Raw genomic sequence first — 56,688 nt, 5'->3', positions numbered from 1 at the left:
CGCATTGGAAAGCTCCGGCGTGGAGACGGTGCAGGCTTTGGGCAAGTTCCTTCCCGATGTGGACCGCCCCAACGAAGGTGTGTTTGCGTGGCAAGAGGATGCCGAGGCCGACAAGCCCGGCGACTGGCTGGCCCTGCGCTATGACCTGACCGCACCGCTGGCGCGGGTCTATGCCCAACACCGCAACGATCTGCCCACGCCCTATCGCCGCTATGCGATGGGACCGGTCTGGCGCAACGAAAAGCCGGGTCCGGGCCGGTTCCGCCAGTTTTATCAGTGCGATGCCGATACTGTCGGGGCACCTTCCGTTGCAGCGGATGCGGAGATCTGCGCAATGCTGGCGGATTGTCTGGAAGAAGTTGGGATTGAGCGCGGCGATTACATCGTGCGCGTGAACAACCGCAAGGTCTTGAACGGTGTGATGGAAGTCGCAGGCGTGCTGGACCCCGCCAACCCTGATCTTTTCGCCCACGAACGCGGCATCGTGTTGCGTGCGATCGACAAGCTTGACCGGCTGGGTCTGGACGGCGTGCGCGCATTGTTGGGCGCGGGCCGCAAGGACGACAGCGGTGATTTCACCGATGGGGCGGGCCTGACAGATACACAAGCCGATGTTGTCATGGGCTTTATGCAGGCCAAGCGCGACACCGGTGCCGAAACCGTCGCGCGGCTGCGTGAACTGGTCGCGGGTTCTGCCACAGGGGCGCAAGGCGTAGACGAGCTGGAAACCATCGCCGATCTGATGGCGGCCGGTGGGTACGGCTCTGACCGCGTAGAGATTGACCCATCCGTTGTGCGCGGTCTTGGCTATTACACCGGTCCGGTTTTCGAGGCGGAGCTGACCTTCGAGATCAAGGATGATAAAGGGCGCGTGCGCAACTTTGGCTCTGTCGCGGGCGGGGGGCGCTACGATGATCTGGTCAAACGTTTTACCGGACAGGAAGTCCCTGCAACGGGTGTGTCTATCGGTGTCGACCGTCTACTGGCGGCCTTGCAGGCCAAAGGCCGGATGTCAGCGCAGGCCGAAGGGCCGGTGGTGGTTACCGTGATGGAAAAGGACCGCATGTCCGATTATCAGGCGATGGTCGCTGAACTGCGGCAGGCAGGCATCCGCGCCGAGGTCTATCTGGGTAACCCCAAAAACTTCGGTAACCAGCTGAAATACGCAGACCGCCGTGCCAGCCCGGTAGCGGTGATCGCGGGCGGGGATGAATTCGACAAGGGTATGATCCAGATCAAGGACCTTATCCTGGGCGCTAAAATTGCTGAAAGCGCGACGCTCGAGGAATGGAAAGACCGCCCGAGCCAATATGAAGTGGCGCGTGGTGACCTTGTCGCCAAAGTGCGCGAAATACTGGAGCTGAACCGCTGATGGCGACCCGATCCGAAATCCTTGCCAAGGCCGCGAGCCTGCGCGCCTTGTTCGAGGCGCAGGGGGCAGTGGTGGTTGAGCCGCCGATCTTGCAGCCTGCCGAAACCCTGCTCGATCTCTACGGCGAAGACATCCGCGCGCGTGCGTACGTGACGTCGGACGCGATGCGGGGCGAACAGATGCTGCGCCCCGATTATACCTTGCCAGTGGTGCAAATGCATATGGCGCATGGCGCGGACCCGGCACGCTATACCTACGCGGGCGAAGTGTTCCGCCGTCAGGAACGTGACCCCAACCGTGCCAACGAATATATCCAGGCCGGCTACGAAGTCTTTGACCGCGGCGATCCCGCAGCGGCCGATGCCGAAGTCTTTGCCCTGATCCAAGGCGCATTGTCGGAGTTGCCGGTCACGGCGGTGACGGGGGATATCGGTATCCTGATGGCTGCGGTTGCGGGGCTCGATACATCGGCTTCGCGCAAGGCGGCGTTGATGCGCCACATCTGGCGGCCCCGCCGGTTCCGTGCGCTGCTCGACCGCTATGCTGGTAAAACGCCGATGCCTGCATCGCGTGCCGCTTTGCTGGCCAGTGACGGTGCGATCACCGCGCCGCTGATCGGACTGCGCAGCTTGGACGAGATCGAAACCCGCATCGCGGCCCTGCGTGCCGACGCCGCCGAACCGGCGCTGTCGCGCACGCAGGTGTCCTTGTTACTGGCGTTGCTGGATGTGCGGGAAACCATGCCTAATGCGATCAGCCAACTGCATGACCTTGCCGTCGACATGCCCGCCATCTCTGACGCGGTGGACCGTGTTGCCGCACGGGAAAAGGCGCTGGCCGCACGCGGTGTCGATACCGATAACCTGATGTTCGAAGCCAGCTTTGGCCGCGTATCGATGGAGTATTATGACGGTTTCGTTTTCGGCTTCCGCGCCGCAACGCGGCCAGATTTGCCCACGATCGCTACGGGCGGGCGCTATGATGCGCTGACCCGTCGTTTGGGGCAGGGTGGTGAAATCCCCGCGGTCGGCGGCGTGATGCGCCCCGGTCTGATGCTGGAACTGGAGGCAGGTCAATGACGATCAAACTCGGTGTGCCCTCCAAGGGGCGTCTGATGGAAAAGACCTTTGAATGGTTCGCCGCACGGGGGATCACCTTGCAGCGCACGGGATCCGAACGTGAATACGCGGGTGCTGTCGAAGGGATAGACGGCGTGTCGCTGATCTTGCTGTCTGCGGGTGAAATTCCCCGCGAACTGGCCGCAGGGCGCATCCATCTGGGCGTCACCGGCACGGATCTGGTGCAAGAGAAACTGGCGTTGTGGGATCAGCTTGTTGCGCCGGTGGATGAACTTGCGTTTGGGCATGCGGACCTGATCATCGCGGTGCCGCAAGTCTGGGTCGATGTCGATACGCTCGACGATCTGGATGCCGCTGCCTCGGCGTTCCGCGACAAACACGGGTTCCGTTTGCGTATTGCCACAAAATACCACCGTCTGGTGCGGGAGTTCCTGCGCAGCACAGGCGTTGCGGATTACGCGCTGGTAGACAGCCAGGGCGCGACAGAGGGCACGATAAAGAACGAAACCGCAGAGGCGATTGCCGATATCACCTCAAGCGGGGAGACCCTGCGCGCCAACCACCTCAAGATTCTGTCCGATGGGATGATTTTGCGGTCGCAGGCGACACTTTGGCGCAGTCGGATGGCGGATATGGATGACGCTGATCGCGCCACGATGACCGCCCTGCTGGCGCGGCTGTCCTAACGCGCTGACGCGCGGCATCTTGCAGATGCGCCTCCGGCGGGAGTTTAAGGGCAAAATGAAGCGGCACGCGCAGCCCTGCTTCATTTTGCCAAGTAAACTCAAATCCCGCGGGGGCTGCGGGTGCAAGGGGTACGGTTAAAGTACGCCAATCTCGGCCAGGGCGCGGTTCAGCTCTGTGGGCAGGGGCTCTTCGTGTTCGCGGCCCTCGGGCAGGTCGGCTAGGGCATCTTGAGGGGCGAGGTATCGCCAGCCTTGAAATGGACGTTTGAGACTGCCCTGAACGCGGATAATCTTTGGATCAAGTACAATCGCGCAACGCCGTACGCCGTCCGCGCCCGAAGCCTCTTCCAGACGCAGGATTTTCTGGCGGCACTGGATGACGCCTTTGATCACCCAGAAAATTGACCCGCCGTTCAGAATTTCGGGTTCGCGCTTGGGCCACATGCGAGTCACGTGACGGGGAAAACCGTCGCTGGTCCGCGCCTGTTTTTTTTCCTGCCATGCAGCTAGATCATCGACGGTTTCGGTGCCTACCGACAACTTGATGAGATTAATATGATTTTTCACAGAATCCTCCTGCATCCGCATGCTCCGGACACGACATAATGTAGACGTTAGGGCGTCGGCTTCAACCTGTTGTGCTTGCGCTTTGATTTGGGGTATGGTGAACACCTTCCCAAACAGCTCTCAAGGAATCGAATATGTCACGATTTGCCGCCCCCATTGCCGAACAGATTTGGGACATGAAATACCGTTTTAAAGATGCGGATGGCACGCCGCGCGATGTAACGGTCGAAGACAGCTGGCGGCGCATTGCCCGCGATCTCGCGCAGATCGAAGACGCACCTGAAAAATGGGAAGAGGCGTTCTATGAGGCGCTGGAGGATTTCAAATTTCTTCCCGCTGGACGGATCACTGCAGGTGCCGGCACCGCGCGCCGCGTGACATTGTTCAACTGTTTCGTCATGGGTACCGTGCCCGACAGCATGGCCGGCATCTTTGACATGCTTAAAGAAGCCGCGGTTACCATGCAGCAGGGCGGCGGGATCGGCTATGATTTCTCGACCATTCGTCCCCGTGGCGCGGATGTTTTGGGGGTCTCCGCTGACGCCTCCGGCCCGCTGAGCTTTATGGATGTGTGGGATGCGATGTGCCGGACGATCATGTCCGCCGGTTCACGCCGCGGCGCGATGATGGCCACGATGCGCTGCGACCACCCCGATGTCGAAGATTTCATCTCCGCAAAATCCGACCCTGCGCGCTTGCGTATGTTCAACATGTCGGTGCTGATCACCGACCCCTTCATGGATGCGGTCAAGGCAGATGCCAGCTGGGATCTGCTGTTCAACGGCAAAGTGTACCGCACCGTTCAGGCGCGTGATCTGTGGAACCGGATCATGAAGGCAACCTATGAGTTCGCCGAACCCGGTGTGATCTTTATCGACCGCATCAACGAAGCCAACAACCTGAGCTATTGCGAAACCATCGCCGCCACAAACCCCTGTGGCGAGCAGCCTTTGCCGCCCTATGGCGCATGTCTTTTGGGGTCGATCAATATGGCGCGGATGGTGTCCGATCCGTTTGGCGACAACCCTCAGCTGGACGTCGAGGCACTGAACAAGCTGGTCGCGACTGCTGTGCGCATGATGGATAACGTCGTCGATGTGTCGAAATTCCCCCTCGACGAACAACAGGCCGAAGCAAAAGCCAAGCGCCGCATCGGTCTGGGCGTGACCGGTCTGGCGGACGCGCTGCTGATGGTTGGGCTGCGCTATGGTTCGGACGAAGCGGCAGATCAGACCGAAGCCTGGCTCAAGGCGATTGCGCGGGCTGCGTATCTTGCATCGGTTGATCTGGCGAAAGAAAAGGGCGCATTCCCGCTGTTCGAAGCGGATGCCTATCTGGCGTCGGGCACCATGCAGCAGATGGATGATGATGTGCGCGATGCCATCGCTGAAAACGGCATCCGCAACGCGCTTTTGACCTCTATCGCGCCCACTGGCACCATCAGCCTCTATGCGGGCAATGTCAGCTCGGGGATCGAACCGGTGTTTGCCTATGCCTACACACGCAAGGTTTTGCAAAAAGACGGCAGCCGCACCGAAGAAGAAGTCGTTGATTACGCTGTGCAAATGTGGCGCGATCTGAAGGGTGACACGCCGTTGCCCGACTATTTCGTCAACGCCCAGACATTGGCCCCCTTGGACCACGTCAAAATGCAGGCCGCGGCGCAGAAGTGGGTCGACAGCAGTATCTCGAAAACCATCAACTGCCCCGAAGACATCAGCTTTGACGCGTTCAAGGATGTCTATATGGCGGCGTGGGATCAAGGCTGCAAAGGCTGCACGACCTACCGCCCCAACGATGTCACCGGATCGGTTCTGTCCGTCTCTGAAAGCGCCGACACAGCGCCCGGCGAAATTGCAGCGCAGGCCACGTCGGAAGAGGGCGGTGAAGTCGTCTATATGTCCGACCCGCTGGACCGCCCCGAAGAGCTGGAAGGGTCCACTTACAAGATCAAATGGCCCGACAGCGAGCACGCGCTGTATATCACCATCAATGATGTGGTGATCGGGGGCCACCGTCGTCCGTTCGAAGTGTTCATCAACTCCAAAAACATGGAGCATTTTGCCTGGACCGTCGCGCTGACACGCATGATCTCGGCCGTGTTCCGCCGTGGCGGGGATGTTTCCTTTGTCGTCGAGGAGCTGAAGGCCGTCTTTGATCCGCGCGGCGGGGCCTGGCTGCGCGGCAAGTATATCCCGTCGATGCTGGCCGCTATCGGTGGCGTGATCGAACAACACCTGATCGCAACCGGTTTTATCGCCGGTGAAGGGCAGGGGCTCAAGTCTGACCCACAGGCTAAGGTCGTCGGCCTTGACGCTCCGCGTGGCAAAGCCTGCAGCAGCTGCGGCCAATACGACCTACGCATGGTCGAAGGCTGTATGACCTGCGGCAGCTGCGGTCACAGCAAGTGCGGGTGATATGAGGCTCAATGTGTTGTCGTGTCGGGACGGGCGTAGTTATGCCAAAACCCCCCATTTGGTTTGCCATGAAGCGGGGTAAGTTTTGCCGTGGGGTTGCAACGCACTGAATTAAAAAGATTTTGGCCGAATGGAATATTTCGGCCGAAATCAACGGAATGACCACGCGTGGCGGCGCTAATTTTTGATCTGCTAACGATTTCGCAGTGTCTACCGATCCAAATTGGCGAAAAGCGGGATAGTAGGTCGCGGGTTTTCGAAGCCGCAGCATCAAATTCAGTCAAATTGTAATCTCCTACCTCACCGTGTTTTCAGTTCGTGCGCAGTCCTCACAGTGAGACCGCGCCGACCCGAAAAAATGGGCAATGTAAGACACCGATTGCGTGGATTGCATCGAAGCTAAACGGAAGCTTCACGCGGACATGAAGGCATTTTCGAAAGGTAGGTCACACTATGAGGATAAAACCTGACATTGAGAAATTCGCTACGCTGGACTTTGAGGCGTCCAGCCTTTCAGAGGAAAGCTGGCCGATTGAAATTGGACTTTCTTGGCTGGAAGCCGGCGAAGTGCTGACGTGGAGCACGTTGATCCGACCTGCACATGATTGGGATCTTTCCGATTGGGCACCTCAGAGTGCGGCGGTCCATGGCATCGCGTTTGAGGAGCTTGAGGATGCACCGACTGCCGACAATGTTGTAGGTGAGCTACTTCAGAATTTGGGAGACAGAGTTCTGGTGTCTGATGCTCCGGAATTTGAAACACGCTGGCTGTCCCGAATGATGAAAGCCGGTGCGCAGCCCGCGATACCCACCATCGAGGATTATCACCGCGTGTCCTTTGCCAGCTTTTCGGGCTTTGCGCTCGACATGCTGTATGAGGCACTTGAGCGGAGTCCGGCACCACATCGGGCAGGGCCGGACAGTGCACGGCTCGCTCATGCATGGCGCAAGGCGATCCAGTATTAAGGGGCGTCCAAGATTAGCTGGGAATGGCGACCAACTTTGCATTTTAAGGTAAGACCCAGCGCCACCTGATTTCCAGATCTTGCACGTGCATTTCTTTGAGGCCGCGCAGATCCGCAAACTCCGGTGAGGCCGAAACAATACAAACATCAACATGAGCCAGACCGATAGACCCAGCTGCTGCTACAGCGGGCCTGGCCAGATCGCCTTTGGAAAGGAGAAATTGGGCGTCTTGAAGCTGCCACCTTGGCGCAGCGTTACTACGGGATGAAACCCATGACTTACCATCAGAAAATCACCAAGCAGTCTTGCGCTAACCTGAGACCAGTTCGTGGGTTCCTTCACGATCACGGGCGAGCTTTGGCTGAAACTGCACACAAACTCGGCGGCTCGGCCGCCAGTGCCCGCGTGTTCCTGCTTTGTGAGACCATGTGTCACACACGACGGCTGACAAGGGCGCAAAGCAGCCAGCTTGTAGACTTCCATCGGCTGCTGACGCTGGAGCGTGTTAGCGATCCGGATCGGATTGAGAGCGGCCTCTTTGCTCAGATCAATCCCGCCTCCGCGTTCGTAGGCGAATGCTGTCTTCTCTCCGAGAAGCTGGATGCACTTTTGCGGTTGATCGCTGAAAATGAACCTGTCAGCGACATCCTATGCGAAGCATCACAAAAGATTTCGCAAGTCGCGTGAACCCCCTCAAGTCGGCCATTCAAAGCCGGCTGTCTTGAAGAGGCGACCATCCCGGTCGTTTCAGTAAATGACAATCAACCAAGGGGTATCCCGTCAATGAACGTACTTTGCAACAAGCCGAACATGGATGATCTGGCAACTGAGGCCGTAGGTCTGGGCCGGCAAGTCGCTGATCGGGCCAAAGCGCTACGTCTTGGCGACAACGCAAAGGACGTGGCCTTCGTATCACGCTGCTTTGCAGGTCTGAGGGAAGTATTGGCGAAGAAGTCGATTGGTGTTTTCATTACTCCCTCTTTGCCAAGGTGACTGAGGATCACAAAAATAGGCGTCGATCTTTGTCGCCATGGTGAACTTTCGATTGCCGGTGACCTGCCCCCCGAAACTTCCCTCAGTTTAATGTAGAGTTTGCTCAACCTTTGAAGGAGCAAACAAATGCGACAGAGCCGATTTACCGAAGCCCAAATAATCGGGATGATCAAAGAACAGGAAGCTGGGATGCCGACGGCAGAGGTGTGTCGTAGGCATGTCCTGAGCCCGGCGTCGTTTTACAAGCTCAAAGCCAAGTATGGCGGCATGCGTTGCACGGCAGGGTATTGCGCAGCAATGTCCCGAGAGTGAACGTGTCAGACACCCACCGGCTTAAATCGCTGGAAGATGAGAACGCGAAGCTGAAGCGTCTGCTGGCCGATACGATGCTCGATAACGTTGTTCTGAAGGATTTGCTGGGAAAGAGCTGACGACACCGAATGTGCGACGGGCTGTAGCACGCAAGGTGATGCGGGATCATGATATCTCGCAACGTCGTGCGTGCAGGCTGGTCCCTCTCACACATGCGAGCATGTGTTGCCGGGCAACGGGTGTCGATCCCAAGACCGTTCGGCGCGACAAGCCGCCGGATAATCCTGAAGTTCGCGAAGAGATGAAGGCGATTGCCAGCAAACGGCGTCGGTACGGCTATCGCCGGATTGGCGTGCTGTTGGAACGCAAAGGCATGATTATGAACCACAAGAAGCTGTATCGTCTCTACACCGAGGAAAAGCTGGGTGTCAGGCGGCGCAGAGGCCGTAAACGTGCGCGTGGATCGCGGACACCTATGCCTGTGGCTTTGCGCCCAGGCGAGCGTTGGTCGTTGGATTTTGTGTCTGATACGTTCGGCGCATCCGCTGCCCGGCAGTGGTTTGTTTACAAACCATGAGAGGGGCGCAAGTTCCGCATGCTGGCAGTGAATGACGACTGCTGCCGTGAGAACCTGTGCCTGATGGCCGATACCAGCATCTCAGGTGCGAGGGTGGCACGCGAGTTAGATGCGCTTGTGCGCGTTTATGGAAAGCCTGCCTGTATCGTCAGTGATAACGGCACAGAGTTCACCAGTCGTGCGATCCTGAAGTGGGCTGGCGATAACGATGTTGATTGGCATTATATCGATCCGGGCAAACCGCAGCAGAATGCCTTCATCGAAAGCTTCAACGGCAGCCTGCGCGACGAGCTGCTCAACGAGGAGATCTTCGACACCTTGGATGATGCTCGCCGCAAGCTGGCTCTCTGGCGATACGATTACAACAACGTCAGACCGCACTCATCACTCGGAAACCAAGCACCTGCTGAAGCGCGCCGTGCGCTTGAGCAATTTGAGGGCACCGCACACGACGCGCTTGCCCAAAATGACGATGAAGAATATGAAATCCAAACCTGCAAACTCTCACTATGAATGAGGGAGCCTCGGGGGGCAGGTCACCGTCACTCGACAGGCCAAACCTGCAATTCCGTTTCATTCCGGCCTACCTGCGCGATCATGGGCGCAACACATCTTGGGGCTACGGTGTCACACTGCATGTCTGCGATCTTTTGCCCAAAAGCCGTGGTCAGGTGACATTATCGGGCCCCGGCGCGTTGACCCCCGCCCGTATCGAGCCCAATTACCTCAGCCACCCCGACGACATAGAAGTTTTGCTGGCCGGGTTGAAGATCGCGCGCCGCGTGATGGCGGCACCCGCAATCGCTGGCCATCTAAAATCAGAGGTATTTCCAGGGAAAAGTGTGCAGTCAGACGCGGACCTCATAGCCGATATTCGGGCGCGCGCCGAAACCATTTACCATCCTGTTGGCACCTGCCGTATGGGGATGGACACCGCTTCGGTTGTTGACCCTGAGGGCCGTGTTCGAGGCGTCCATGGCCTGCGGGCTGTCGATGCGTCCGTCATGCCATCGATCATTGCAGGAAACACAAACGCGCCAACGATGATGATTGCAGAAAACGTGGCTGACATGATGATTGGCGCTTAGAACGGTCTGTTGACCATATGTAGCTTAATTTTGAGCCAATCGCTCCGAAACTAATTTTCATCTGCCTGCCGACTTACTCCGAAGATTTGACATCTCCATCAAGTCGCTTCTGGTTCCAAACAGGTCTCGTGCATCTTTTATTTCAAAGCGGTCATTCAAGGAGCCGTGCTAACGGCAGCTTTGTCCGCACAGTGTGAGTTGAAGTCGGTAGAAATGCTGCGCTCTGCACGAATGTCCGCAATTCGGGCTGCTGGCGCGGCATCCGAGTACCCTCGCGAACGGCAGCAAAGGCCCGTTTAGTCCCTGAGCATCCAACGGCCCTCGGGGTGGAAGGCGTGAAACGCGAAAGCGAAGGGGATGTCATGCGCCACATCCCGGCCCTGGGCATCGCGGACACGGACATTACCCACCTCGCGCCCCTGACCAATGTTTCCGGTATCGAGCGCGGAGGCCTGCCCCTCGGCCCAACTCAATGTCAGCCCCCCCTCTTTGACTATGCGTTCACGGGACAGGCGCGTTAGCGGCCATGCCTGGTTACCGACCCGGACCACACGTTCCAGAGGTGGAATGCCGTGCGGCGGGTCCTCGCCCGAATAGAGGAAAGGCCGGGATGTATCGTAGTTGCGATAAGGGTTCGTGCCATAGGCCCTTCGCCAGTCCGGCTCGTCGAGCACAAGCCCGTTTGGATGCGCGTCGCGGAACGCCGCCCAGCTTTCCATCCAGGCTGGAAGCTGAATCAAAGTGCGTCCTGTCATCTCACCTGCGATACCTTCTCCCAGTGCCTGCTGCCACCAGCTCTCTGTCTGTTGGTCGTACATGATCATGTCCGAATGGCGTAGCAGCCCGGAGACGCCGAAGGTCAGCGTGCGTCCGCTAACCCGCCCGTCGAAAACCATTCCAGTGTTACAGAGCGGGCAGAAGGTGACGGTGATCGGTTGACCATCCACCACGTCGTTCACGATCTCGTGCCACATCAAGTAGCGGATTGGATAGGCACGGGCCGCGCCGTCGTCGGACAGGTAGGTCATCACAGGTTCGCGGTCTTCGAGCCGCGTCTCCTCGGAAGCTCGGATGAAGCTGGGGTCGAGGATCGCCGGGATACCATCGCGCGGCGGCCCGCCAGAGACGACCTCGCCGAGGTCAATGGCAAGGCGCGAGAAATCCGTGTTGGGCCACGCGGCGTCAAAAGGGTTCACCTGCGCCGTGGCTGGTGCGGCGGCCAGCAGGGGCAGCGCGGCAAGCACCTGCAAGAAGGAGCGCCACGGTCCGAAGGAGCGCTTGGGCGGGAAGAGATTTCGGGTCATAGCAGAAGCTCCGGATAAGAAAGTACCGCCAGCATAGAACATCTCGTGATCACGCCTTGTACACAATTGCGTCAGCCTGCCGCACCGAAACGCATCGGCGGCTGTGTCAGAAGATCACGGGATTAGCCCACCGTTTGCCCCGCAAAGTCAGCTTATGGCTCGTCGCTTGCCAAAAGCGGGCCGTTTGTGAGCTCGGCGATAGCGTTAGACATCTGGCGCACGACGCGCGATCGCCCACCGATAGTACTACGCGATGCACGAATGACTGCAATCGAAGGCTGTAGCGCAGCGCTGAAAAGACCGACCAGAGGCGGCTTTGGGCCGAGATTTGTCCTTTGAACGCATGGCGTAGATCGCTCGGAATGCTCAGGTCATCAGTCTTCGGCGCAGCTTATCGTCGGGCGTAGCGCACATGTCAGACTTGCCGAAGCGATACCGATTGTGCGCTATCCGGCGATATATCCATTCGCGGAGCCCTCGCGGGAGAACGCGTAACAGGCTGGCGAGCCTTGCTGCACCACCCAAGCGCTCGCCAATCCGGATGATCGCTTCCATACCGGACCATGCTTGCCCGTCTTCAATAAAGAGCCAGGTCTCAGGGTCCACCGGATCCAGTCCGTAATGACGCACGAGAGCATCGCCCGTTTTCGACTGGGCGGGGCAGAGGCGGAACGTCCCAGCTTTATCCAGTTTCGCGATTGTGCGCGCACCCCAGGAGCAAAGTGCGCAGTCGCCGTCCATGACCGCTATTTGGCCACTGTCGTCGAAGGCAGGAACGGCTGGATCCTCTCGATACGAATAGGCTGTTCTCTCTGCAAGTGCTGCCATTCTACTCTCCATAGTTCTTTGGACCCAGCATGTGCCGTTTCGTACGAAACGACAACAGTGGGCGAGGGTGATCCGCAAATGCCAGTTTGGCGATACAAACCTGAAGGGCAGCGTCCTCCGCGTTGCGTGATTTCATCCGTCTCCCAATTTTGGGGTTGCGATGAATGGGCCGCACTGCGGCATCGCAATCCTATGCTAAAGGTCGGCGTTGGGCCGTTCTAGTCACTCTGTGAGCCTTCGATAAGGTCCGGAAAAAGCACCACATGGGTATGGCTCGGAAAACGTAACTCTAAGTCTGACTGGGCTGTCTCGGACCCCAAAATGCCATTCTCCGTCAGCGCTTTGATCACAGCTCTGGCTGTGTTGGGCGCGACCCCGAGGATGACGGCAATATCTCCTTGGCCCAACATGGCCGCAGGTCAGAACTGCACGCAAGAGCTCAGCGACTACCGCGCGGAAGTTCTGCTCAGCGGCATATCGCGTGAGCCGGTCGGCCATAACTCCAATATCCAGAAGTTCGTCCATAAATTTTACTTGGTCGAGACACACCTCGAGAAACCAGCCGGTGAACCGCATGAGCGTAGCAAGCGATAGGTTTCCCCGCCCGTCTCGGTCACCCTGACGCATTCGGTCGGCCACGTAGGGCATCCAACACGATCCTGATCTTCTCTTCTGATGAATAATGCTTGCGCCCCTCTCATCGGTACTGCGTATCGACTGCCGGGCAGCGGCGCGCGCGCTTGATATCCTTGACAATCTTCTCGCTGGGGCTTTTCGTTGTCTTTCTCATCGTCCGCCTCTCGGTGGCTACGATGAGCAACAAACCCTCACTTAGCAAATGACCCGATTTGGACCCATAGGCGCTGACGTCAGACGGGATAAATCTTAGCACGCTGTCCAGTTTTGCAGGACCACGTCACAGGGCCGTCCCTGATCTGGTCCGGCGGAGCCTCTTGTCGGATGTTGCCCTGCATTCAACATCAGTTGAGAGCCCAGAATGCCGCGTTTGGGCGGCAAAGTTGGCGTTGTGAAAGGTTCGGTGATCAGGCTAAGAGGACGCTAACGATGGCCCGATCCTGCGCCCGTGATTTAGAAAGCACGCACACCCTATGTCTGAGCTGCGCATGAAGATGGTGTTGGTGACGCCTGAAATTCCGTACAATACCGGTGCTATCGGGCGGACCTGCGTCGCGTTGGATCTGGAGCTTATCCTGATCAAGCCCTATGGGTTTTCTCTTGACGAAAAGTCAGTGCGGCGGGCCGGAACGGATTACTGGAAGCATGTTAATCTTACTGAATATGACAGTTGGCAAAGCTTTTTAGGGGACCGAAAACCATCGCGCGATGATCTCTACTTTTTCGAAGAACACGGCGCTCAGACTTTTTATACTCCGGACTATCAACCGAATTCTTATTTGGTTTTCGGGTGTGAATCTGCGGGCCTGCCGCCTGCCATCTTGGATGGCATGAATGACCGCGTATTCAATTTACCGATGCTTGATACACGTGTACGGTCGCTCAACTTGGCAAACGTAGCTACAGCGGTCGTTTATCAAGCGATGCGCACTCAGTTGGGTGGGTGAATGCAGCGTCTTGCACGAATGTTAGTAATGCGGGCTGCCGGCGTAGCATTCGGAGATCGGTTTCAAGGCCGGCTATAGGCCGACTGCCAGTGGCGAAGGGCAAAATGACACAATTGATGGTTGTGACTGCACCGCGTCGATTTTTTTGGCTTTTGCAAACACATTGGAAATTGGGGCAGAATATGCATTATGTTTGTCAAACAAGAGAGGACCTGTCGTATCACTAAGTTTGACCTAAAGACGCTATCAATAGCTCATCAAGACGTGGTTAAAAACACCCGTCGATGGCTTGACCAAATGGTCGTAGGATTAAATTTATGCCCTTTTTCCTCTAGCGTCATCGCCCGAGACCAAGTGTATTATGCCGTATGTGATGCGACCACCGATGCACAACTGCAGCAGTTCTATCTGACTGAATTACAGCGCCTGCTTGGGGCCAACGAAAATGACATTTCCACGAGCTTGCTCATGTTTACCCAAGGCCTAGAAGAGTTCAGTGATTACCTCGATTTGCTCGACTGGTTTCAGAGCCTATTGGAGCAAGCAGACCTGACAGAGCATGTGCAATTGGCATCATTTCACCCTCAATATCAATTTGAGGGTGTGGCTGTAGACGACCTTAGCAACTTTACTAATCGCTCACCCTATCCAACCATACATCTTCTGCGTCAAGATCAGATGACTAAAGTCCTAGCTCACGTTTTGGAGCCCGAGAAAATTTATTTAGATAACATCGAAACATTGAACAAACTTGGTCGCCGCCAGATCGAAGTGCTCTGCCCCTGGGGTATATAAAAACTGTTTGCACTGTCTTTTAGCGGCGTCCGTCGTCAGGAAACTAGGGTCCAAAGGCGGCTTGAACTACGAGAGAGTTTGGATCATCTGGTTTTTTGCATCGCTATCACCCAACTTTGTGGTGAGCGGCAGCAAAGTCAGCTTGGCTGCCATTTGGGCTCTTGAAATGCTGCGGGATTGACCATCGTCTGCTTTCGGGGAGGCCGTGCTACAGCCTGAATAGACTGGCCCAAGGCCAGCTATGCGCCGTACGTATCGGTCGACACAATCGGCGGAATACGGCTTTTGGTCACGCTCTGCATGGAGGTCTGGTCGAGGCGCTCAAGTACATCATAAAATAGTGGGGTGGTCTGCGCCTGTTGCTGACTGACGGCCGCATCAAGATGGACAGCAATGCCGTCGAACGCGCGATTCGTCGCATAGCTCTGAACCGCGAAAAAAAACGGGCTGTTCGCTGGCCACGACGCCGGAGCAGCAAACTGGGGCGGCATCGTTTCCTTGTTCGAGACCTGCGAATAGAACTTGCATCCTTGGATAAAGAGGAATATACTTAATACTGTTACGTTATCTCTATCGATTTTTCTGCTCCTTACGGCTCAGTGATACGATCCTGCACTGACTAGCCGAACTGCCGCATTTCGCGGGCAGTGTTTTTAAGGAGAATTACGATGGCTAATGGCACCGTAAAATGGTTCAACTCTACTAAAGGTTTTGGTTTTATCGCCCCTGAGGGTGGTAGCAATGATGTGTTTGTGCACATCTCAGCGGTCGAGCGCGCAGGGCTCACTTCGTTGAGTGATGACCAGAAAGTTACATTCGATATTGAGTCCGGCCGCGATGGTCGTGAAAGCGCAGCCAATCTAGCCTTGGCTTAAGGCTTTCCCTTTAGGGGGTAATTCTGACAGATAATGGCGGGCGGGTCGGAGACGATGCGCCCGCTTTCGGATTTCTAAGCGGTGGCCCGATCTATTCGCAAGCCGTTTATTCTGCATGACCTTTCAACTGTATTCAGTATGACGTCAGGCGATCACAAAGTGCGCCCTATCAATGCAATGCATGATCTCAACGTGTGCTTTGGAGAAAATCCAGCTAGGCTCGTCCGATAATACCTCAGATGGCCATTGCATTGATGAAGCCTACAATCCTATTTTATTACTGAACCACACAAACACGAGCCAAAAAAATATATGAAGAAGACCGATCTAGATCGCTTTGACGGACGTCTCAAGAACGCTTCCGAAGCCAAACAAAATAAACTTGAACGTTTCAAAGCTGCAGCCGTTGATCCGGAGCGACTGGCGAAGAATGCTCAAAGAGACGAAGCCGCTGCTGCCCGCAAGTCTGCGCGACAGGCCAAGGCGACAAAGTTGCTACAGGAAAAAGAAGCCCGCGAGCGGCAACAGGCTGAGATTGCCAAGCGCGAGGAAGAGCAGGCCGAAGTGCACGAGGCAGCCCTTAAAACGGAACTTTCTGAGACTGTCGAGCAAGCGCTAGCTCAACCAGAAACCCGTGAAGCGGAGCGCAAGGCAGAACGGGACCGCCGCTATGCTGCGAGACGAAACCGCAAGCGCTGATTAAACCGAAGTGGTCGCTCGAGGATGAAAATTGCTCGTCAATTTTTGATTCCGAGTGGCCGTTCCTTTAGCGTTGTCCAAGGGTCAGCATCGCTAAATAAGATTAGCATAGCTTTCTAGGCTTCGGAGGCGGCCAACATCTCGCCGCCGTAAGCATCCATCAGCTCCGCCCCAAATTCCTCGGCACCTTCGATACGTAGGGCTGAGATATGAGCGACGGCGGCATTGCGCACCTCGCGGCTTGGGTAAACCGTAACGATGGCAAAACGGTCTAATTCAACATCCACGAGCATTGAATGTTTTGCGCCCAAAGCCAGAAGCCCCGGAAAGTATTTTCGCACCATGAGCTCTGTCACATGTTGCAAAGTCTCAGTCTCGCCTACCATTCGCCAAGTTGTGATTGAAACAAAACTCATTTTTATCGTCCTCCGCTACATACAAGCGTAGCAGAGTTCGAGGATCTTGTCCCCTCGGTAAGATAACCGTCTTTCGTGGCCCTGACCGCTTCCGCTGCTGCCCTGCCGTCATCGGCACTGCGGCAAAGGTCTCGTAATAGCACTATCGGCCTATTGGACCTGTCGCGCTTTCGTGCGGCCCCAAGGGCTCGCTTAAGCCACCTTTCGGTCGAAGGCTACAGGGCTTTCCCATCCCAGTGCTGAGTGACGGCGGCGCGGATTGTAGAATCCGTTGATGTATTCGAAGATTGCCATCTCGGCCTTCCGTCGTGTTTCCCAAGGATGTCGCCAGATCAGCTCTGCTTTGATGGTTTTGAAGAAAGTCTCGACGACAGCATTATCATAACAGTGACCCTTTCCGCTCATTGATACCTTGAACCCGTGTTGGCGCAGAATCTTCTGATAGTCGCGAGAGCAATATTGGGCGGATTCAACCGGTCGTCGCAACATCTTCGTTTATATCCTGTTTGAGCAGCCGGTCGAGTGCCTCTGCAGTCGTTTGCCAGCCGATGACGCGCCGAGAATGTAGATCCATGATCACGGCCAGATACAACCTGCCCTCGCGCGTCCAGACACAGCTAACATCGCCCGCCCATTTCTGATTTGTCTCGTCTGCGGTAAAGTTTCGGTCCAGTAGGTTCGGCGCAATGTTGAACTTATGATCGCTGTCCCCCTCTTGTCTTATGAATTGAGGAGTTCTTGTGCGAAGCTGGAACAGCTACCCAGGCTGAGGCGGGATTGTTCCTTGATATGAGCCAAAGTCACCAGATCAGATCGTTGTTTGCGACTGGCAGGGCGGCTGCGGAAAGCCCGCAAGCCGCTCGAGCTGACACCGACAACGTGACACAGGCGGCTGACTGGGAGGTGTGCCCGGTGTTCCTAAGAAACAGCCATGTCAGCCTCCATTGGCAATTTTTGCAAATCATACCCGAATGACTTGGCCCGACGTTTGAGATTGCCGAGCACACGATTGCGGTATCGTTCCTCGTAATGAGACGCGCCGGGATCCTGATAAGTCATGCTATGGCGCAGGGTGTTGTAGAATAAAACTGCGATCTTGCGCGCCGTTGCCGTGACTGCTTTCGCTTTGCCTGCCCTTGCTGCCAGCCGCCGGTAAAATGCGCCCAGTGCCGTGTCGCTTCGTCCAATGGTGACCGCAGCCAGGCGTAGCAAGGCCGCCGCACGGCTGGATGATCGCCGCGTTCGGGATGATAGAACTTTGCCGCCGGAGATCTTGTTACCGGGTGCCAGACAGAGCCACGATGTGAAGTGCTTGGCACTCGGCCAAGCGCGCAGGTCAGTGCCGCATTCGCCTACTAGCTTGAGCGACAGGGACGGTCCCATCCCATGGATTTGCGTTAGATCAACACCGAGGACGCTGAACAACGCTGCCCTGACATCGAACGAAGGGGTGCTGACCTGCTTGGTTTTGGTGCGCGGGCGCGGCAACTCACTTGGGTCATGTTCCGTAACGGCCCCTAATGCCGCCAGCGTCGCCTCGAGGTGGCGATCACATTCGAGCATCTTGGTCTGATAGAAGTCATAAAGCACCAACGATTGGGTCAGCGCAAAGATGTGCTCGGCCCGATCATTCCCATTGAGCGCGGCTTTGATCGTCTCAGTTGAGGCGCGACAAGGCACATCACGATGAGACGCCAACACATCCAAGTCCCGTTCGCCCGCAACAATCGCACGGATGATCTTCATCCCTGTCACGCCAGTGATATCAGACACAACATGATGCAGCTGCAGGTTCATCTCCATCAGTGCCTTTTGCATGTGCTCCCCTCTCGGGACATCGCTATGCGATACCCTGCCGGTCAATGGATATGAGCCGCCGCATACTCGACCAGCCGTTCCCGTTGGCGCAAATAGGCCCGCAGCGTTGCAATCTCAGCCGTTGGTCGAAAGCTGCCACGCAGAAGCCCATAGGAATGTAGCTGCCGCAGCCAACTGGCGTCACTGACGTCGGTTTTCCGGCCGGGTACGTTCTTGGCGTAGCGCGCGTTGACCAGAATAACCTCGAAGCCGCACTGTTCGAGTATCTCGTAGGCTGGGATCCAATACTCGCCCGTGGATTCCATCGCGACGCTGGTCACACCGTGCGATTTAAACCAGTCCGCGAGATCGTGCAGATCATGAGTGAAGGTCCCAAACGCACGCACCGGTGTATCCGTTACGTCGGGGTTCACCGCTGCCATATGTTCGCGCGAGCCGATATCAACAGCGGCAGCGCCGATGTCCACGGTCTCAATTACGGGGGTCCGTCCGGTCTTTTGCTTTGCCATCATCTATCCTCCTGTCGGCAACAGAAGGGCGTGGGCTATGCAAATCCGTCATCTTCCTAACCGGGATCACTGAAAAACGGCGTCACCACTCTCAAGTTCGCATCAACCCATGGACCACGTTTTTTAACGGGGTTCTCGACAACATCGAGACCACTAATAAGCGAACGGCCGCTGCCCTTCATAGCGCAACATAGCACAGGCTGTTTCTACCGCGCACAGGCGGGCTCCAACCCGGAACAGTTTTTTAGGATATCGCGCTCCTGCTTGAGGAACTGGATCTCGCGTCGAAGCCGATCATTCTCTTTGGCAAAACCCAAATCCTTCTTCGAAACCACATCAGTGCCTCGATGCGCTGTGATCCATGTGTTCAGCGTAGACATCCCGACGCCCACCTTCTCGGGACATTGCTGGGCAATACCCTGTCAGGCAATGGATCATCCGCCACCTGTTTCCGCGTCAGCCCGCTTGTCAGTGCGATCCGCACCGCGTCCTGCCGGAATTCGTCCGTCCGCTTCAGTCCCAAAGTTGATCTTCTTTATTGCAGTAAATGCTATCAAAGCGGCGGCACGAAAGCGCGACAGGTCCAAATTTGCACCGGGCCTCCAACCCTGCCATGCTGCGGGTCATATAATAAAATGGGCTCGCTCAATCCAGGATTGACAAACCTATGAGGTCACAGCTACCACCTTTTTATGTATTGTAGTGGCTCAATCTTGGTAGTGATAAAGACATTTTTATGTCTAGTGCTGATATTGGCGTTGGCTCTGCTAGCCCCTTCCGCGAGCCATGCTACGTCTGGAATGCACGGCGATTATCATGCGATGATATCCCAAGCCGACGATCAAGATGCCGAACATATGCATAAATTAGCACAGTCCAAAGCACCGCATGGAGATTGCGGTGCTGTCGCGGAAACGGCTGCTGATGCTGAATCTTCGGGGCAGTGTTGTAGCGGAGTCTGCTTTTCTGTTTTTCTGGGCGACACAGCTAGTGATTTTGTGGAACAGGCAACAAGTGGCAAATACCTGACCCTCCACGCACAAGCCGAGTCCATTGAGCCTTCCGGTTTTCTCCGACCTCCCCATTCCTGATCTAATCTAAGGCTCCATGCGGGGTCTTCGCATTACGCATCGCTATGCGTGATCCCGACGTCCATGGTTCTCAGCGCCGGTCGGGCAATGACTGCCAGTATGTCTGAAGATCACGACATTGAGCTTATTGCCGAGCGTGCGAAGTGGAAGCTGACCGTCACTCAAGTGAAATGGCTCAGAGCGTAGGGCATTGCGTGAAATCCCTGGTCATCCACCATTTCGAGAAGTTTGACTCAATCAAGAACCAATAAACACAGCCTTGTGGAACAGATCATGAATGCAGCCCTAAATATTTTTACCCTCTGTCTATCGTTGATTTTGATCGGCACACTCACGCAAGCAAGCTCGGGCAAAGGCCAAAAGCCTCGCTCCACCGCCTACAACCTGCCGGGGCACGATCCGATTGGAAAGCCCGGTGATAACGCTTCTATAACAAGAACAATCGAAATTTCGATCAAAGAAACCGAGAACGGCTATTTGCTGTTTGAGCCAGACGCGATCCATATCGAAAAGGATTCAGTTGTAAGGTTTGTAGTCAATAACCCGGGGGATCTGGATCACGATTTTTTTCTTGGCTCGTTCAATGAAATTGCTGAACACAAGCAATGGATGCGTGAACACCCAGACATGCAGCATGACGGCCTCAATGCTGTTTCCATCTCAAGTGGGCAAAGTGACGAGTTAGCATGGCAGTTCTCAGCCGCGACGAACCTCGAATTTGCCTGCCTCCGGCCTGCTCATCGCGAAGCAGGTATGTGGGGAGTCATCATGGTACATGAGCGCCTTGCCTCAAACTCCAACGGGTGAGGTTATTCTAATGACGTTCATGGATAGATATCACGTGTTTGTACACGACGTATCCGCCATCTTTGGATACGACTACAACGACGCGACGCCCGATTGGGTACATCCGTTTATTCACATCATCCTGATTTTGACGCCGGCGTTGCTGATCACTGCCGGCGGCTATCTTGTACTTCGCGGGCTTTTGGGGTTCTGGCGACGACAAAGCGCACCCGCAATTCAGTTCCAGCCTATTCGGGGGCTCGATGCGGGTCTTTTCGCCAGCGTCTTGAGGTACTCAAAACGGCAACAGGCCATCATGGTCATGATCAGCTTGATTGCTATGCCGATACTCTATTTGACCTTGGAATTGCCAAAACAGATCGTGAACAATGCGCTGGATGGGCCGCGTTTTCCAATCAACGTCTATGGCTGGGACATGGATCAGCTTTCCCTGCTCCTACTGCTCTGCGGTCTTTACCTTCTGGCGATCATTTTGAACGGGCTTAATAAATACATCCTGAACGTATTTAACGGCTATGTCGCTGAACGGTTCTTGCGGCGTTTCAGGTTGCTGGTCTACCGGCAGTGGCGCAGAGATCCTAACTCCACAGACAAAAGCGAGATCGTCCCGATCCTTGCTCAGGAGGTTGAGCCGATCGGGGGCTTCGCGGCGGATGTTCTCACCTTGCCGATCCTGCAAGGCGGTACTCTCGCGACCATCCTGCTGTTCATGTTTATTCAAGATCCGGTTTTGGGCGCTGCCGCACTTACGGTTTTGCCCATTCAGCTGGTCCTGCTGCCTAGATTACAGCGTCGGGTCAATGTCCTGTCGCGCACAAGGATCAAGGAGGTACGACAGCTCGGCAGGCACCTCAGCGACCAGTTGCGCGCAAGGCAAGCCGAGTCTGGTGGCCTGGGCCCGGCCAGCGCGAGTTTTCGAGAACTTGAGCGGGTGCGACGCAGAATATTTCGATTGAAATTCTTTATCAAGGCACTGAACAATTTCCTGACTGCTCTTACTCCGTTTCTCTTCTACTCATTGGGCGGGTACTTTGTAATCGAGGGCCGGATTACGCTTGGAGCGCTGGTCGCTGTGCTAGCCGCTCACAAGGACTTTTCGGCACCCCTGAAGGAACTCTTCCGATACTATCAGACCCTCGAAGACACAAAGATAAGGTATCAGGAGATTACGAATTTTTTCAGGAAAAAGGAGCAGTTTTCTCAACCCGAAGAACGACGAAGTCCACCAGTCGATCCAGTGCCTACCATGTCGCAATTCGTCAATCGTCGTGGCCAGCATTACACTGCGGGTACGCTTGGGCCTCGCCGCAACTTTAAAGAAGGAATTTAGCTAAATGAAATGGATAGCGATTGCATTTGCCTTGATCGTAATGATTGCCGGGGCTTGGTACATCACTCCGAACGGTAATCAATATACCAGGCCATCGACGGACCGAAAACCAACCTTGCCAGAAGGTGCGATCGTTTCCGTTACCCTGCCTGCCAGCTTTTCCGAGCAGGAGCAAATTGGCGCGCGCGCCTATGATGCAGCCTGTGCTGCGTGCCACGGCGCAAATGCGCAGGGTCAGGACGGCATTGCCCCGCCTCTGGTGCATAAGATTTACGAACCCGGCCACCATGGTGACATGGCTTTTGTCCTTGCGGCGAAAACCGGCGTTCGTGCGCATCACTGGAGGTTTGGGAACATGCCCGCCGTTGAGGGCGTGACGAAAGCCGATGTTCTCAATATCGTCGCCTACGTTCGTGCATTGCAGCGCGCCAACGGTATCAACTGAGCCACCAGTGCGGAGGAAACAACAGCCATCGTTTGAGCGCAGGAATTCGAAGCGCAAGAGCCGATGGGCCGATGTCGCTAAGTCTGACGCGCTTTCTTGCAGAGTGGCTTGGTCTAATTGAGATCGCGGTTACCCCGCACATGCCGTGGAATATCCTGGCTTCGACCTGCATGCGCTTGATGCACCAGCCGGCATAAACACCCGCAAACCACACCTTGAGACATTCGAGGATGGTCGCAGCGCTATGAGCTGGACAGAAAAGATCGGCGCTAACACCGCCGTTAGAATGGCGGTGTTAGCGGTTGCGACATGGTCGGTGGCCTGAACCATTTACCAATCCGATACAGTGTCTGTGAACCTCGCCTCATCGGTGCCCATCTGGGCTTCTCTTTGTCGCTTTAGCGCCGCCCACGTTCAAACCCAAATATCTCACCGTAAATCGCTAAACCCCACCTAAATTACGTCGTTAACGACGTCATTTAGCACCTCGTTTAGATAATCATCGGGAAATCTTGCGGGCGGGCACAACGGAACGGTTGCGAACTTAACGGGCAGGGCAGCTATCAATATGACGCCAATATCGCATTATCAGAAGGGTAGGGGGTAAACTGGACAACGCCAGTTATTCCGCATGTTGGCAGTTCGCAACGCAAGCATGGCAAGTGTAGCTTTTGCTCCGAATGACGATGGCGGTCTTGGGGTGCATTGGCTGGACGGCCGCCGATATCACCGCGCGGCTGACGGCAGCCGCATTGAAAATGCCATACCAGTGCGAGATCGACCCTGATGTTAAAATCGAGCCTATAAATGTGATGGGCGCAACTGCGATCAACTGTTATCAAAAGTCTGCGGGCGGCGCTGGGGCCGACGCCATCGCCGCAGCTTACCGTGACCGAACGGTGGATGAAATCCGCGATACCTCAATAGTAAGGCTGACGGACCACGACTGGACGCAACCTGTCGCCATTTACGAAGATGGCTGAGAAGTCGCTGGCTGCCTTGAGGCTGGACCCGCTGCTGATATCCTGGAAATAAATGTTTCGGCTATTTGGTTCGCCGGAGCCAAAACTTAAAGTTGAAAAAGCCACAATGGTCAACGGCGCGCATCGGCCCGCAGACAATCTGCCTGCGGGCCGATAACTCACTTATCAAGCATCAGAAAAACAGACGTGTCCCGAACACAAGGGAGAGATTGTCGCTTTGGCCCCCCGCAGCCTCAGTCAGGTCGGCCGTGCCGCCAAAGGACTTCTCGTAATTCACCCCGACGTAGGGCGAAATGGCGCGATCCACGAGATCGTAGCTGAGCCGTGCGCCGATCTCGATCGTTGCACCGCCAGCCGCTTGGCCCGCTTCGGTGTCATCCTTGAACGGCATGTTGACTTCGATGCTTGGCGTCAGGATCAACCGGTTGGTCAGCAGAGCCTCGTATTCAGCCTCAAACCGGCCAAACGGGTGCTCGGAAAGGTAAAGATCTGCGTCGATCTCGAACCACTGCGGCGCGAGCCCTTTGACGCCGACCACCAGATTATACCGGTCGGGCCCGTCGGTCGGGGTGCTGGCATGCACGCCGACAGCGGCATCAAAGAAATCCGAGATCGGCTTTTGCAAACGCAGCTGGTTTTCCAGCGTCTCGAAGTCGTTTGACGATGTTTCCATTTCTGCTTCGCTTCTGAATACGAGCTTCAATTCGTCATTGCCGACCATGGCGTCGAAATCCCAAACGAGGAGCTCTTCGTCATTTTCGCCAAAACGATATTCAAGCTGTTCGACTTGAACGCCATAGATCAGCGGTGGGACACCAGGCTCTGCTAAGGCAGCGCCTGCGGTAAAGGTTGCCAGAGCCACTGCTCCGGACGTGATAAGGTTTTTCATCTGAGTACCTTTTAGATTTGTATGAGAGCTCATGCCGGACCACCAACAACGACGACTTTGCGGAACATGCCCGCTTCGGCGTGGTAGGACAGGTGGCAGTGGAAGGCCCACTGACCCGAGGCGTCCACTTCGGTTTCGGTATAGACCGTGGTACCGGGATTGATGTTGACGGTATGCTTGATGGGGTTCCACTTGCCCTTGCCGGTATCAAGCAAGGACCACATGCCGTGCAGGTGCATCGGGTGCGCCATCATCGTCTCGTTCACGAACTTAAAGCGTACACGCTCGCCATAGTTCAGCACGATCGGGTCGGCATCTTCCATCTTAACGCCGTTGATCGACCAGATATAACGCTCCATATTGCCGGTCAGACGCAGCTCGATCGTGCGCGTCGGCTTGCGATCACGAAACAGCGGGTTGCTGGCTTTCAGGTCGTCATAGGATAGAAACTTGCCGCCGTTCGCTGCATGGGGCGTCAATCCGCTGCCCTGCGCATAGAACTCAGTTTTGCCGTTCATGTCGTTCATGCCTGCCATGGATTTCTTGGACATTTTCTTGCCGCCCATGTCCATGTTCTTCATGTTGTGCCCCGCGTGAGCATCAGCCTTCTTCTTGGGCATCTTCATATCGCCCATATCCATGTTTGCCATGTCATGGCCTGCGTGTGGATCAGCGCCAGCTTTCGGCATCTCCATTCCGGCCATGTCGTTCATGCCGGTATCGGTAAGGTTCATTTTCATACCGCCCATGTCCATGCCGCCCATGCTCATGCCGTTCATATCCATGCCCATGCCGCCCATCATGCCGGACATATCAGCCATGGTAAGAAGCGGTTGCGGGCGCAAACGGGGAACACCACCAACAAGTCCGGCCTGCGGTGACAGGGTACCGCGCACCAGACCCGTGCGGCCCATCGACTCAGCGATCACCGAGTAGGGCATGTTTTTGCGCGGCTCGACGATCACGTCGTAGGTCTCGGCGACCGCGATGCGCAACTCGTCGACCACAACAGGTTTGACATTATTGCCGTCCGCTTGGACGACCGTCATCTTCAGGCCGGGCACGCGCACATCGAAATAGGTCATTGCTGACGAGTTGATGAGCCGCAGGCGGACTTTTTCACCTGCTTTGAACAGGCCGGTCCAGTTTTGTTTGGTGCTCTGCCCGTTGATCAGGGCGGTGAAGCCTTGGATGTCCTCGACGTCGGTCGGGGTCATCCGCATCTTGCCCCACATCTTGCGGTCTTTGAGGGTCGCTTTCAGCCCGTCTGCCTGAGCGTCGTTCAGCAGGTCATCAAGCGTGCGTTGCGAGCGGTTATAGTAATCCGCCGAGCGTTTCACATTGCGGAAAATCTTGTTGCCACTGTGGGGGTGTTTATCGGTCAATTGCACGACATAATCGCGATCGGCATGGATAGGATCGTGGCCCTTAGGTTCGATCACAATCGCGCCGTAAGCTCCGTCAGGTTCTTGGAAGCCGGAGTGGCTGTGGAACCAATAGGTGCCTGCCTGTTTGATCGGAAAGTTATAGGTGAAGGTAGTGCCCGGCTTGATGCCGTTAAAGCTGATACCGGGCACGCCGTCTTGGCGGAACGGCAGGATCAGACCGTGCCAGTGGATCGACGTCGACTCGCGCAGGTTGTTTTTGACATTGAGGATGACGTTTTCACCCTCTTTGAAGCGCAGAACAGTAGGGATCTGGCTGTTGTTATAGCCGACGCCCTTTTTCTTGAAGTCACCGGTGTCGATACGGATGTTGTCGACGCTGATGTCATAGGTTTCAGCAGAGGCGCTTAGCCCGCCCAAAGTGGTTACCGCCAACCCCAAAAGGGCCGCGCGGAACATGGCAATGGAATTCATTTCCATTCCTTTCAATGATTTACAAATGAGAACGGCGCGCGAGAACGCGACGTGAGTTTCTTTGTCTATATGTGAGTTCGCCAAAAGCCGCGGATGCATTCAGATCGCGGTTACACGTCTAAAGATAACCGACCTTTAAGATTGGTTAAAAACAGGCGTTGGCTTTAGCTTGTCGCGCGCGGTGGCGGCGTCTCGATTGCGGCGAAAATTTTGTAGGATTTGATCTGGAGCGAAAGGTGGCTGATGGAAATCCGGATCGCTGGGGGCTGTGAAAGCTTGTAGGTGGCGCACGACGCAATTAAGCAGTGGCCTGCCATCGCAGCGCAGCCATCATCGGCACCATTCATTCCGCTCGGCTGGCCGCACATAGAACTTGCATGGACACCGGCCATTTCATCGGACGCCGTACCCGCCGATGCGGTAGTATGCGTCATCAACGACGGTAACGTCACCGTAAGCGCCAGCAGGAAAACCAGAAAATAGCTGCGCAGATTTGACATGTCATCCAGTTCGAGAGGGCTTCCTAATCTCGATCAGGTAACACAGGTTTTATAAAAAGAATAGGGCATGAGCTACTCCTCATTGGTTGGGCAGTATCTAGCGCAAATTAAGCTAATTTTTGCACCGGCTGATCGGGGTTGGTTGTTTTGTTTCTATGCCAATGGACCACGGCTGGTGGCCTGCCGCCAAGGGTAGAATGCGGTCGCTTGTGATTGTAGAACTCGATCCACTTTCTGACGCCCGCTTTAGCTTCTGAACCGGTCTTCCAAGCATGCAACTAGACGCACTCGTACTTCAGAGACCGCCACAGTCGTTCGACAAAGATGTTGATCCGTTGCCCGGCAGGGTTATGCGCAGCATGATCCCGAGAGGGGCGGCGGGATGTCAGGTTTCTGATAGATCGGCATGAGGCCCATCATCCGCATCAGGCGTCTGATCCGCTTCTCGTTCAGCAGATGGTCTTCATTGCGCAAATGCCATGTCATCCGCTGGCCGTCAGGGTAATGCCGAAAGCAATGTCCCGAGAGGCTGCCGCACACCGTAAAACGGGGTCTCCAGGAACTGCTTGTCCCCTCTCATCGAAACTGCGTTTCGACTGCCGGGCAATGGATCAGCCGCATCAGTTCGAGGGGTATCTCCGTCTCTCCCTTAGGCTCATAATAAAACGACGACCGCGAGATCGACAGCAACGCACACTGCTTGCTGACTGACAGATCTGATAGGTTCGGCTCAATCATCTTGCGCCTCATTTGCCGGTCCAAGGTTCCAATGTGAATGGCCGGTTGCAGGCTTTGGGACCACCGACGAAGATCGCACCCTTGGGCTAAACGTTCTTCGCTTCGACACGTCGAAGAGCGAGCCCAACCAGACCATTGGACATCCATTAATCTACAGCAGACACGCCTTCAATTTCCCAACGCATGGCAGTGAATGTCGATTTGCGAAGCCACGAGACACATAGGTGCAAGTTTCGCGAGCGCGAAGTCCTAGGCATTCCCCGATCACGTCGAAACCTCTACCGCTCTTGGATAATCGCACTTTCCCATTCACGAATGAAAATTTGCTGCTTGAGCCGATCAAGATACGTCATCAACGCAGGTTCGAGGCTGATGGACGCACGGCCACTGGTGGCTTGAAATGCATCAAGCGATGGCAAGGGGAAGTTTTCAGAGGAGCCTTCAGCTTGCAGACCGATCAGGTGGCTCACGAAAGATTCAGCCAAGATCAGGTCCGATGCAGATTTGGACACGAATGCGGATCGCATCATGGTCGTCGGAAAGTCGGAGGGCAGGATGACGGTCAACGCGTCTTGGGTGTCTGCACGCGCCAGTGCGTAGCTGCCAAGCACATTATAAGCGACCAAAATGCGACCTTCTGCGAGGTCGTCAATCATTTCACCCGAACAACAATAGAGTTGCGCGTCAAGACTGCCGATGACTTCCATGAGCCGCCAAAATGTTTCAGAGGCACGGGCGTCTTGCGTTGCAAACAGGTACCCCAATCCCGAAAGGCGCACATCGTAGGTCCCGACCTTTCCGTCAAACAGCTCTGCGTTGGCACGCAGGACTTCGATCAAGTCTTGGCGCGTGGCGGGTAACGGCAGTCCTTTAAACGCGGCGGCGTTGATGACGATGGCCGCCGGTTCGATGGTGAACGCAAACAGACTGCTGCGCCATTGCGCCCAGTCGGGATGCTCCAACTCTCCCAGCCGCTGTGCAAAGCCGTCATTGGTGAGCTTGAGTTGCAAATCCATCGCGCTTGAAATGACAACGTCAAATTGGCCAGGGTTCCGGCGGAATAGATCATCCAGATCGGCTGTACCTGTGACAAGATATTCAACGGAAATGCCCGGCCGCTGTGCAATAAAACTCTCGATTATCGGAATGAAAAACGACGTGTCTGTGCTGGAGAGTATCCGCAGCGAGTGCGGCGCGCTTTCGCCCCCGAAGATCCGCCGATCCTCCCAATCTTGAGCGGCCGCAAACACTGGCCAGACAGACAGGATTAGAATTGCAAAGTAACGCATGCGCCGCCTTCCGTTCTGTTGGACAATACCATGGTGCCGTTGTGCGCGGTTGCCACGTCTTGCGCAATTGTCAGCCCAAGCCCGGACCCGATGTGCCCCTGCGTATCACCGCCGCGGACAAACCGTCCGGCGAGCTTGTCCATCTCGGTGGGTAAGAACCCGCGACCCTGATCAAGGACATCGACCGAAATACGCGGCTTTGTTTGAACGTGGATCGTAATCGACGTGTCCGCCGGCGCGTATTTAAGCGCATTGTCGATGAGGTTGCGAAAGGCGTTTTGCAGCAAGACCGGATCGCCCCGTATGATCGCGGGTTCGGTGCTTTCAAGGTCAATTGTTACATCGCGCATATCGGCCACAGGCATCATCCGTTGCACGAGGTCACGCAACAACTCATCAAGTTCTACGTCTTCGCGTTCGAGGTTCTCGGCCCTAAAGGTGACCATCGCATGATCAAGCAACTGCCCCGCCGCGCGCGAGCTTTCGTCAATTGCGCGCATCATGGAGCGCAAGGCGTCGCGGTTTTCCTGTGTCTCTACCCGCTGAAATGTGGCCTCTGCGTAAGACCGCACGGTGGCCAGCGGCGTGCGGACACGGTGCGCCGCCTCGGCGATGAAGTCTTCGGATTGCTTTAGGGATTGGTCCAAGCGTGACATGAGCGTATTCAGCGACCCCACCAGTGGGACCATTTCAGAGGGCACCGGTTTGAGGAACGGGCTGAGGTCCTGCGGGCCGCGCCGCGTCACGGATGTGGTCAGACGGCTTAGTTGGCCGATCGTCGTTGACGCTGCCCAAAATGCCAACGCAGTCGCAAGGGCGAAGAAACCCGCCCCGAACAAGGCCACGTTGCGCGAAATCCTGTTCAGCGTTTCGGCCAGCGCATCTTGGGTCTGTGCCACGCTGACAGAGACCTGTCGCGGCGTATCGATCCCGATCAAAGTTCGGCTCGCAGTGGCGACACGGATGATGGCGTTGTCGTAGTTCGTCGATGTGAAAATACTTTCACCGGATTGGACGGGCAGGACGGCCTCCAATCCATCGTAGCCAGACAGCAGCGCGCCATCCTCGTAGATAGCATAGAACACGCGATCGTCGGCCGATGTGCTGAGCATGGACAGGGACGCATAGGGAAAGTCCAATTCAACAGCGCCGTCGCGCAAAACAGCGGCGTCAAGAATGGAGGAGACCGACGCGCCGAGAATGTTGTCCTGACCCTCTTGCGCTATTTGGGTCGCATAGGCCCGTACAACAAAGAACAACAGCATCGCAAGAAGGGCCGCCCCACCGGTCAGTATCATCGCCAGCCGATTGCGCAGTGATCCAAAGACGACGACGTTATTCGTCATGATCGAGCCTGTAGCCTAAACCACGCAGGGTTGTGATCTGGACGCTGGACCCTTCGAGATGTTTGCGAAGCCGTCCAATATACACCTCGACCGCGTTTTCGGACACATCGTCCTCATACGAAAACAGCCGATCTACCAGTTTTTGCTTTGAGAAGACCCGCCCCTTGGCGTTTGTCAAAAGCTCAAGCAATCGCAGTTCCCGGTTGCGCAGATTGATCGTCGTGCCTTTGACGTTCAGGTACCCTCTGACAGGGTCAAATTCGACGTCTCCCAAACGGGTTGTCGGTTGCGCCATACCGCTTTTGCGGCGCAACACCGCGCGACAACGGGCCTGCAATTCGGCGTGATCAAAAGGCTTGGTAACGTAATCATCTGCGCCAAGATCAAGCATGCTGATTCGATCTGAAACCTGACTGCGCGCTGTCAAAACGATCACTGGCGTGTCATTTTTTGCAGCACGGTGCTGCTTGAGAAAGCTGCGCCCATCCCCGTCGGGCAACATGATGTCGAGCAGGATAAGATCGTATTCGCCAACCTGTGCAAAGGCTACGGCGTCGCTGATTTTTGCAGCGTGATCAACCTGATGCCCATCCAGTCCCATGCGGGAACAGATCGCATTTGCCAGCTCCGGATTGTCTTCGACGAGGAGGAATTTCATGCGCTCTTTGTCCTTTAGAAGGCTGATGACAGGTCTATGTCAGGTTGATGTGATTGTCTCGTCCGACAGAGCCGTAGGGAGAACGGCTATCAAAAGGGAGAAGACAATGACAACTTTTAAGATGGGCCGTCGTGCCCTGATCGCGACGGCTGTCGCGACGCTTGGTTTTGGAACGTCTGCATTTGCGGACAGTCACCAAGTGCTCGACAGCATCCATTTCCTGGTTCCCGGCGGTGCTGGCGGCGGTTGGGATGGAACAGCACGCGGCACGGGGGAAGCTCTGACGGAATCCGGGCTTATTGGTGCTGCGTCCTACGAGAACATGTCGGGTGGGGGCGGCGGAACAGCGATCGCGTATCTGATCGAAAACGCCGAGAGTAACTATGGCACGCTGATGGTCAATTCGACCCCGCTAGTCATCCGTGGCCTGACGGGTGAGATTTCGCAGACCTACCGCGATCTGACGTTGGTGTCGGGGACGATCGGCGATTATGCGGCCCTCGTGGTTGGCAAAGACAGCCCGATCAACTCGATGGAAGACTTCCTCGCGGCCTATGACGCGGACGCTGCTGGCACGCCCATCGGTGGCGGGTCTGTTCCCGGCGGCCTTGATCACGTTGTTGCGGCAATGGTGATGCAAGCAGCCGGGCGCGATGCGCTCGATGTGAACTACATCCCCTATGATGCAGGCGGCACCGCGATGGCAGCGTTGCTATCGGGTGAGATCAAGGCGCTGTCCACGGGTCTCTCCGAGGCGATTGATCTGTCCGAAGCGGGCGAAATTAAGATCATCGGCGTTACATCCCCAGAACGCGTGCCGGCGTCGCCAGAGTCGATGACGATGATGGAGCAAGGCATCGACACGACGTTCGTCAACTGGCGCGGCTTCTTTGCAGCACCGGGTCTTCCAGCAGAAGATCTAGCGGCCTATCAGGATGTGATCAAAAAGATGTATGACACCGAAGAATGGGAGGCCGTGCGCGCCCGCAACGGTTGGGTCAACATCCACAACCCCGGCGACGATTTCCGGACATTCCTTGACAACCAAGAGCAGGTTATCGGTGATCTGATGCGCCAACTAGGCTTCTTGTAAGCCTAATAAAGCGGGCGGCGCATAGGCTGCGCCGCCCGCTTTAACTTTTTAAATTTGGGGGGGTTGGTCGCATGGCCTTGGATCGTTGGATCGCTCTTGTTCTGTTGAGCACTTGTTTACTTTATGGCTACGTCGCGTGGTTCACGATGGACGCCAATTTGGCGCCTTTTATGCAGCGCAAACCAGTTTGGCCCAGCTCGTTCCCGAAAATCCTGTCGATACTCGGCACTGTGCTGTCGCTCGTCATTCTGCTTGGCCTTGAAAAGGGAGAGCAAGTGATCGGCGAGATCGATCACCGCCGTCTGACGGATTACAAGCTCGGGCAGGCGGTCTTGATGCTGGCGTTGATGGTGGCCTATGCGCTGTGCCTGCGCCCGTTGGGGTTTCTTGGATCAACCACCGCCTTTCTGGTCGCCGGATCGTTCATCTTGGGTGAACGCAGATGGCATGTGATGATCCCTGTGTCGCTGCTGACGGCGGGGACCATCTGGTATCTAGTGCAGGAAATCCTCGGGATTTTTCTGCGCCCATTGCCATTCTTCTTGGGGAACTGACCGCATGCTCGAAGGAATACTGATTGGCCTGCAAACGGCTCTGTCTGTCCAAAACCTTGCGATGGTCATTGGCGGCTGTCTGATCGGCACGTTCATTGGCATGCTGCCGGGTCTCGGGCCGATGTCGATCATCGCGATCATGATCCCGATTGCCATTTCACTGGGTGATCCATCCGCTGCGCTGATCCTGCTCGCAGGGGTGTATTACGGCGCGATCTTTGGCGGGTCGACATCGTCAATCCTGCTTAATGCGCCCGGTGTCGCAGGGACCGTTGCCTCCAGCTTTGACGGCTATCCGATGGCGATGCAGGGCAAAGCGGGCAAGGCGCTGACGATCGCGGCCATCGCCAGTTTCGCGGGCGGCACGGTCGGTGCTATATTGCTGATGATTTTTGCCCCGATGCTAAGCTCTGTCGCGCTGCTGTTCCACTCTGCCGAATACTTCGGACTGATGGTCGTCGGACTGTCGGCCATCGCGGCCTTTGCAGGAAACGGTCAGGTCGCCAAAGCGTTGCTGATGACGGTGCTGGGTCTGATGATGGCAACCGTCGGTCTTGGGTCGTTGTTCAACATGCCCCGCTTTACCGGCGGCATGATGGAGCTACAGTCGGGGTTCGGATTTGTCACCTTGGCGATGGCGATGTTTGCCCTGCCAGAAGCGATATTTCTTGTACTCAAGCCTAAGAACATGGGCGACAGCGGTGGCGAAATCAAAGATTTGCGCATTACCCGCGCAGAGGCGCGCGCCATAGCACCTGTCATCGGTCGCCAATCCGTTCAGGGGTTTTTCATCGGTGTTCTGCCAGGGGCTGGGGCGACGATCGCTTCGTTCTTGGGCTACGCCGTCGAGCGTAATATCGCGCCAAAACACGAGCAGGACGAATTCGGCAAAGGGTCGATCAAAGGTCTTGCTGCACCCGAAACCGCCAACAACGCCGCGTGTACCGGATCGTTCGTGCCATTGCTTACGCTTGGTATCCCGGGGTCTGGCACGACGGCCATTCTGCTGGGTGCGTTGATCGCGCTGAACGTCACACCGGGGCCACGCCTTATGATCGACGAGCCGCAGATTTTCTGGGCTGTCATCATGTCCATGTTCATCGGTAATTTCGTCTTGTTGATCCTGAACCTGCCGCTGATCCCCTATATCGCCAAGGTCCTCGCAATCCCGCGCAATTATCTGATCCCGTTCATTTTGTTTTTCACTTTGATGGGCGCGTATATAGGCCAAAACAACGCTACCGAATTGCTGCTGCTGGTCGCCTTTGGGGTCTGCGGCATTGCGCTGAAATTCGCGAATTTTCCGCTGCCACCCTTGCTCATCGGCTTTATCCTGGGCGGCATGATGGAAGACAATTTTGCCCGTTCAATGCAGCTTTATGGCGGGCTATCTTTCATTTGGGAGCGTCCGATGACATTGGGGCTTCTGATCGTTGCGGTCTTGCTGGTTCTGTTGCCGGGTATCCGCGCGCTGCGCCTGCGGGTGAAGGGCGTCTGATAAGCGGTATAACATGTGCGTGCTCGTGCCTGTTTGACAGGATTTCGCAACAGCCTGAAATAGACCAGAGAAAGGGTTCCCCCATTCTCTGGTCAAAGCACCCTTCGGTAGTACGAGGTGAAACCTACCGAAGGTCTAGCCTGGTTTTAGAAGCCCAGGACCAGCGAAACGCCCAGGGTATTGTCGGTCGATTTGAGACCGGCAGACGGGTCGGTGTTGTAGTCTGTGCGATAGCTCACGCGTGTCGACAGATTGTTCGACATCTTGTAGTTGATGCCTGCATCGTTCGAGAAGATCGTGTTTGCATCCGATCCAAGAATGTCGGTGTCATTGGTGAAAGAAACCGTATCTGTCAAAGCGTAGAAATAGCGCGAAGACACAATAAATCCGAATTCAGTATCAGATACGCCAGCTGCGTCTTTGTAGTAACGCGCACCGGGGCCTGCTTGGACACGCCATGTGTGGTCAGGTTCGTTCAAGACCCGGTAGCCGGGGCCAAAGCCAAGGAAGGCATCGGTTTCTGTGCCGGGGATAATCGCGCCGGTGTTGTCGGTTAGCAGGCCATCATACTGGAAGCGGCCAATCCCGAACATGTAGAATTCCGGTGTGAAGTAACGGCTGGCTTCATATGTGCCAAAGAACTTTTCTTCGTTCTTAATGCCATTGGCTTCGCCGTATTCCACGGCGAACCCGACAAGGTGGTTCCAGTCGCCAATACCGTAGGTCAGCCGGCCAGCGCCTGCCAATTCACCGTTGTCGGTGTTGCCGGATGTACCGGACGCAGAGAGCGCAAACGAACCGCGCCAGCCTTGGGCCACGCCATTTGCGCCAAAGCGATCCGCGTCTTGACCGCGACGCTGGTCGCGCTCGACTTCGGTTGTGATATCGTCGATTTGGTCATTCAAACCGGTTACGCCGGTCAATGTGCTTTGGGCTGATACAGGTGCAGCAATGATCAGCGCCAGAGTGGAAACTGTGGCAAATTTTGCGAGAGTGTTCATGGGTCAATCCTTCCCCAAAAGAAGTGATCCGAACCGGGAATGGTCCGAAAGCATCTCTGCTGGATCAGGGTTTAACGCCACAGTTAAGGTGAGGATAATTCAATTTAGTTATACATAAAACGATAATTAGTCGTTTGTAATTTGGGGAGGTAGCACCGGTTCATAATCCTCCATGGCGGATAATTCGTCTACGAGATATTCCTGATCTTTTTCAGCCGCATGCACGACGGCCTTCAATGTCGTGCGGGCCAACTCGGCTAGATCAGCATCAATGTCCTCGCGCCAAACGATCCAAGAAGGGTAATGAAACCGTGGCGCGTCCGCCACAATGTAAAGCTTTTCTTCGTTCAAATAGCGCCTGACCGATCTGGCGGGCAAGAAACCAGCCGCATGCCGGTTGACGATATACTCCATCGCCAAGGCACCCAACGCCAGTGATTGGCCAGAATCCGTAAGATGAGGGAGAGCAATCGCAAGCGCGTGGGTGAACTCTGGTCCCCAATCCACGGCAACATACCCGTCAAGGTTTTCCAGTGTCGCGTTGGGATAAGAGGCAACAAGGATCAACTCATCGTCCAATGCCGGTTCAACGATCAGGCCGGGCCGAAGCTGGGGCGTGTATAAGAGTGCTGCCTGAACCACGCCCTCAACAAGAAATCGTGTGATGCGGTCTGGCATGCCAACCTCGCCATGCACACTAAGCTCGGGCATCCTTGTTTGTAGCGCATCGAGCCAGCGAAAGCCCAAGCCCGGCCAAAGCGAATATTGCGCGCCGATACTGAGGGCGCGCGAATACCCATGCGGGATGGAGATTTTCTGCCGCGCTTCCTCCCAGATTTTCAAAAGGCTCAGCGCATAGGGCTCGAACTGTTGACCCTCGGCCGTCAAGACTGCACCCGCCTTGGATCGGATGAACAGCTGGTGCCCCAAACTATCCTCGAGACGCTGAATGCGCAGGCTGATGGCCGATTGCGTTACAAAAAGCCGATCTCTCGCGGCAACGAACGAACCTGTGTTGGCAACCTCAAGGAACGTTTTGATCAGGGTAATATCCATCGCCAATCCATAAGCTAAACTTGCCTCAAACATCATTCTTATTCGTTATTAGAATGGCATAAAAGTCCTTATGTAGATGTCAGCAAGGCGAAGAACGGAGATTCGGGTATTCGAGCCCAAAGGGTAGCTGCTGCTGCCGCTTCCTTTCCGGGGGGTCGCTTTGAAGGACAGGCCAAGGCCTGATGCACAAAAGGAAACTGAGTATGTTGAATGCAAAAGTAGTACTTATCGCCGCAATGATCGGCGCACTGGCAAGCCTCTCGGCCTGTTCCACCGAACAAGTCGTAGACAACACCGTGGGGGCAACTGGTTTCGTCGCTAAAACTGCGGTCAAAGGCACTGTTGGCGCGGGCCGATTGGCCGTCAAAGGTGTCAAAAAGGTCTCGGGCACCGAATAAGAAGACGCTCTCAATCTGATAAACGACGTTCTGAATGGCGCGCTGAAAAGCGTGCCATTTTTGGTTCTGAGACGCATGACTTTCAATATCTGAGCGCAGCGTCAGTGGTTACACACAGGGTATATGAACATTAATTTGCGTGTATATTGGGGCAATAAGGTCTTCAAATGAACGCGCGATCCGCAGATGGGGTGGTATGAAGACAGGGCTGTCGGATTGGGCTTTACGCGATGGACTGTGCATCGAGGCTACGGAAGGTTGACCGCATGAAGCCCTTTGCAGATCCCGCGGGTATTGCCGCCGCTATTGTTGACCTCGCCGCAGCACGAGGCGCGGATAAGACGATTTGCCCCTCCGAAGTTGCCCGCCATCTTGGAGGGCAGGACGAGGCGGCGTGGCGGCCTTTGATGGATCCTATACGCGAGCAGGCGATTAAGCTGGCCGACGAGGGTGCAATATTGATCAAGCAAGGTGGCACGCCGGTCGACACCAAGGACCTTAGCGGAATCTACCGCATCGCCATCGTTAAGGACACGCGTTAGTCGCTCGGAAGGCTGCGCCACCAATCAGCATAGGGCGTATTCTTGGGGTGGTGACGGTTCACGTCCGGCGCGCCGTCGTCCCACCAGACCGGCCCCCGTTCGCCGAGCGCAACCTTTGCCGCCTGCACCTGCTTGCGCGCCTCTCTCAATTCATCATCGGATTTTGCTGTTTTTACCAAAGACCGCGCCTGCATAAGCCGCTTTACCTGCGCAGTGCGTTCCGCCTCGGAAAGGGCAGGGTCGGTGCAGCGCCACAAGCGGTCCTTCACCAGAAAATAACGACCGTCCGGGGTCACGGGATAGGCTTTACCGGCCATCAGAAACTGCAAAAATGTGTGTCGTGGTCCGAAACGGGCGCATCGCCAAAATCAGCTTGATCCGGAATCCGACCAAAGGCGATTTTGGCACCCAGATAGCCGCCCGGCACGGGGCTGCGCGGGCCGAGTGAAATCGCATCCGGCCCATGGGTCGCACGCAATCTGTCCATGACATCGCTCACGTCCTCCCAGCGGTTTTGTTCATCACGCATTGTGCCATTGCCGGTGTCGTGGTCGCTGAAAAGATCCTCGGTCATGTTCTCATCGCTTACCAATCCATGCAACATCACACTGACCGATCTTGGCCGGAAGGGTAGGGCGGCACGCGCAGCGGTCAGCGCTTCGTTAAGCGCAGTGAGAAAACGGTGATCGTCCCGCGCAGGGAGAAATTGCGCTTCCCACCCCCAACGAAGGTCGGCTTTGCCTGTGCGTGACATCGGTCGCTCCCCGCCGCGAAAACCCAGCGACAGCTTGGTTGCTCGCAGATTAGCGCGCCGCAGCCGACGGCCTGCGCTGATCGTGAGTTGCTGCGCACATTCGCGCAGCTTATCGGGGTTACGCCAATCTGCCGGCAACATCCGGCTGTGCCCAAACATGCGCTTAACCGTGGCTGGGCGTTCCGCATGCGTGCCATGAAGCTCGCACCAGAACCGCTCTCCCTCGACGCTGCCCCAAATCGCACGCGCCTGTTTCGGGGCAAGACGCCAAAGCCCCTCAAAATCCGAAATACCGGCGGCGTTCAGACGTGCCTCCATGCCCTGTGAAATTCCGGGCAACTTTCGCAGTGCCAAATGCGCCAACTGATCCGGTAGCGCAGTGGCTTCGATCAGGGCGAAACCATCCGGCTTGTTCATTTCGGCCCCGATCTTAGCCAGCGTTTCAGTGGGGGCCATCCCGATAGAGCACGTCAGCAAATCGCTGAAATTCGCCGCCAAGGCCCGTTTGATGCGGCGCGCCAGAGCTTCGCCCTCGCGTGCCTCACTGGGCAGCAGATGGCAGACCACCTCGTCAATCGACCGGACCTTGGCCACGGGCAGGCAGGTCTCTATGACCTCCAAAATGCGATTGTGCAGGCGTACATAGACATCATGCCGCGCGACGACAAAAATCATGTCAGGGATCAATGCCCGCGCCTCTGACATTTTTGCCATAGACTTTAGCCCGAGCGCCTTTGCCTCGCGGCTGATTGCAATGCAGCCCGTATGAGGCGAATCGAGCGGGATCACCCCCACAGGCTTGCCGCGCAGGTCGGGATTGAAATGCTGCTCTGCCGTCGCAAAAAAGCTATCGAAATCAAGGTATAGCCGTTCCACTGCGTGGGTTTGGCCTCGAAACTGATACGTCATTTGATGCTACTCTATAATCACAAGAACATTATAGGAACATATCTGCCGAGCGCCAACCCCATCGGGTGGGCGGACTGAAACCTGAGTGAAGTTCAGGGGCCGCCCACCAGCTCGCTCAACAGTATCCACAAGCGGCCATGACCGCCTTGCGAAAGGCGATGTGATCCGCCGCCTGTTTGAGGGTGTTGTCGAATAGCACGGTCAGAATGGCGCGGGCACCGAGCGTTATTCCTCCGCGGCGATGGCCAGCACCTCTATAAGATAATGCGGCTGCGCCATGCGTGCTTCGACGCAGACACGGGTTGGCGGCACAACGGACGAGACCCAATCGTCCCAGACCGCGTTCATCCCGGCGTAATCGGCCATATCAGCAAGCCAAATTTGCACCGAAATGAGGTTCTCGCGGCTGGTGCCAGCCTGACCAAGAAGCTCATCGATCTTGGCAAAAACGTCGCGCGACTGAACCGCGATATCGCCCTCTTTCAACTGTGAAACCTGACCGGCAAGATGCACTTGGCCGTTGTGAATGGAAATTGCCGAAAAGCGAGCCGAGCCGCCGATTTTTCTGAGGCTGTTTGTCATGAAGTGTTCCTTGCAACTATCTGACGCCATGTAGACAGGAGGAGTATGTTCAGGCAAAGTTCATTATCTGAAATCTACTTCAGGGAATTTGAAATTGGCGATTAAGATCGAAATGCTGCGCTGCTTTTGCGCAGTGGTGGAACAGGGCAACCTGAACGATGCCGCATTGCAGTTGGCGCGCACCCCTTCGGCGGTGTCGATGATGCTCAAGCAATTTGAGGAACATGTGGGCGCGGCCCTGTTCGAGACGGCGCGAAAAGCGCGGCTGACACCTTTGGGTGACATGATCTATAGCGAGGCTCGGCGCGAGATCGATCACTTCGGGCGGACTGTTTCGGCCATTGAGGGGCTATCGCGTGCCGAAGAAGGACAGGTGCGGCTGGCGGTGACGCCCTCGGTGGCGACTGTGGTGCTGCCCGCTGTGATCCGGCGTTTCCGCCGCGATCACCCCAAAGTACGCATCGACATGCGCGACATGGACAGCGCGGCCGTGCAGCGCGAGATGGAGGCCGAACGCGCGGACATCGGGCTGGGCAGCATCGCGGGTGGGCCAGATTTTGATCGCAAGCTGCTTTTCTCTGATCCCTTCGGCGTGGTCTGCGCGCCGGAAGATGCGCTGGCGCTGCGTGGGAAGCCTGTGATTTGGGCTGACCTCGCAGCGCGTGATTTCATTACACATGGGCTGTGCCATCTCATCGAGGACCCGGAGTTTGCCCCCATTCTCGACGCAGCGGCAATGTCGGTGCCCAATACTGCGTCATTGCTGGCGCTGGTGCGCGGTGGGGTTGGGCTTACCTTGCTGCCGCGCCGTGCGGTGCCAGAGGACGATCCGAGATTGGTATTTCTGCCGCTCGCGCAGAGCAATGCACAGCGTCATCTTTACCTCGTTTCCCAACCCCGCCGCCTCTTGCCGCCAGCAGCACAGGCGTTCTTGGCAGCGCTTGAAGCCGAACAGGCGGGGCAGTAAATTCAAGTTTCCTGTAGTAAATTCAATTTAATCGAATTTGATTGAAGCGTCATATTCAGGCTTACTGTCGCCAAGCATCCGGGACACCCCGGCCAGACAGGAGACAGCCCAATGAATGTCATGACGGACCTCAATCGCAATTACATCGCAGGCGCGTGGGTCGCGGGCACCGCAGAGATCGAGAACCGAAACCCGTCGGACCTGACCGAGATTGTTGGCCGCTATGCACAGGCCAGCGCTGCGCAGCTTGACGAGGCATTGAGCGCGGCCCGACGGGCGCAGGCGATTTGGGCAGGTTACGGCCCCGAGCGCCGGCATGACGTATTGATGGCTATCGGCACCGAACTGATGCGCCGCGCCCCCGAGTTGGGCGAACTTTTGTCGCGCGAAGAGGGCAAGCCACTGGCCGAAGGCAAGGGCGAAGTCTACCGCGCCGGACAGTTCTTTACCTACTACGCTGCCGAATGCCTGCGCCAGATTGGGGACACGGCCGACAGCGTCCGCGCAGGCGTAGAGATCGACGTGCGGCGCGAGCCGGTTGGGGTGGTGGCTGTGATCAGCCCTTGGAACTTCCCAACGGCGACCGCGAGCTGGAAAATCGCGCCGGCGCTGGCTTATGGCAACGCGGTGGTCTGGAAGCCCGCCAATGTCACTCCCGCCTCAGCCGTGGCACTGACCGAGATCATCAGCCGCCAAGACATTCCCGATGGTTTGTTCAACCTCGTCATGGGCGCAGGCCGCGAGATTGGTCAAACGCTGGTGGAAAGCCCTGCATTGGATGCGATTTCCTTTACCGGTTCGGTGCCAGTGGGGCGCGGGATCGCCGCTGCCGCCGTGCAGAATTTTACCAAGATCCAGATGGAGATGGGCTCGAAAAACGCGCTTGCTGTGCTGGATGACGCTGACCTTGACCTCGCCGTCAATCTCGCGCTTGGCGGTGCCTTTGGCGGGTCGGGGCAGAAATGCACGGCGTCTTCGCGGTTGGTGGTGCACGCGGCGGTGCACGACGTCTTTGTCGAAAAGCTGGTGGCGGGGGCCAAGGCGATGAAGGTCGGCCCCGCACTGGCAAAGGGCACGCAAATCGGGCCGGTGGTCAGCGAAGAGCAGCTTCAGGCCAACCTCGGCTATATCGAACTGGGCAAATCCGAAGGCGCGGTGCTGGAATGTGGCGGCGAACGGTTGAGTATGGACACCGAGGGCTACTACATGTCTCCGGCGGTGTTTACGGGCACCACGAACGCCATGCGCATCAACCGCGAAGAGATGTTCGCCCCCATCGCCTGCGTCATCAAGGTCGGCAGCTATGCCGAGGCGCTTGAGGTGGTCAACGACACCGAATTTGGCCTGACTTCGGGCATCGTCACCCGCTCCATCGCGCGGGCCACGCATTTCCGCCGAAATGCCCGCACCGGCTGCGTTATGGTCAATTTGCCTACTGCTGGCACTGACTATCATGTGCCCTTTGGCGGGCGGGGTAACTCGTCTTACGGCCCGCGCGAGCAAGGCTCCTATGCCGCCGAATTCTACACCACGGTCAAGACCGCCTATATCGCCGCTGGCACGCCGGAGGAACTGGCGTGAGCTACCGCATCGACTGTCTGCAATACGCGAATTGGTCAGAGAAGATCTTTCGCCAGATGCGCGAAGGCGGCGTGGATGCGGTGCATGTGACCATCGCCTACCACGAGAACTTCCGCGAAACGGTGCTGAACATCGAAGCCTGGAACCGCCGGTTCGAGCAGTTTCCGGACCTCATCTTTCAAGGCCGAACGGGCGATGATGTGGGCCGCGCGAAGGAAACGGGACGCACGGCGATCTTCTTTGGCTTCCAGAACCCCAGCCCCATTGAGGATGACATCGGCCTTGTCGAGATCGTCCACACCCTCGGCGCGCGCTTCATGCAGTTGAGCTACAACAACCAGTCGCTGCTGGCGACGGGCTGCTACGAGCGGGAAGACCCGGGCCTGAGCCGTATGGGCCGTGAAGTGATCGAAGAGATGAACCGCGTGGGCCTCGTGGTCGATATGAGCCATTCGGCAGACCGCTCTACATTTGAGGCAATAGAGCATTCCGCACGCCCCATCGCGATTACGCACGCGAACCCGGCCCAATGGGCACCGGCACGGCGCAATAAATCCGACGCGGTCATTCGTGCACTGACGGAAAGCGGCGGCATGATCGGGTTTTCGCTTTACCCGCATCACTTGAAAGACAAGAGCGCCTGCACCTTGCAGAGCTTTTGCGAAATGGTAGCGCGGACAGCCGAGATGGTCGGGGTGGGCAGCCTCGGGATCGGCTCGGACCTTTGCCAAGATCACCCTGACAGCGTGGTTGACTGGATGCGTATGGGACGCTGGACCAAACGGATCGACTACGGCGAAGGATCGGCCGCGGCACCGGGGTTTCCGGACATGCCCGACTGGTTCCGCGACAACCGCGATTTTGGAAACGTTGAAACCGGTCTGCGGACCGTGGGTTTCGACGCACAGGAAGTGGCCGGGATCATGGGAGAGAACTGGCTGCGCTTCTTTGACAACAGCTTTGGCACTGCGCGCAAGACGCAGGCTCAGCGGGCAGCGGAATGATCCGCAAGCCCGACGCATAACGACGAATTTCCTTCAGGGAGGATGGGATGACGGACCAAACACAAAGCCCGGTGGCGCAAACGCCAAGTGCCGGACATATCAACAAACCACTCTTTGCCATCACGGGAGGCTTCATCGCGGTCTTCTGCCTTCTGGCGCTTCTTGACCTCGAAATGCTTTCGGCGATCGTCGACAGCAGCTTTGCCTTCTCGGCCAAGTATTTCGGTCTCTATTGGCAGGTGCTCTTGCTGGCTACTTTCCTGATCGGGTTGGTGCTGATCGTCCTGCCGGGCAGTCGCGCGATCATGGGCGGGCTGGCACGACCGGAATTCTCGACCTTCCAATGGGGGTCGATGATCATGTGTACCCTGCTTGCCGGGGGAGGTGTCTTTTGGGCTGCGGGTGAGCCGATGGCGCATTTCCTGTCCTCGCCGCCGCTTTTCGGGGCCGAAGCAGGCACACCCGAAGCTGTCGCGCCCGCGCTGGCGCAAAGCTTTATGCATTGGGGGTTCCTCGCTTGGGCGATCCTTGGTGCGCTGACCACGGTGATGCTGATGCATTACCACTATGACAAGGGCCTGCCGCTCGCGCCGCGCACGCTGCTTTATCCGCTGTTTGGCGAGCGAGCGATCAAGGGGCCGATTGGCTTGGCTGCAGATGCGTCATGCATCATTGCCGTGGTCGCGGGCACTGTGGGGCCGATTGGTTTCCTGGGGCTACAGGTCAGCTACGGGTTAAACACGCTCTTTGGCATCCCCGACAGCTTTGCCACGCAGGCCTTGGTGATCGCGGCGCTGGTCGCGCTCTATACGATTTCGGCCATGACAGGACTGACCCGCGGCATTCAGCTGCTTAGCAAGATCAACGTGATCCTCGCCGCTGGCTTGCTGCTCTTCATGCTGGTTTTCGGCCCGACGGTCTTTATCTTCAAAAGCTACTTCGCGGGCCTTGGCTCCTACTTTGGGAACTTCTTTGGCATGGCGCTTTATCGCGGCGAGGCAGGGCTTTTCGGAGAACCGGGCTGGCTGGGCTGGTGGACGGTGTTCTTTTGGGGCTGGTTCATGGGCTATGGCCCGCTGATGGCGATGTTCATCGCGCGTGTCTCGCGAGGGCGGTCGATCCGGTCGATCATCGTGATGCTGTCGCTGGTCGCGCCGATCGTTACCACCTTTTGGTTCACCATCGTCGGTGGCTCGGGGATCGCGTTTGAACTTGGCAACACCGGCTCGGTCTCGACCGCCTTTGAGGGGTTCAACCTGCCGGCGGCCCTTCTGGCGATCACGCAACAACTGCCTTTGGGCTTCATCATATCGCTCTTGTTCCTGATCCTGACCACGATCTTCGTGGCCACAACGGGCGACTCGATGACCTATGTGATTTCGGTCGCCATGTCGGACGAGGACATGTCGTCGATGCCGGTCCGGGTGTTCTGGGGCGTCGGCATGGGACTGATGGCGGTGATCCTCATCTCGCTCGGCGCTGGCGGTGTCGGCAAGCTACAAAGCTTTATCGTCGTTACCGCGGTGCCGGTGTCGCTGGTGCTTCTGCCCTCGCTCTGGGATGCACTTCGCATCACCTTGGCCAAGGGTCGCGGCACGGCTTGAGAACGTCGCCGGGCTGCCCGAAATGGGGTGCCCGGCATGAGACTATGATATCATGCAAGAGGAGGCGCGTGATGAAACATGACCAGCTCAACCCAGACCGCGTCGCCCTGCGCCCTGCACAGACCGTAATGCGGCTGGCGCGGATGGGATCGTTCCACCAATCGCGGCTGTCTTTCATGCGGGTGCTGCTGCGGCGGCTCAAGGCCGAAAACTGGCGCTTTGAACGTCGCGCCTTCGAGATTGACGCACAAGGCGTGGGCCATGCGGTATATACCATGCACGGCCCGTCCCGCAGCTATAGCCTTGTCGCCTTTGCCCATGATCTGCCGCCCGAACAACGTTCCGACCGGGTGATCGCCACCGCTTGGGACACGACCTTTACCCTCTTCGATGGCCTGCCCACTGACGCCGACATCACCCGTCTGTCGCAGAATATCCCGCTGCAAGAGGCCGGACGGGTCACGACATCCGAGATCACGGTTTCCCGCGCGAACCGTTCGGTGCGCCTGTTCGATCATGTCGTCGATTGTCTGAGCCGGGGCGAACAACCGCAGGCGGCGGACGTCGATGCGGTGGGCTACCTGATGCGCACCACGGCGGTCTACGGCTCCGGCAAGCTTGGTGCTGCAGACCGCGAGAGCATTGCCGATCGGCCCGAGTTTGCCGCGCCCTTCCAAGCCGAGATGCTGACGGTTTTCTTGATCCGTGGCTTCGTGCTTGATCTTGTCGAGCACCTTGCTGCATGTCGCGGCGGGGAGGGGGCCGTCAAACTTGATGGCGCCTTGCGCCGCCGCTTTGGCATCGGCAATTCAACGGGGCTTGGCATGGCACCCTTCCTGCTGAACCACCCCATTCTGCTCAACAACTGGATCAAAGCACGCGAGACCGCGCTGGCCCGTGTGCGCGCTCTCCCCGTTGTCTCATCTGAAGAGACGGAGGCCTTTTTGACCATGCTGCGCCGGGGACGGCGCAACGTGGATGACTGGCATTCAGAACATCCGCTACAATGCGACAAGATTGCTGGGCTAAAGACAGACCTTGACCGGCTCGACGCGCATTTGGGAAGCGGCGCGCTTAATGCGCCAATGCCGTGGGATACGCTCTATCGCTGGGCCGAAGGCGCGCTGAGCCTTGAGGGGCAAGAGCTTCTCGTAGCGCTGATGATGGAACCTTACGGCGCGCTGGTCGACGACCTGCCCAGCCGGATGAGCGCGGATGAGGGCGCTGGGTTCCGCATCGACGGCAGCATGACCGCGGCCCAGTTGCGCGGCATCCTTGAGCGTGACTATGCTTGGGCGCTCAAGATCGACTGGGACAGCCCCGAGAGTCAGGCCAAGGCGTGGTATGTTTCCGCCGAGAAACTCGAGCCACGCTTGGGAGAGCGCCATCTGGAGCCGGTCGCGCCCTATGAACAGCCGCTGGCACCGGGTCGTGATGCGGCGATGTTGTTCAACCAACTCAGTGGCGAGCCTGACCAGATCCGCGTTGCGGATTTCCTCCTGCGCCATCCCGAACACCGGCACATCCTGCGCCGCGTGCAGATTGTCGCCCGCCACCCCTATGCCGAAATCCGCGACAACACCGTCAGCGCCGATATCCTGCCCATTGACCTGTTGCGCGCCAAACTGTCGTTTTTCGGGGCCTGCCATTTTGACCCGCGCTCGGATCGTTGGGTGCGGATCAACATGTTCCGCAACGCGCCATTCCCGCATGAACTGACCGAGATGGAGTTCGCGGGCTGGACCTATCCCGCATTGGTAGAGGTGCCGGTGTGATCTGTTCGCTCAATGAAATCGAAGCCCTCGCACGCAAAGCCGCGCGGGGCGGTGGCATGAGCTGGGGGCTTGCCGAAGAGGCGGGCAAGGCGGTGCGCTGGCTCAGTGATAATGGGTTCCCCGGCCCTTGGCTGCTATCCGAGTTATTGCGCCAGAACGATGGAAAGCCCTATTCCGACCTCGCGCTGCAACAAGAAAAGGAGGGTATCTCGCGCGCGCGGAACGGTCTGCTCTGCCCGATTATTGCGGGCGCGTTGATTTGCGATCAGGCAGACGATCTAAAGGACGGAAAGGAACTACAACTGGGCGATGTCGCGGTGCCCCTTCTGCTGGCCCCCTTTGCCTGCGAGGCCGCCCGATCTGCCGGGGTCAGCGTGGCTTTGGAATGGGGCGGGGTCACTCTTAGTCTCGGAGACAGCACGCCGCGGGTGAAGGGGGAAGAGGCTGTGCTGCTCGTGGCGGAAACGGGAATAGTTACCCTGTCCCGGACCATTGGACAGGCAGACGGGGCGGTTCGGCTATGCTCTGATCGTGATGTAACAAGAGAGACAATGCGTACGCTGGAAAACTATGCGCACCGCACCTATGCCCCTGCCACCGCAGAAAGCCGCGCCGGGGCGGGTGCCGGGCAAGAGGGCGACTAGCAGTGTCGTCGCTGGGCAAATGCGCGGGCCTGTGTTGAGGGGGTAATCCCCCATTTTCAAGGGGGGGCAGATGTAGAATTCAGGCGGTTTCTTCACCGTCTTCTTTACCGCGCTTAGGATGCCTGCGCCGCCAGCAAAAGAAGGCTTAGGCGGCGTCTTGCAAAGGCACCCGTTTATCTTCGATGCCGATTGGCACGACGACATAGAATTCGCTCCCGACACCCTCGACACTGGTCACGCCGATATCACCGCCATGGGCCTCGACTATACCCTTGGAAATAGCCAAACCCAGTCCTGTGCCGCGGTGCTTTCGTGTGTCTGATGAATCGACTTGGATAAATTTGTCAAAAATTCTCGTGCAATCGCCTGGTGAGATACCGCACCCAGAGTCCGCAACGTCAATCCGCACTGCCCCGATTTCCTTTCTAACAGAAACGAAAATCTTTCCATTTTTCGGTGAGAATTTGACAGCGTTTGAAAGCAAGTTTCGAACAACCTGGGCTATTCTGTCAGGATCAACATTGCCGATGAGCGGCCCGTCGTCCCCTGTATAGAAGTATTCTACCTCTTGTTCCGTATCATAGGACATCATGGTCTCGATTTCATCTCTTACAATGGAGACGATATCCGAAGGGCGCTTGGACACCTCAAGGTTTCCTGTATCAATTCTCTCGAAATCCAGTAGATCGTTTACGAGCAAATTTAGAATATTCGAATTCTTTGCCGCCATCGCCACCAATCTTTCTGCGGCGACCGACAATTCAATTATCTTTCCTGATTTTAACATTTCGAGGGAGCCTTTTATCGACGTTAATGGCGTCCGTAACTCATGGCTAACCGTCGAAATAAATTCGCTCTTGCTTTTGTCAGAGGCCATTGCGCGTATCTGGGCATACTTTAACTGTTCATTGTTGTATTTGAGCCGCCGGAACATAAGCCATAAGCCAGCCGATGGGATGGAGAGTGCCAGCAGGATCATACCGGCCATCAGCACACCGACGAAAGCGTATTCAACGCGCACGGCCGCGGTCTTGCTCGTTTGGTCCATGTAGGTCTCAGCGATCGCGACCAGTCGCCCGCTGTCATATACCGGCAAATAGGTTTCGCTATATAGATCAGGCCGATTGGGCTTCGACCGCCCGTTCTCTACGGTAGTATAGGCCTCGCCGGTTTTCACAACGGATGCGGCAATTGCATTGTGCTTGCCCAGACTTTCGCCTGTGGCGGTGGGGTCATCCGACTCAAAGCGGAGCACCCCATCGGGGCTGAAAATCTTGAAACGGAAGACGCCGCCAAAGCTGGCGAGATCTCGGAACGCGTCCCAGTTTTCTGGTTTAATCGGCACCCCGTCAGCCAAGGCAGCTATTTCAGGAACCTGTTTTACCGCAAATTCCGCCCACTCGAGCGAGCGCCGGGACGCATCACGTTCCACCCCATGGTGAACCATAACGGTCGCGATCTGATAGGTCATAAACGCCAACAGGATAAAAAATCCGAAAGTAACGGCTATGATGAATTTTGGATCAATACGTGCGGGCACAGTTCCTGTTGGGGCGGTAATTCCGTTTGCGCTAGGGGGAGTGCTGTTAAATTTGCTCATGCACTTTTCATAATGTCCAAACGCCGCTTTTGAGAGGAACTCAAAGCCCTGTCGTTTAGCATAAAATTTTACGCTTCTGCGTTACTTTTTAATTTAACCAGCTTTTCTCCTAGTGGGCGAATTAGGCGAAATTGAGGCCCATTAGGCGCTTAGTCTGGGCATCGGTGGACCTTTTGATCCACCACGCCCGCTGACATCAACAACCCAACGTTGGCGGGACGTTATATCGATGTATCCAAGATCGGCAGTGGGCCTTAACTCAGCACTCCTGAAACTGCAGTATTTTTGCAGCCGTAGAAATCTAGAGATGTCAGGGACGGTCCATCATGCTGATGTCTGCTTTTTATTATGGAAAATAAAGCCGATGAAGTTCAGCAAAAGCTGTGCGGCCAAGATCTGCGTGCTTTCAGAGGGATCATAGGCGGGGGCGACTTCGACCAGATCGATGCCGACCACATCGCCCCGCTTGCTGAGACCTTGAAGTATTTCCAATACGTCATAGTAGTGGAACCCGCCATGACTTGGCGTGCCAGTGCCCGGCGCGATGGACGGGCAAAACGCATCAATATCAACTGTGACGTAATAGCGAGCACCTTCCGGAATCCGCTCGAGAACCGACTGCGTGCCAAGCGCGCGCACTTGGCGCACAGACAAGATATCGGATCCCCGTGCGCGCGCATCAATGTAGCCTTCTCTTGCGGTCGAGGACACGTTGCGGATGCCCAATTGGGTCATGCCGGATACATAGTCCCTTTCTAAGGCGCGGCGCATCGGGTTGCCGTGCCCGTCGGTGACGCCCTTGCGTTCATCGACGAAATCAAGATGAGCGTCGATCTGCACCACATGGATCGGGCCGTTTTCGGCACAATTATCTTCAAAGGCTTTAATGCAAGGAATGTTGATCGAATGGTCGCCACCAATGGTCACGGGCAGGGCACCAGCGTCGAGAATCTTCTTAACCCCATAGGCAATATTGGCGTGGCTTTCGTCGGTTTTGGTATGGATGATATCGGCGTCCCCAATGTCCACGATCCGCACAGAGGCATCCAGATACGTCGCATCGTCTTCGTGATCATAGGCACCCGCATGACCAAAGCTGAAAAGCGTGGACGCTTCACGAACAGAACGCGGACCAAATCGAGCCCCTGACCGGAACTGACACCCGAAATCAAACGGTGCCCCTAGAACCGCAACATCAGCGTCGATCTTGTCCCAATCCTGCACGTAGGGCCTTTTGCCAAAAGTCGCGATCCCGACAAAAGGCAGGTCGAGCCGCCCCGTTTCATAGCCATGTGACGACATATTCTATTCACTTTCGATTGTTTGTTTTTCAAGGGGGGGCGCTCCATCATGGATCGCCTTCACCGAAACAGGGCCGAAACCCTTGGAGGTTTCAATCTGCTCTCCATAATGTGCGTGCAGCATAATCGCACACAAGGAACGAATGCAGAAAGGATACGTTGTCTCCCTAGAATTCATTTGTAATCAGTGCGGAGGCATTCATGACCGGCCAGATCACCACCATCAATCCAGCGACAGAGGAAACTCTGGAAACCTACACCCTCATGACCAACGACGAGGCGCGCGACGCCGTGCGCGGATGCCATGACGCTTTCCTTGATTGGCGGCTGAAATCGACCACGGACCGCGCCAAGATCATTCGGGCGATTGGTGAGGAGCTTTCCAATAGCAAAGAAGATTTTGCCCAGCTCATGACCCGCGAGGTCGGCAAGCTGATCGGCGACAGCCGCGACGAGATCGATCTGTGCGTGCAAATTTGTAACTTCACTGCTGATCACGGACCTGACGCGCTGGCCGACGAGGAACGCGATATTCCCGGTGGCACGGGTGTCGTCCACTATGCCCCTCTGGGCGTCATTTATGGTATCCAGCCGTGGAATTTCCCCTGCTATCAGGTGGTGCGCTACGCCATCTCTAACTTGATGACGGGCAACGGGGTTCTTCTCAAGCACGCGGAAAACTGTACCGGGTCGGGGCTTTTCCTGCGTGATCTGATGGAGCGAGCAGGCCTTCCAAAGAACCTCTTTACGGTGCTCTTGATTGACCACGACCAGTCCGATCTGGTTATTGAAAACGATCTGGTGCGCGGCGTGACCCTGACAGGCAGCGATACCGCTGGCCGGACCGTGGCGCAGAAAGCGGCGGAGCAGCTGAAAAAGTCCGTGCTCGAACTTGGATCGAACGACGCTTACATCGTTCTGGACGATGCCGATATCGATCTCGCGGTGGATACTTGTGTCACGGCGCGGATCTACAACAACGGCCAGACCTGCGTGAACGGTAAGCGCTTTATCGTTACGGCGAAAAATTACGACGCTTTCGTCGAGGGCTACACCCAGAAGATGAAAGCGATCAAGATGGGTGATCCGACGGACGCCAACACCGGCCTTGGACCAATGGCGCGCAACGATCTGCGCGACAAACTGGCGGAGCAGGTGGCAGAAAGCGTCAAAAAAGGCGCACGCGCCGTGGTCGGAGGCGAGACGCCGGACCGCAAGGGTGCCTATTACCCCGCGACCGTGCTGGTCGACGTGAAGCCTGGCCAGCCCGCCTATGACGATGAGCTGTTTGGTCCCGTCGCCTCTGTGATCCGTGCCGAGAACGACGAAGACGCCATGCGTATCGCCAACGATAGTCGTTATGGCCTTGGTGGTGGTATCTTCAGCCGTGACGAGGCGCGCGCACGCAAGCTGGCGAGCGAGCAGTTCGATACCGGTATGATCACGCTCAACGGCTACAATATTGCGCTTCCGAACATGCCATTCGGCGGTGTGAAGAACTCGGGCTACGGGCGCGAGCATGGCGGCTTTGGCATGAAGGAGTTCGTCAACGCCAAATCGATTTATATGACGGATCAAGAGGCGAAGTGATGGCGCATCATGACACCGATGTCGCTATCATCGGGGCCGGCACTGCCGGCCTCGGTGCCGAGCGGAGCGCGCGTCGCGACGGCGCGCGCACTCTCCTGATCGACGAGGCCTTCCGCGGCACGCTGTGTGCAAACACTGGCTGCATGCCGTCCAAGCTTCTTATCGCTGCGGCAAACGCGGCGCATAATGCACGTGGCACGGGCGTATTCGGTGTTGATGTGGGACATGTCGAAGTCGACGGGCAGGGGGTGCTAGAACGCGTCCGCCGCGAGCGTGACAAATTTGTGAAAGCAACTCGTGCATCGTTCGACACTCTGCCGGCTGGGACCTGTATTCAGGCACGCGCGCATTTCACAGGTCAGAACGCGCTTACCCTCGACAACGGCGACACGGTAAGCGCCAAGGCAATTGTGATCGCGACCGGATCTTATGCGCGTATTCCCGAGCCGTTCGAGGGCCTCGGCGATCTTGCCCTCACCAACGAGAGCGTGTTCGAGATGCAAGATCTGCCCGCGTCTCTCGCGGTGATCGGGGGCGGTGCGATCGGGCTGGAACTGGCGCAGGCTATGTCGCGGCTTGGCGTCGACACGGTCCTTTTTGATCATGGCGATACACTCGGCGGGGCGCAGGATTCAGACGTGCAGGCCGCACTTGTCGACATCATCGGGGAGGAGCTTCCGCTCCATCTTGGCGTCGACGTGAATGTGGAAAAACTCGATGGTCGCGTGCAACTGTCGTGGTCCGGTGCTTCCAGCGGCAAGCGCGCGTTCGACCGCGTTCTCGTCGCGACCGGCCGTCCGCCTGCCTTTGACGGTCTCGGGCTTGACGCGGCAGGGCTTGAGCTTGACGAGCATGGTGTGCCGGTCTTTGACCGCACCACGCTGCAATGCGGCGACACGCCCATTTTTATCGCGGGTGACGTGAACGCTGACGCGGCCGTGCTGCACGAGGCAAGCGACGAGGGAAGCGTGGCAGGGAGCAACGCCGCCGCTTATCCGTCGATGGATGCCCACCCGCGTATGCCGACCTTCACGCTAACCTTTAGCGATCCGCCGCTCGCCATACTCGGCGAGGGTCCGGATGAGAACACGTTAACCGGCTGCGCCTCTTATGCAGATCAGGGCCGCGCCAAAGTCGAAGCGCGCGCGAAGGGTCTTGTCCGGCTTTATGCGGCGGCACCTGACGGGCGTCTGACGGGTGCCGAATTGTTTTGCCCCGGAGCGGACCACATGGCGCATCTGCTGATCCACGCGATCCAGCGCGGCGAAACGGCGAGCGACCTTTTGAAGATGCCGTTCTACCATCCAACCCTCGAAGAAGGGCTAAAATCGGCGCTACGCGAGATCTGTGCTGCAACGCCGGTCGCCCTGCCGATCGGACGCGGTGCCAATGACCCGCCGGGGGCCTGAACCTTAGGTCACGATAGTCATGTCGTGCTGACACTGCCTTGCCTCGCCTATTCGCGCGTGATCCGCGTCGAATGGGTGGGGCAGGAACTGCACACGCCGCATGAGCTTGTGCGCCATGATCGTTCCGAGCAATTTTGGCGCACCGCGGTCAGGCACCCCACTCGGCGCGGGTGGCTAAATTGCCGATTAAAAAGTCGATCAAGATCCGTGTTTTCGGGGTGAGCACGTTCGAGCGGGGATAGACCAGCCACAAAACCGAATTGTCGTTCAGCTTCCATTTCGGCAACACCCGTATCAGGCGGCCCGAGGCAAGCTCGTCAGTGACGCTCCAGAGCGAGTTGATCGACACGCCCGCACCGGCAAGGGTCGCTTCGCGCTGCGCGTCGCCGTCGTCCACGATGGTACGGCAGGTCATGTGTGCCGGATCAAGACGCGCGGTCGCCCCCTCGGGTCCGATCAGTTCGCGTGGCTCTAGGTCTTTCCAGGCAGTGAACCGATGCCCATCAAGCTCTGCCGGGGTCTGCGGTGCGCCATGCGCTTCGATATAATCGCGAGAGGCGCATAACACGCGGGTGTCTTCCGCCAGCCTGCGCCCCTTGAGGCTGCTGTCTGTCAGGGGCGCGCTGCGTAGGGCAAGGTCAAAACTGCCCTCGATCGCATCGAAGCGGGTGTCGGATAGGCGGAGGTCCAGCGTCAGGTCTGGATACAATGCGTGGAACCTGGGCAACAAAGGCATGATATGCCGCTGCGCAAAACTGCTTGGCGCGGCAAAGCGCAACGTGCCCTTCGGGCTGGTTTCACTGCCGCCAAGGACGGCTTTGGCTGCCTCTGCCTGTGCCAGAATCTCGCGAGCATAGGGAAGGAAATCGGACCCCTCGAGGGACAGCGACACCTTGCGCGTGGTCCGGTGCAGCAGCTCGACACCAAGCTCTTGCTCCAACTTGGCGAGCCGTGCGCTGGCCACCGCCGGTGCAAGACCAAGATCGCGTCCAGCGGCAGAGATATTCAACCTATCGGCGGCCATGACAAAAAGGCGCAGGTTATCAGTGTCCACGGCATTATCTCCAGAAACCGAATAATTAACTCGGAAAACTGCCGTATTTTTACGGTTTTGCAAAGGCTATCTCTCCCTTAACAGAAAAAAGGATCAACTCATGAAAGCCATCGGCTACAACGCAGCGGGCAACGCAGACACGCTCGAAATTATTGAAATGGACCAGCCAGTGGTCGGACCACGCGATCTTTTGGTCGCGGTCGAGGGGATCTCGGTCAACCCGGTGGACGTCAAACTGCGCGCCGGCGTAGAGCCTGAAGGCGCTGCGCGCGTGCTTGGGTTCGATGCGGCTGGCGTCGTCACTGAAACCGGCGATGAGGTGACAGGCTACAAGGTCGGCGACGCGGTATATTACGCCGGTGATGTCACCCGCGCCGGTACCAATGCTGAATTTCATGCGGTGGACGAACGGATCGTGGGACGCAAGCCTGCCAGCCTCGACTTTGTCGATGCCGCCGGACTGCCGCTTACGTCGATCACCGCTTGGGAAATGCTGTTTGACGCCTTTCGCCTGACCGAGGGGGGCGGCAGTGGCCAGACGCTACTGGTCATCGGCGGTGCCGGAGGGGTGGGGTCGATTTTGATCCAACTCGCCAAGGCGTTGACCGGGCTCACGGCTATTGCCACTGCCTCGCGGCCCGAAACGCAGGACTGGGTGCGCAAGATGGGGGCGGATCACGTGGTGGACCACCGTGGCGATCTGGCTGCGCAGGTGGCTGACCTTGGTCTTGTGCCCACCTATGTCGCCGCGCTGACCGCGACGGACCAGCACTGGCCCGCGATCATCGATCTGATCGCACCTCGCGGTCAGATCGCCTTGATTGATGATCCCGAAGCTCTCGACATCAAGGCGGCAAAGCCCAAGGCTTTGAGCATCCATTGGGAATTCATGTTCACCCGCTCGATGTTCGGCACTGAAGATATTTCTGCCCAGCGTGACCTGTTGAACCGTGTCGCCGAGATGATCGATGCAGGCACCCTGCAATCCACCGTCACCGAAAGAGGAGACGCCCTTACCATCGAAGCCCTGCGCGCCGCCCATCTGAAGCAAGAAAGCGGCCGCGTGATCGGCAAGCAGGTGTTGGGCGGCTTTTGAGCCGGCACTGACTGAAGGGCAGGGGTGCTGGTCCACATAGGGGCGTTTCCCTGCCTGAAGCGGTCGTGCCAAGCCACGAGGGTGACTTGGTTGATATGTGCGCTGTGGCCTTGCATCGCGAGGCCACGGGCCGGCGGTTTGCTGAGATGCGCAAGGTGGATGCGCGCGCCGCCGCTGCCAGTATTGTGTTGCAGATGGTCTCGTGAGATGAGCAGCAGCGGCGGGAACAGCATGTCCCACACCCGAAGTCCCACCGCTAACCGTGCATAGGAACAGTCAAATGTCAGACAAGAAATCTAACGGCCAGATCATTCGTCACGTCGTGTTTTTCAGCAGCAAAGACGCCAAGGATATTGACCAAATTGTCGAAGGTCTGTCCATGCTCGGAACCATCCCGTCGGTGAAGCATTTCGAGGTCTCGCGGAACAGGAATGAAGATCGCTTTGGCAATGACGTTGATGTGATCGTCTATGCCGAGTTCGAAAACGAGGCTGCGTTGACGGCGTATCGGGCGCATCAGATTTATCAAGACTGTATCGACATCGTCCGCCCGCTGCGTGAAATGCGTATCGCAGCTGATTTCTAAATGGCACACACCGCGCAAGGTCCGTCGATCCTGTTTGACCGGGGGCCGCTTGGAACCGGCTCTTGGTTTCATCGACCGGCACACATCATCGAGGCTTGGCACCCCGACGAGGTGGCCGATACCCTGCGCGCGATAGAAACCGAACACAAAGCCGGAAAATGGCTCGCAGGGACCGCGTCCTACGAACTGGGCTACGCGCTCATTCCGAAACTGCGCGGCAGATTGCCGGCAGATCGGAGCGAACCGTTGCTGCGCTTTGGCGTCTTTGATCGGGTTGATGCGCCGCCCGCGCCGGTTTCGACAGGCGACGCCAGCCTTGGACGTTTCAAACCTGAGTGGGATTTTCCAACCTACAAGACGGCTTTTGATGCCATTCAGAGCTACTTGCGCGACGGGGATATCTATCAGGCCAATCTGACGTTCCCTATGACGGCGACCTACGAGGGCCGTCTTGATCGTCTTTATGAGCAGCTGAAACAAAAACAGCCCGTGCCCTACGGTGCCTTTGTTGATCTTGGCGGCGCAAAGCTGTTGTGTCGTTCGCCCGAACTGTTTTTCTCGCTTTCGGCCCAAGGACAGCTGCGCACCCGTCCAATGAAGGGAACGGTCAACCGTGGCGCGGATGCCGCAGAGGATGAAGCGCTAAAGACGTGGCTGCGTGCGTCCGAGAAAAATCAGGCCGAAAACCTGATGATCACTGACCTTCTGCGAAATGATTTCACCCGTATTTCAGAGATAGGCAGCGTACGGGTGCCGGCCCTGTTCGAAATCGAAAGCTATGCGACGGTCCATCAGATGATCTCGGAGGTGACGGCGACGATCCGTCCCGACTGCACACTGACTGATATCCTGACGGCTGTTTTTCCCTGCGGATCAATTACAGGTGCGCCAAAAATTCGCGCGATGGAGATCCTTTCGGACCTCGAAACGACGGCCCGCGACGCCTATTGTGGCGCGGTCGGATGGATTGCGCCCGATGGGACGATGGAATTCAATGTCGCCATCCGGACGTTAGCCTGCACCGCCGACGGTCAGGCAAAGCTGAACGTCGGCGGCGGGGTCGTGTACGATAGTACCGCCCAAAGCGAATATGACGAAGCGCTGCTAAAAGCGCGGTTCGCCCAGCTTTAGGGCAATTGGCGGTCCGTTCCTTGCCGCTTGAGGCGGGCTAGGTGAGCAGAACAAGCGAGATCGACGGGGTCGCCAGTAGCAGCGCCAGACGTACGATGTCGGCGATCCAGAACGGCAATACGCCGCGAAAGATCGTGCTC

55 protein-coding genes and 5 pseudogenes (2 of these 60 cut by a window edge) are annotated in these 56,688 nt (G+C 56.9%); 35 read left to right on the top strand and 25 right to left on the bottom strand.

Features of this window, described 5'->3' with window-relative positions:
* The 3 genes in view from hisS to hisG are tightly spaced (each overlapping or abutting the next) and all read left to right on the top strand, a layout consistent with a single transcriptional unit that may run on beyond the window.
* Positions 1-1,372, top strand: the 3' portion of a protein-coding gene (gene hisS, locus E5180_RS08610) for a histidine--tRNA ligase (RefSeq protein WP_138924015.1). Its footprint begins 137 nt before the window's first position; only the last 1,372 of its 1,509 coding nucleotides appear in the window; its start codon lies beyond the left edge, outside the window; its stop codon occupies positions 1,370-1,372.
* The gene (locus tag E5180_RS08605) at positions 1,372-2,451 is read left to right on the top strand and encodes an ATP phosphoribosyltransferase regulatory subunit (protein WP_138924014.1); all 1,080 of its coding nucleotides are present in this window, start codon (positions 1,372-1,374) and stop codon (positions 2,449-2,451) included. The genes hisS and E5180_RS08605 overlap by 1 nt, the downstream gene beginning before the upstream one ends.
* Positions 2,448-3,137, top strand: a complete 690-nt coding sequence (gene hisG, locus E5180_RS08600; protein ID WP_138924013.1) for an ATP phosphoribosyltransferase — start codon at positions 2,448-2,450, stop codon at positions 3,135-3,137. Before E5180_RS08605 ends, hisG begins: the two co-directional genes overlap by 4 nt.
* A 135-nt stretch (positions 3,138-3,272) precedes the next feature.
* On the opposite strand, the gene E5180_RS08595 is transcribed toward hisG, so the two are convergent.
* Positions 3,273-3,704 carry a DUF1489 family protein gene (locus E5180_RS08595; RefSeq protein ID WP_138924012.1) on the bottom strand — a complete coding sequence of 144 codons (432 nt, stop codon included), beginning with the start codon at positions 3,702-3,704 and terminating at the stop codon, positions 3,273-3,275.
* Between the two features lie 134 nt (positions 3,705-3,838).
* On the opposite strand from E5180_RS08595, the gene E5180_RS08590 reads away from it, so the two are divergent.
* The 5 genes and pseudogenes from E5180_RS08590 to E5180_RS08565 all read left to right on the top strand — a co-directional run bounded on the left by E5180_RS08590 (position 3,839) and on the right by E5180_RS08565 (position 10,057).
* Positions 3,839-6,121: an adenosylcobalamin-dependent ribonucleoside-diphosphate reductase gene (locus E5180_RS08590; RefSeq protein WP_138924011.1), complete on the top strand. Its 2,283-nt coding sequence runs from the start codon at positions 3,839-3,841 to the stop codon at positions 6,119-6,121.
* A gap of 453 nt (positions 6,122-6,574) precedes the next feature.
* Complete coding sequence (locus E5180_RS08585) at positions 6,575-7,087, top strand: 3'-5' exonuclease (RefSeq protein ID WP_138924010.1); 513 nt, start codon at positions 6,575-6,577, stop codon at positions 7,085-7,087.
* 264 nt (positions 7,088-7,351) lie between these two features.
* Positions 7,352-7,774 (top strand): hypothetical protein, encoded by a 423-nt coding sequence (locus E5180_RS08580; protein ID WP_206338715.1) that lies wholly within the window; start codon positions 7,352-7,354, stop codon positions 7,772-7,774.
* A gap of 432 nt (positions 7,775-8,206) precedes the next feature.
* Positions 8,207-9,482 (top strand): annotated as a pseudogene (locus E5180_RS08570) (IS3 family transposase).
* Complete coding sequence (locus tag E5180_RS08565; protein ID WP_138924008.1) at positions 9,479-10,057, top strand: GMC family oxidoreductase; 579 nt, start codon at positions 9,479-9,481, stop codon at positions 10,055-10,057. The pseudogene E5180_RS08570 and the gene E5180_RS08565 overlap by 4 nt, the downstream one beginning before the upstream one ends.
* 296 nt (positions 10,058-10,353) lie before the next feature.
* Here E5180_RS08565 and E5180_RS08560 read toward each other — a convergent pair whose 3' ends face one another.
* Together E5180_RS08560 and E5180_RS08555 are read right to left on the bottom strand one after the other, a co-directional pair.
* Positions 10,354-11,361, bottom strand: a complete 1,008-nt coding sequence (locus tag E5180_RS08560) for a DUF3179 domain-containing protein (protein WP_138924007.1) — start codon at positions 11,359-11,361, stop codon at positions 10,354-10,356.
* A 366-nt stretch (positions 11,362-11,727) separates the two neighbouring features.
* On the bottom strand, positions 11,728-12,189 hold the full coding sequence (locus tag E5180_RS08555) for a thiol-disulfide oxidoreductase DCC family protein (protein WP_138924006.1): 462 nt from the start codon (positions 12,187-12,189) through the stop codon (positions 11,728-11,730).
* Positions 12,190-12,510: 321 nt separating this feature from the next.
* Between E5180_RS08555 and E5180_RS08550 the strand changes: the two genes are divergently transcribed.
* From E5180_RS08550 to E5180_RS08525, 6 genes and pseudogenes are all read left to right on the top strand, one after another.
* On the top strand, positions 12,511-12,783 hold the full coding sequence (locus E5180_RS08550; RefSeq protein WP_138924005.1) for a hypothetical protein: 273 nt from the start codon (positions 12,511-12,513) through the stop codon (positions 12,781-12,783).
* Between the two features lie 515 nt (positions 12,784-13,298).
* Positions 13,299-13,772, top strand: coding sequence for a tRNA (cytidine(34)-2'-O)-methyltransferase (locus tag E5180_RS08545; RefSeq protein ID WP_138924004.1), 474 nt, complete (start codon positions 13,299-13,301; stop codon positions 13,770-13,772).
* 264 nt (positions 13,773-14,036) lie between these two features.
* Complete coding sequence (locus E5180_RS08540) at positions 14,037-14,567, top strand: DUF1415 domain-containing protein (RefSeq protein WP_254700437.1); 531 nt, start codon at positions 14,037-14,039, stop codon at positions 14,565-14,567.
* 341 nt (positions 14,568-14,908) lie between these two features.
* Positions 14,909-15,083 (top strand): annotated as a pseudogene (locus E5180_RS08535) (IS66 family transposase); the annotation flags it as partial.
* Positions 15,084-15,235: 152 nt separating this feature from the next.
* A complete protein-coding gene (locus tag E5180_RS08530; RefSeq protein ID WP_138924003.1) occupies positions 15,236-15,442 on the top strand; it encodes a cold-shock protein in 207 nt (68 codons plus the stop codon).
* A 312-nt stretch (positions 15,443-15,754) separates the two neighbouring features.
* The gene (locus E5180_RS08525) at positions 15,755-16,141 is read left to right on the top strand and encodes a DUF6481 family protein (RefSeq protein WP_138924002.1); all 387 of its coding nucleotides are present in this window, start codon (positions 15,755-15,757) and stop codon (positions 16,139-16,141) included.
* Between the two features lie 116 nt (positions 16,142-16,257).
* Here E5180_RS08525 and E5180_RS08520 read toward each other — a convergent pair whose 3' ends face one another.
* The 5 genes and pseudogenes from E5180_RS08520 to E5180_RS08505 all read right to left on the bottom strand — a co-directional run.
* Entirely contained in the window at positions 16,258-16,557 is a 300-nt protein-coding gene (locus E5180_RS08520) for a hypothetical protein (RefSeq protein WP_254700436.1), read from the bottom strand.
* 192 nt (positions 16,558-16,749) lie between these two features.
* Positions 16,750-17,475: pseudogene (locus E5180_RS08515) on the bottom strand (IS3 family transposase); the annotation flags it as partial.
* Positions 17,476-18,375, bottom strand: coding sequence for a transposase (locus tag E5180_RS16130; RefSeq protein ID WP_441351421.1), 900 nt, complete (start codon positions 18,373-18,375; stop codon positions 17,476-17,478).
* A 41-nt stretch (positions 18,376-18,416) separates the two neighbouring features.
* Positions 18,417-18,884: an IS110 family transposase gene (locus tag E5180_RS16125; RefSeq protein WP_441351420.1), complete on the bottom strand. Its 468-nt coding sequence runs from the start codon at positions 18,882-18,884 to the stop codon at positions 18,417-18,419.
* A gap of 242 nt (positions 18,885-19,126) precedes the next feature.
* Positions 19,127-19,407: pseudogene (locus tag E5180_RS08505) on the bottom strand (transposase); the annotation flags it as partial.
* Positions 19,408-19,684: 277 nt separating this feature from the next.
* Here E5180_RS08505 and E5180_RS08500 point away from each other — a divergent pair.
* The 5 genes from E5180_RS08500 to E5180_RS08480 all read left to right on the top strand — a co-directional run bounded on the left by E5180_RS08500 (position 19,685) and on the right by E5180_RS08480 (position 23,540).
* Positions 19,685-19,975, top strand: coding sequence for a hypothetical protein (locus E5180_RS08500; RefSeq protein ID WP_138924001.1), 291 nt, complete (start codon positions 19,685-19,687; stop codon positions 19,973-19,975).
* A 273-nt stretch (positions 19,976-20,248) separates the two neighbouring features.
* A complete protein-coding gene (locus E5180_RS08495) occupies positions 20,249-20,782 on the top strand; it encodes a cupredoxin domain-containing protein (protein WP_138925168.1) in 534 nt (177 codons plus the stop codon).
* 10 nt (positions 20,783-20,792) lie between these two features.
* Positions 20,793-22,112, top strand: a complete 1,320-nt coding sequence (locus E5180_RS08490) for an ABC transporter transmembrane domain-containing protein (RefSeq protein ID WP_138924000.1) — start codon at positions 20,793-20,795, stop codon at positions 22,110-22,112.
* A gap of 4 nt (positions 22,113-22,116) precedes the next feature.
* Positions 22,117-22,557 (top strand): c-type cytochrome, encoded by a 441-nt coding sequence (locus tag E5180_RS08485; RefSeq protein WP_138923999.1) that lies wholly within the window; start codon positions 22,117-22,119, stop codon positions 22,555-22,557.
* A gap of 680 nt (positions 22,558-23,237) precedes the next feature.
* On the top strand, positions 23,238-23,540 hold the full coding sequence (locus E5180_RS08480) for a hypothetical protein (protein ID WP_138923998.1): 303 nt from the start codon (positions 23,238-23,240) through the stop codon (positions 23,538-23,540).
* Positions 23,541-23,712: 172 nt separating this feature from the next.
* On the opposite strand, the gene E5180_RS08475 is transcribed toward E5180_RS08480, so the two are convergent.
* The 8 genes and pseudogenes from E5180_RS08475 to E5180_RS08440 all read right to left on the bottom strand — a co-directional run bounded on the left by E5180_RS08475 (position 23,713) and on the right by E5180_RS08440 (position 30,819).
* Entirely contained in the window at positions 23,713-24,429 is a 717-nt protein-coding gene (locus tag E5180_RS08475; protein ID WP_138923997.1) for a copper resistance protein B, read from the bottom strand.
* Positions 24,430-24,458: 29 nt separating this feature from the next.
* On the bottom strand, positions 24,459-26,288 hold the full coding sequence (locus E5180_RS08470; protein ID WP_138923996.1) for a copper resistance system multicopper oxidase: 1,830 nt from the start codon (positions 26,286-26,288) through the stop codon (positions 24,459-24,461).
* A gap of 164 nt (positions 26,289-26,452) precedes the next feature.
* Positions 26,453-26,788 carry a hypothetical protein gene (locus E5180_RS08465; protein WP_138923995.1) on the bottom strand — a complete coding sequence of 112 codons (336 nt, stop codon included), beginning with the start codon at positions 26,786-26,788 and terminating at the stop codon, positions 26,453-26,455.
* A 107-nt stretch (positions 26,789-26,895) separates the two neighbouring features.
* Positions 26,896-27,117: pseudogene (locus E5180_RS16120) on the bottom strand (integrase core domain-containing protein); the annotation flags it as partial.
* Positions 27,118-27,136: 19 nt separating this feature from the next.
* A complete protein-coding gene (locus E5180_RS16115) occupies positions 27,137-27,274 on the bottom strand; it encodes an IS3 family transposase (protein ID WP_138923993.1) in 138 nt (45 codons plus the stop codon).
* 530 nt (positions 27,275-27,804) lie between these two features.
* Entirely contained in the window at positions 27,805-28,815 is a 1,011-nt protein-coding gene (locus tag E5180_RS08450; protein ID WP_138923992.1) for an ABC transporter substrate-binding protein, read from the bottom strand.
* Complete coding sequence (locus E5180_RS08445) at positions 28,794-30,161, bottom strand: sensor histidine kinase (RefSeq protein WP_138923991.1); 1,368 nt, start codon at positions 30,159-30,161, stop codon at positions 28,794-28,796. The genes E5180_RS08450 and E5180_RS08445 overlap by 22 nt, the downstream gene beginning before the upstream one ends.
* Positions 30,151-30,819: a response regulator transcription factor gene (locus E5180_RS08440; RefSeq protein WP_138923990.1), complete on the bottom strand. Its 669-nt coding sequence runs from the start codon at positions 30,817-30,819 to the stop codon at positions 30,151-30,153. Before E5180_RS08440 ends, E5180_RS08445 begins: the two co-directional genes overlap by 11 nt.
* 106 nt (positions 30,820-30,925) lie before the next feature.
* On the opposite strand from E5180_RS08440, the gene E5180_RS08435 reads away from it, so the two are divergent.
* From E5180_RS08435 to E5180_RS08425, 3 genes are all read left to right on the top strand, one after another.
* On the top strand, positions 30,926-31,912 hold the full coding sequence (locus E5180_RS08435) for a Bug family tripartite tricarboxylate transporter substrate binding protein (protein ID WP_138923989.1): 987 nt from the start codon (positions 30,926-30,928) through the stop codon (positions 31,910-31,912).
* Positions 31,913-31,983: 71 nt separating this feature from the next.
* Positions 31,984-32,466 carry a tripartite tricarboxylate transporter TctB family protein gene (locus tag E5180_RS08430; protein WP_138923988.1) on the top strand — a complete coding sequence of 161 codons (483 nt, stop codon included), beginning with the start codon at positions 31,984-31,986 and terminating at the stop codon, positions 32,464-32,466.
* Positions 32,467-32,470: 4 nt separating this feature from the next.
* Positions 32,471-33,964, top strand: coding sequence for a tripartite tricarboxylate transporter permease (locus E5180_RS08425; protein ID WP_138923987.1), 1,494 nt, complete (start codon positions 32,471-32,473; stop codon positions 33,962-33,964).
* 146 nt (positions 33,965-34,110) lie between these two features.
* Here E5180_RS08425 and E5180_RS08420 read toward each other — a convergent pair whose 3' ends face one another.
* Both E5180_RS08420 and E5180_RS08415 read right to left on the bottom strand, forming a co-directional pair.
* Entirely contained in the window at positions 34,111-34,965 is an 855-nt protein-coding gene (locus E5180_RS08420) for a DUF481 domain-containing protein (RefSeq protein WP_138923986.1), read from the bottom strand.
* 126 nt (positions 34,966-35,091) lie between these two features.
* On the bottom strand, positions 35,092-36,021 hold the full coding sequence (locus E5180_RS08415) for a LysR family transcriptional regulator (RefSeq protein WP_171048925.1): 930 nt from the start codon (positions 36,019-36,021) through the stop codon (positions 35,092-35,094).
* Positions 36,022-36,224: 203 nt separating this feature from the next.
* Between E5180_RS08415 and E5180_RS08410 the strand changes: the two genes are divergently transcribed.
* Both E5180_RS08410 and E5180_RS08405 read left to right on the top strand, forming a co-directional pair.
* Entirely contained in the window at positions 36,225-36,419 is a 195-nt protein-coding gene (locus E5180_RS08410) for a hypothetical protein (protein ID WP_093734450.1), read from the top strand.
* Positions 36,420-36,685: 266 nt separating this feature from the next.
* Positions 36,686-36,961 (top strand): DUF3253 domain-containing protein, encoded by a 276-nt coding sequence (locus E5180_RS08405; protein ID WP_138923984.1) that lies wholly within the window; start codon positions 36,686-36,688, stop codon positions 36,959-36,961.
* Here the strand turns inward: E5180_RS08405 and E5180_RS08400 are convergent.
* The 3 genes from E5180_RS08400 to E5180_RS08390 all read right to left on the bottom strand — a co-directional run bounded on the left by E5180_RS08400 (position 36,958) and on the right by E5180_RS08390 (position 39,206).
* Complete coding sequence (locus E5180_RS08400; RefSeq protein ID WP_138923983.1) at positions 36,958-37,278, bottom strand: hypothetical protein; 321 nt, start codon at positions 37,276-37,278, stop codon at positions 36,958-36,960. The genes E5180_RS08405 and E5180_RS08400 overlap by 4 nt on opposite strands.
* Positions 37,278-38,624 (bottom strand): Y-family DNA polymerase, encoded by a 1,347-nt coding sequence (locus tag E5180_RS08395; RefSeq protein WP_138923982.1) that lies wholly within the window; start codon positions 38,622-38,624, stop codon positions 37,278-37,280. The genes E5180_RS08400 and E5180_RS08395 overlap by 1 nt, the downstream gene beginning before the upstream one ends.
* A 225-nt stretch (positions 38,625-38,849) precedes the next feature.
* Positions 38,850-39,206, bottom strand: a complete 357-nt coding sequence (locus E5180_RS08390) for a RidA family protein (RefSeq protein ID WP_138923981.1) — start codon at positions 39,204-39,206, stop codon at positions 38,850-38,852.
* A gap of 94 nt (positions 39,207-39,300) precedes the next feature.
* Here E5180_RS08390 and E5180_RS08385 point away from each other — a divergent pair, with 94 nt between their 5' ends.
* From E5180_RS08385 to E5180_RS08360, 6 genes are all read left to right on the top strand, one after another.
* Entirely contained in the window at positions 39,301-40,173 is an 873-nt protein-coding gene (locus E5180_RS08385) for a LysR family transcriptional regulator (RefSeq protein WP_138923980.1), read from the top strand.
* Between the two features lie 120 nt (positions 40,174-40,293).
* Positions 40,294-41,754: an aldehyde dehydrogenase family protein gene (locus E5180_RS08380; protein ID WP_138925167.1), complete on the top strand. Its 1,461-nt coding sequence runs from the start codon at positions 40,294-40,296 to the stop codon at positions 41,752-41,754.
* Positions 41,751-42,758 carry a membrane dipeptidase gene (locus tag E5180_RS08375; protein ID WP_138923979.1) on the top strand — a complete coding sequence of 336 codons (1,008 nt, stop codon included), beginning with the start codon at positions 41,751-41,753 and terminating at the stop codon, positions 42,756-42,758. Before E5180_RS08380 ends, E5180_RS08375 begins: the two co-directional genes overlap by 4 nt.
* A 47-nt stretch (positions 42,759-42,805) precedes the next feature.
* Positions 42,806-44,362 (top strand): BCCT family transporter, encoded by a 1,557-nt coding sequence (locus E5180_RS08370; protein WP_138923978.1) that lies wholly within the window; start codon positions 42,806-42,808, stop codon positions 44,360-44,362.
* Between the two features lie 71 nt (positions 44,363-44,433).
* The gene (locus tag E5180_RS08365; protein ID WP_138923977.1) at positions 44,434-46,137 is read left to right on the top strand and encodes a hypothetical protein; all 1,704 of its coding nucleotides are present in this window, start codon (positions 44,434-44,436) and stop codon (positions 46,135-46,137) included.
* Positions 46,134-46,781, top strand: a complete 648-nt coding sequence (locus E5180_RS08360; RefSeq protein ID WP_171048924.1) for a DUF3726 domain-containing protein — start codon at positions 46,134-46,136, stop codon at positions 46,779-46,781. The genes E5180_RS08365 and E5180_RS08360 overlap by 4 nt, the downstream gene beginning before the upstream one ends.
* Positions 46,782-46,926: 145 nt before the next feature.
* Here E5180_RS08360 and E5180_RS08355 read toward each other — a convergent pair whose 3' ends face one another.
* On the bottom strand, positions 46,927-48,381 hold the full coding sequence (locus E5180_RS08355; RefSeq protein ID WP_138923975.1) for a sensor histidine kinase: 1,455 nt from the start codon (positions 48,379-48,381) through the stop codon (positions 46,927-46,929).
* Between the two features lie 324 nt (positions 48,382-48,705).
* Positions 48,706-49,683 (bottom strand): agmatinase, encoded by a 978-nt coding sequence (gene speB, locus E5180_RS08350; RefSeq protein WP_138923974.1) that lies wholly within the window; start codon positions 49,681-49,683, stop codon positions 48,706-48,708.
* Positions 49,684-49,883: 200 nt separating this feature from the next.
* Between speB and E5180_RS08345 the strand changes: the two genes are divergently transcribed.
* Together E5180_RS08345 and E5180_RS08340 are read left to right on the top strand one after the other, a co-directional pair.
* On the top strand, positions 49,884-51,272 hold the full coding sequence (locus tag E5180_RS08345) for an NAD-dependent succinate-semialdehyde dehydrogenase (RefSeq protein WP_138923973.1): 1,389 nt from the start codon (positions 49,884-49,886) through the stop codon (positions 51,270-51,272).
* The gene (locus E5180_RS08340; RefSeq protein WP_138923972.1) at positions 51,272-52,681 is read left to right on the top strand and encodes a dihydrolipoyl dehydrogenase; all 1,410 of its coding nucleotides are present in this window, start codon (positions 51,272-51,274) and stop codon (positions 52,679-52,681) included. The genes E5180_RS08345 and E5180_RS08340 overlap by 1 nt, the downstream gene beginning before the upstream one ends.
* Positions 52,682-52,829: 148 nt before the next feature.
* Here the strand turns inward: E5180_RS08340 and E5180_RS08335 are convergent, their stop codons facing one another.
* A complete protein-coding gene (locus E5180_RS08335; protein WP_138923971.1) occupies positions 52,830-53,735 on the bottom strand; it encodes a LysR family transcriptional regulator in 906 nt (301 codons plus the stop codon).
* Between the two features lie 100 nt (positions 53,736-53,835).
* Between E5180_RS08335 and E5180_RS08330 the strand changes: the two genes are divergently transcribed.
* From E5180_RS08330 to E5180_RS08320, 3 genes are all read left to right on the top strand, one after another.
* Complete coding sequence (locus E5180_RS08330) at positions 53,836-54,831, top strand: zinc-binding alcohol dehydrogenase family protein (RefSeq protein ID WP_138923970.1); 996 nt, start codon at positions 53,836-53,838, stop codon at positions 54,829-54,831.
* Between the two features lie 280 nt (positions 54,832-55,111).
* The gene (locus E5180_RS08325; protein ID WP_206338714.1) at positions 55,112-55,417 is read left to right on the top strand and encodes a Dabb family protein; all 306 of its coding nucleotides are present in this window, start codon (positions 55,112-55,114) and stop codon (positions 55,415-55,417) included.
* Entirely contained in the window at positions 55,418-56,548 is a 1,131-nt protein-coding gene (locus tag E5180_RS08320; protein ID WP_138923969.1) for an aminodeoxychorismate synthase component I, read from the top strand.
* Between the two features lie 37 nt (positions 56,549-56,585).
* Here the strand turns inward: E5180_RS08320 and E5180_RS08315 are convergent, their stop codons facing one another.
* A protein-coding gene (locus E5180_RS08315; RefSeq protein ID WP_138923968.1) for a TRAP transporter large permease crosses the window boundary here: on the bottom strand, positions 56,586-56,688 show its end. 1,208 nt of this gene lie beyond the right edge of the window; only the last 103 of its 1,311 coding nucleotides appear in the window; its start codon lies off the right edge, out of view; the stop codon is at positions 56,586-56,588.

The sequence above is a fragment of the Sulfitobacter sp. BSw21498 genome, from assembly GCF_006064855.1.
In the GTDB taxonomy this organism is placed as follows: Bacteria; Pseudomonadota; Alphaproteobacteria; order Rhodobacterales; family Rhodobacteraceae; genus Sulfitobacter.
This window is presented reverse-complemented; position numbering and strand designations above follow the sequence as displayed.

Coding starts and splice junctions, on each gene's coding strand:
- E5180_RS08605 (WP_138924014.1), top strand. CDS start 1,372: ATGGCGACCCGATCCGAAATCCTTGCCAAGGCCGCGAGCCTGCGCGCC.
- hisG (WP_138924013.1), top strand. CDS start 2,448: ATGACGATCAAACTCGGTGTGCCCTCCAAGGGGCGTCTGATGGAAAAG.
- E5180_RS08590 (WP_138924011.1), top strand. CDS start 3,839: ATGTCACGATTTGCCGCCCCCATTGCCGAACAGATTTGGGACATGAAA.
- E5180_RS08585 (WP_138924010.1), top strand. CDS start 6,575: ATGAGGATAAAACCTGACATTGAGAAATTCGCTACGCTGGACTTTGAG.
- E5180_RS08580 (WP_206338715.1), top strand. CDS start 7,352: ATGAAACCCATGACTTACCATCAGAAAATCACCAAGCAGTCTTGCGCT.
- E5180_RS08565 (WP_138924008.1), top strand. CDS start 9,479: ATGAATGAGGGAGCCTCGGGGGGCAGGTCACCGTCACTCGACAGGCCA.
- E5180_RS08560 (WP_138924007.1), bottom strand. CDS start 11,361: ATGACCCGAAATCTCTTCCCGCCCAAGCGCTCCTTCGGACCGTGGCGC.
- E5180_RS08555 (WP_138924006.1), bottom strand. CDS start 12,189: ATGGCAGCACTTGCAGAGAGAACAGCCTATTCGTATCGAGAGGATCCA.
- E5180_RS08550 (WP_138924005.1), top strand. CDS start 12,511: ATGCCATTCTCCGTCAGCGCTTTGATCACAGCTCTGGCTGTGTTGGGC.
- E5180_RS08545 (WP_138924004.1), top strand. CDS start 13,299: ATGTCTGAGCTGCGCATGAAGATGGTGTTGGTGACGCCTGAAATTCCG.
- E5180_RS08530 (WP_138924003.1), top strand. CDS start 15,236: ATGGCTAATGGCACCGTAAAATGGTTCAACTCTACTAAAGGTTTTGGT.
- E5180_RS08525 (WP_138924002.1), top strand. CDS start 15,755: ATGAAGAAGACCGATCTAGATCGCTTTGACGGACGTCTCAAGAACGCT.
- E5180_RS08520 (WP_254700436.1), bottom strand. CDS start 16,557: ATGAGTTTTGTTTCAATCACAACTTGGCGAATGGTAGGCGAGACTGAG.
- E5180_RS16130 (WP_441351421.1), bottom strand. CDS start 18,375: ATGCAAAAGGCACTGATGGAGATGAACCTGCAGCTGCATCATGTTGTG.
- E5180_RS16125 (WP_441351420.1), bottom strand. CDS start 18,884: ATGGCAAAGCAAAAGACCGGACGGACCCCCGTAATTGAGACCGTGGAC.
- E5180_RS08500 (WP_138924001.1), top strand. CDS start 19,685: ATGCACGGCGATTATCATGCGATGATATCCCAAGCCGACGATCAAGAT.
- E5180_RS08495 (WP_138925168.1), top strand. CDS start 20,249: ATGAATGCAGCCCTAAATATTTTTACCCTCTGTCTATCGTTGATTTTG.
- E5180_RS08490 (WP_138924000.1), top strand. CDS start 20,793: ATGACGTTCATGGATAGATATCACGTGTTTGTACACGACGTATCCGCC.
- E5180_RS08485 (WP_138923999.1), top strand. CDS start 22,117: ATGAAATGGATAGCGATTGCATTTGCCTTGATCGTAATGATTGCCGGG.
- E5180_RS08480 (WP_138923998.1), top strand. CDS start 23,238: ATGACGATGGCGGTCTTGGGGTGCATTGGCTGGACGGCCGCCGATATC.
- E5180_RS08475 (WP_138923997.1), bottom strand. CDS start 24,429: ATGAAAAACCTTATCACGTCCGGAGCAGTGGCTCTGGCAACCTTTACC.
- E5180_RS08470 (WP_138923996.1), bottom strand. CDS start 26,288: ATGAATTCCATTGCCATGTTCCGCGCGGCCCTTTTGGGGTTGGCGGTA.
- E5180_RS08465 (WP_138923995.1), bottom strand. CDS start 26,788: ATGTCAAATCTGCGCAGCTATTTTCTGGTTTTCCTGCTGGCGCTTACG.
- E5180_RS16115 (WP_138923993.1), bottom strand. CDS start 27,274: ATGACATGGCATTTGCGCAATGAAGACCATCTGCTGAACGAGAAGCGG.
- E5180_RS08450 (WP_138923992.1), bottom strand. CDS start 28,815: ATGCGTTACTTTGCAATTCTAATCCTGTCTGTCTGGCCAGTGTTTGCG.
- E5180_RS08445 (WP_138923991.1), bottom strand. CDS start 30,161: ATGACGAATAACGTCGTCGTCTTTGGATCACTGCGCAATCGGCTGGCG.
- E5180_RS08440 (WP_138923990.1), bottom strand. CDS start 30,819: ATGAAATTCCTCCTCGTCGAAGACAATCCGGAGCTGGCAAATGCGATC.
- E5180_RS08435 (WP_138923989.1), top strand. CDS start 30,926: ATGACAACTTTTAAGATGGGCCGTCGTGCCCTGATCGCGACGGCTGTC.
- E5180_RS08430 (WP_138923988.1), top strand. CDS start 31,984: ATGGCCTTGGATCGTTGGATCGCTCTTGTTCTGTTGAGCACTTGTTTA.
- E5180_RS08425 (WP_138923987.1), top strand. CDS start 32,471: ATGCTCGAAGGAATACTGATTGGCCTGCAAACGGCTCTGTCTGTCCAA.
- E5180_RS08420 (WP_138923986.1), bottom strand. CDS start 34,965: ATGAACACTCTCGCAAAATTTGCCACAGTTTCCACTCTGGCGCTGATC.
- E5180_RS08415 (WP_171048925.1), bottom strand. CDS start 36,021: ATGGATATTACCCTGATCAAAACGTTCCTTGAGGTTGCCAACACAGGT.
- E5180_RS08410 (WP_093734450.1), top strand. CDS start 36,225: ATGTTGAATGCAAAAGTAGTACTTATCGCCGCAATGATCGGCGCACTG.
- E5180_RS08405 (WP_138923984.1), top strand. CDS start 36,686: ATGAAGCCCTTTGCAGATCCCGCGGGTATTGCCGCCGCTATTGTTGAC.
- E5180_RS08400 (WP_138923983.1), bottom strand. CDS start 37,278: ATGGCCGGTAAAGCCTATCCCGTGACCCCGGACGGTCGTTATTTTCTG.
- E5180_RS08395 (WP_138923982.1), bottom strand. CDS start 38,624: ATGACGTATCAGTTTCGAGGCCAAACCCACGCAGTGGAACGGCTATAC.
- E5180_RS08390 (WP_138923981.1), bottom strand. CDS start 39,206: ATGACAAACAGCCTCAGAAAAATCGGCGGCTCGGCTCGCTTTTCGGCA.
- E5180_RS08380 (WP_138925167.1), top strand. CDS start 40,294: ATGACGGACCTCAATCGCAATTACATCGCAGGCGCGTGGGTCGCGGGC.
- E5180_RS08370 (WP_138923978.1), top strand. CDS start 42,806: ATGACGGACCAAACACAAAGCCCGGTGGCGCAAACGCCAAGTGCCGGA.
- E5180_RS08365 (WP_138923977.1), top strand. CDS start 44,434: ATGAAACATGACCAGCTCAACCCAGACCGCGTCGCCCTGCGCCCTGCA.
- E5180_RS08355 (WP_138923975.1), bottom strand. CDS start 48,381: ATGAGCAAATTTAACAGCACTCCCCCTAGCGCAAACGGAATTACCGCC.
- speB (WP_138923974.1), bottom strand. CDS start 49,683: ATGTCGTCACATGGCTATGAAACGGGGCGGCTCGACCTGCCTTTTGTC.
- E5180_RS08345 (WP_138923973.1), top strand. CDS start 49,884: ATGACCGGCCAGATCACCACCATCAATCCAGCGACAGAGGAAACTCTG.
- E5180_RS08340 (WP_138923972.1), top strand. CDS start 51,272: ATGGCGCATCATGACACCGATGTCGCTATCATCGGGGCCGGCACTGCC.
- E5180_RS08330 (WP_138923970.1), top strand. CDS start 53,836: ATGAAAGCCATCGGCTACAACGCAGCGGGCAACGCAGACACGCTCGAA.
- E5180_RS08325 (WP_206338714.1), top strand. CDS start 55,112: ATGTCAGACAAGAAATCTAACGGCCAGATCATTCGTCACGTCGTGTTT.
- E5180_RS08320 (WP_138923969.1), top strand. CDS start 55,418: ATGGCACACACCGCGCAAGGTCCGTCGATCCTGTTTGACCGGGGGCCG.